Consider the following 57,671-nt stretch of genomic DNA (forward strand, 5'->3'; position numbering starts at 1 on the left):
AAGATGTGTCCAGACGGTAGACTGCTATCGGGGCTAGGGTATTTATCAATTAAAAATATAGACCGTAAGTTATTACAAAGTTTTTCAGAGTTGTTACAAATTAGCATTATTGCTCTTTGATATAGTTTTATTTTGTAATAAAATTGCACAGAATTTAAAGACAATAACTGGCTTAAATTAGAATTTTTTTGCTGTAAAATTTAGTTTGGGAATGAAATACAAAAATATATTATTAGTCAACGATATTAACGATGATGCAGAGACTTTTGTATTAGTCGTGAATGCAATTAATCATAAAATTAGGTCATCAGTAGAAGGTAGTGCACTTGAAGCTCTAAAAAAGCTTCAGAATTCAAAATTATCACCCGATATAATTTTCTTGGATTATAACATGCTAGATCTTGATGGAACTGGATTTCTTAAATTACTTAGAGATATTAAAGGTCTAAAAAGAATTCCAATTGTACTTTATTCTCGAAATTCAGGACATATGCTACAGGAAGCAGTGACTAAATTCAAGAGAGTGCAGTTTTTGAAGAAGCGTGCGAATTTTAGAAAGCTTTTTAATTCCCTGCAAAAGATAATTATATCTGAAAAGCCTGAAAAAAAAATATAACAACTTAAAACTATTTTTTGTAATTCCCCGCGGGCTCTGGCATTCTTATTTTCAAAATTCTGTGCCACGATTCTGCCACAAACTCCAGCATTGCTTTGGCAGCATTGGTGAACGAAAAACAATTTGCTGAAGCTGATATGTGCTCTATTGCCGCAGCAAAAAAGAAAATATCGTCGTCGTTGTCAATATGAAAAATTGTTGTATAACCCATTATAGCAAGTTAATAAGGTTCTGTCGCATTTGGGAATAACTTTATCTTTATAATTTCAAACTCATCAAAAAATGAATACTAATGGTCATTGTTATCCAAAATATATCATTCTTCAGGCAGTGTATTTTAAATTAAGATTTACACTTAGTTACCGTGATGTTGAGGAAATAATGAAAATTAGAGGAGTGCATGTGGATCATGCCACAATTCAGCGTTGGGTTTATAAGTTTACACCTTTGCTTGAGGCAGAGATGAAGAAAAGAAAAGGCAGAGTGGGAGCGAGCTGGAGATTGGATGAGACCTATATCAAAGTAAAAGGTATTTGGTGTTATTTATATCGAGCAGTAGATAAATTAGGAAATACGGTTGACTTTCTTTTGACCAGAAAAAGACGGAGAATGAGTGCTCAGTCATTTCTAATTAAAGCAATTAGTAATAACTGCCAGCCAAGAGTAATAAACATTGATAAAAGCGGTTATAATACTGCCGCTATCAAAGTTTATAATAAGCGTTCGTTCTCAAGGATTAAAATCCGGCAGTGTAAATATCTCAACAATATTGTAGAACAGGATCATCGTTTTATCAAGTGGCGCATACAAAACGGATTAGGTTTTAAAAGTTTTGAATCGGCCAGACGAACATTGAGTGGAATTGAAGTTGTGCATATGCTTCGGAAGAATCAGATGGTTAATCCCTGGAAAACTATGTTTAAATCCTTCTGTAAATTGGCGGGTTAACTTTTAAATTACTTAAATTCTTATATTTGATTCAGACAGATGTGACAGAACCTGCTTATTAAATATAAAATACGATTCATTTTACAGTACATCATTTATTTCAGATTCGTCCTCATAAAGATTGGTGGGTCTGTTTAGATCTTTTTCGTAAGTTTTTCTGTCTATTTTGTTTTGTCTGAAAATATAAATCATCATGATTAATACAACAGCATCAGTGAATGTTAATATAATCCAGGTTGATTCCATAGTGTTGTAAATTTTTAGATTATAAATATATGTTACTTAGGTTAAGTTAATCTTTGTCTTTTTTTACTCAGTTTATGAAATAAAATTTCTTTTTTGTGAGGGCTGTTTAGTTCCTGTAAAATAATGTAAACCGAAATACTAATTATAGAATTGCTTAAGTTGGCTAATTATATTTTTTCAATTTGAAAACCTAGCTTTCTAAAAGATTGTTGTTTTCTCTCTTCTATTGAATTTTTCTTTAGGAACATGAATTTGCCTTGCAGCACACAATTGACTCATTGTAAAAAAAAATATTTTCAGAAGGAACTACAGCTGAATGATGCTTTAAAACAGTTAAGGTAAATAAACAATCTTCAGGCATTCATGTTGGTAAACTTCTTTTCTTAAACCGCTGCTTGAAAAGCGATGATTGCGCTTGTTGAATATAAGCTGGATCTTCATTTTCTGGCAATATTCACGTCCTGTAAAATTTATGTTTTTATATTCATCGCCTAAAATTCTTATATCAATAGGTAAAGCCTGAAGTATATCTTCAAGGTCCTGCTCGGTAGCATACGGAATAATTTCATCGACAAATTTGCAGGCTTTAAGTTGAATGTATCTTTCTACAACAGATTGTGTAGGTTTATTTTTTTCAGGTCTGTCAATTGTGGGATCCGTTTGTAATCCCACGATTAAGTAGCTACAATATGATTTTGCTTCTTCGAGCATTCTTACATGTCCGGCATGAAGTAAATCAAAAGTACTAAATGTAATTCCGATTTTTGTTTTTATTATTTTCATATTAGTTTGGTATTACTATTTATTTAAATAAGTAGAGAAAGAAATTCACGATGTACTACGATTTCTAAAATGGTTTAATATTGTCTTATTAAGGAATTATATTCCCAAAAGCTTTTAAATCAGAACGGTATTTTTAAGTCGTTTAGATTTCTATAGTTGACAATAATAAATTTTATAGTACAAACATACGTTTACAAAATAGGGCGTTATAAGATATTTCGATGGATGGAAGTTTAGTATAGGTGAATGGGAGTTTTTTGTTGCTCTATTTTTTTATCTTAATAGTTAGACGTAGTAACAGATCTTTTTTTGTAAGTTAATTTTTGAATAATCATGTATATTATTAAGTAAAATTGGTTAGATTTATAAGTGAAATAAATAGAACTTCATTACATAGTTTTATTTTGTTTAAAAAAAAACAAATAAAATTTATTTATATGCATAAACCCGAAATTCCTGATAATGAAGATCTTCGTTTCGAATCCTTAGATGCTTATAAAATACTAGATACATTACCCGAAGAAGAGTATGATGCCTTGACCAAAATAGCGGCAGAAATTTGTGGTACTCCCATTGCATTGGTAACTTTAGTTGATCATAATCGACAATGGTTTAAATCGCATCATGGCTTAAATGCGACCGAAACTCCCAGGGATTTTGCTTTTTGTGCACATGCAATAAATACGCCTGATGAATTATTTATTATTCCAGATGCTACTAAAGACGTACGGTTTCATGATAATCCGTTAACGACTAAAGACCCGAACGTAATATTTTATGCAGGAGCTCCTTTAAATACTAAGGAGGGCTATTCTTTAGGTACGCTTTGTGTTATAGATACAAAACCAAGAGAAGGTCTTACAGAGAGCCAAAAAGAATCGTTAAAAGCATTGGCCAATCAAGTGATTTCGCAACTTGAACTTCGCAAAAAAAATAGAATTTTAGAGGATTTGAATGATGAAATTATGAAAAAAAATGTGCAGTTGAACCACTTTGCCCATCGTCTTACTCATGATTTAAAAGTCCCAATTCGAGGCATAAATTCGTTATTAGTTTTTATAAAAGAAGATCATGAAACAATTATCAAAAACACAGAATTAGAAGCTTGTATTGATTTGATTTATTCTCGCAATGAATACATGGATTTTTTAATTAATGGTATTTTAGAATATACAAAAGTTAGTAACGATCAAATTTGTTTTGAAGATTTTAATGTCAAAAGTACTATTCAATATATAGTTGACAATGGTGCTTTAAATATTGAGACGCATATCCATTACAGGAATTGTGATACCGTCATAAGGCATTCAAAAATCGGTTTTGTTCAAATCATTCAAAATCTTTTATCAAATACGGTAAAACATACCGACAGAGATGAATGTAATGTTTGGATATTAATAGCAGAAAACGAAACGAGTTATTCTTTTGTTTATGAAGATGATGGTCCAGGTATACCCGAAGACTATTGGGGAAAAGTATTTGAATTATTTGAAACGGTTAGTTCAAAATATGGTAAGAATGCTGGTATTGGTTTGTCAACAATAAAAGCCATATTAGATCGAGTAGGAGGTACTATCTATTTAAAGAATAGGGAAGACAATAAAAAAGGTGCTTGTTTTTGTTTTGTTTTACCAAAATTGCACAATTGCTAAATTTTTTATAGATGATAAAAAGATTATCAATGCATTTTTTTGCCGAAGATTTTATCCTAGCCACAAGAAGTACTTTCCTTTTACTTTAATTAAATTAGGATCAAAAGTTTGTTTGTGTATTAGAAAAATAGCACTTCACTAGAATTACATCGCCTTTTTGCTGATTTTTATTTGGATAAAAGCCCGGGTAAAAAATCAGGTCATGTTTTTGGTACTTAGCAAGTCTTTTTTGAAGATGTAGGCAATTTCAAAATTGATTTTTAAAATGGCAAAAGTCCAACAATAAATGGCAATGTAATTCTGGAAGTAACTGCAATAGTGGAACAATATTTAAGCAAAACAGGATAATTGTAGCGATAAAAATGAAACAAAAAATATTTTTAGCCTGTCATTTTTCAGATAACTCGCAAAAAATAGTTGCTTGATACTATAACTTGTGATAATTTATCGGTTTTGATATGTATGGAATAAAATTTTCTTTTTTATTTATTAATAATTTATAGTGCCATTCCCATCAATGAGATAGCTAAAAAACTCATCATCAAAGTGTTTGCTTCACTATGTGTTTTTGGTTCCTAGACCCTTTCAATAGAAATAATGATCATTGATAATACTAAATATTGCTTAGATTTGATTCCTATAGCAATTGTGTTTGCGAAACCAATGGCTATTTTCATTTTCCAGTGGTATTTGAATGAAACTTCATTTCTTGTTAATAATTTTTTTTAAGAACTTAATAAATCAGGAATGTCAGGTAATGAAATGATAATCACTGTTGAATTTGTTATTTTATTTTTGGTAATAATTATCTTTTTAGGTCTTAATTCTGTTACAAATCTAATACGATTGTAAGATTTGTTTTTTGTTTTTCGATGAATGGCAGTTTACTGTCGATGAAAAATCAATATTTACATTTGATCTGTAGTTGATTACGAAGTATGTATCGATAAATGGATATTAGCAAGGAAAGTGAAGTATTTTTTTGATTTTTTTATATTTAGTTGACGTAATATATTTATTAAGGATTTTACATCTATTAAGAAATCTCAAAAATAATATCCAATTGCTATCCAGTGCAAAAAAATATTGAAGTTTAAGATCTTTTTGAATTTCGTTTTTAGTTGTTTTAGTATACTTTTTATGGATGGGATAAATACCATTCATCGATACTTTTTTTCCAGTTGTCTATACTTTACTATGATTTGACGAAAAATAGCTCTTACTCCAAAGGGAATGAAATACATTTGAATTTGGATAAACATGCATCAAAATTTAAAAATTAGAAAATGGCAAAATCGTTAAATATATTATTGATAGAAGATGATGCAATTGAAGTAATGAAATTCAATAGAGTTTTAAAAAGTTTACAGCTCAACCATCGCATTATTGAAGCAAATAATGGAGAGGAAGCAGTTGATGTATTAAAAAGGAAAGAAACAATACCAGACATTATTATTTTAGACCTTAATATGCCTAAGTTAAACGGAATCGAATTTTTGACTATTTTAAAAACGGATGATGTCTTAAAATACATTCCAGCAATCATCTTAACCACTTCTAATAATCATAGAGATGTTATGGAGTCTTATAAAATAGGTATTGCGGGTTACATTTTAAAACCTTTGAAGTATGAGGATTATGTAGATAGAATAAAAAAAATACTCGATTACTGGAGCACTAATGAATTAATTTCGCAGTAATAAAAATGAATAATATTTTTTTTTCTGAATTTGTAGTTTAAGAAAAAATGTAGTAATTTACGTTACAATTCTAAAAAGTTGAATAGCTGGAATTTGAGTTCGGTTTAGTAGTGGTCTGAGCTACTTTTTGGTAACGAAAACATTCGAAATAGGAGAGTGTTATACTGATGCCTTATTCATGAAATTTTTAAAATTAAGGAGGTAACAGCATGGAAAAATCTCAATTTCATTTTGATAGTGAAACATTCAATAGGATTTTCCCTTTTAATGTTTTATTAGACCAGAACTTACTTATCAAAAACAAAGGTGAAAGTTTGGTAAAGGTGCTTCCTGAATTAAAAAACAATGACTATTTCTTGCATTCATTTACCATTACCAAACCATTTATTGAAGATCTAAATAGTGACAATTTTTATAAAGTCACAAATCAATTCGTTATAATCAAATCAAGTCAAGAGAAAATTTTCCTTCAGGGACAATTTCAAAACTATGCTGATGGCTATTTATTTTTAGGGAACCTCTGGCATAATTCTGTACATAATTTTGAAGAAAAAGAAATTTCTTTTTTTGATTTTATGCAATCCAATCCATCATTACTTTTACTTGATTTAATCAATAATCGCCAAGATGTCAGTCAGGAAATTCTTGATATTGCACTATTTGCTGCTCAAAATCCGGATCCATTAATTCGCATTGATTTTGCCGGGCATTTATTAAAAATGAATTCAGTAGCACAGGATTTAAGAAAACTTACATATAACGGAATTGAATATGAATTTGAGGCCTTTTTTAAATTCATCGTACATAAAATAGATAAAACAAAAGAAAGATGGATGTTTGAGGCAGAGAGCAATGGTAAGTGTTACTCCTTTGTTTGCAAAAGTTTGCAGGAGGAACGCTATGTTAATATCTATGGACGCGATATCACAGAACAAAAAAGAAATCAGGAAGAGTTAAATAAGTTGTCCTTGGTAGCAAAAACCAATAAAAACGGTATTGTATTTACGCATGCCGACGGAAAGATATTTTGGTGTAATGATGCTTATCTTAAATTGACAGGATATAAGTACGATGAAATTATTGGTAAAACACCTGTTGAAGTAGGTTCGGATCCTTTATCGAGTAAAGATGAAATACGCAGAATGATCAGTGCTTTTTACGAGGGAAATACTTTTGAAGTAGAAATTTTACATGCTAAAAAAAACGGTGGTACCTTTTGGTCTAAAACAGTGGGACAGCCCATTGTGGATTTCTCCCAAAAAGTTATTCAGTATTTTGCAATGATTGAAGATATTTCAGAAGACAAACAAAAAGAAGAACAGCTTTTGTTACTTTCTTCAATTGCAGATAAAAATATTAGCGCCGTGATTATTTGCGACAAAGAAGGTAAAATAGAGTGGGCTAATAGCAGTTTTACCAAAATGACCGGCTACTCCAATGAAGAGTTGATTGGTCACAGTCCTGGTCATTTATTGCAAGGCGAATCAACTGATAAAGAAACTATAGCTTATTTAAAGAATCAAATAAAACAAGGACTTCCTTTTAATTGCGAGGTCTTAAATTATACAAAATTTAAAGAAAAATACTGGGTTCGGATACAAGGGCAAGCATTGCATAACAAACAGGGAGAAGTTATTAAGTTTTTCGCTATTGAAGAAAACATTAGTCAGGAAAAAGAATTCAATCAACAGCTTAGAGATTCTGAAAATCGTTTGACTTCTTTAATAACCAATCTTCAGTCGGGTATTTTATTAGAAGATGAGAATAGAAAGGTGCTAATTGCAAATAAACAATTTTGTAATTTATTTGATTTTAAAGGAGAACCGGGGGAAATGAGAGGTCTTGACTTTAAAATGGCAACTGAAGAAAATAAATACTTTTTTAAAAGGCCAAATGAGTTTATTGAGAGAGTGGAAGAAATTTTAAGAAACAAAAAAAATGTTTTTTCTGAAGAGATTGAATTGGCTGATGGACGCGTGTACGAAAGGAGTTTTATTCCGATAGCCAAAGGCAACAAAAACGACGGCAATTTGTGGAGTTTTGAAGACATTACCATCAAAAAAAAGTACAAAGAAAGCCTGGAAGGAGAAAAAGAAAAATATAGAAATATTATTGCCAATATGAATATGGGCTTATTGGAAGTAGATAAGGATGATATCATACAATTGGCTAATCAGTCATTTTGTGATATGAGCGGTTTCTCTTTGATTGATTTGTTAGGCAACAAAGCATCTGAAATTTTGCTTCATCCTGAGGATAAAAAATTAGTTACTTTTAAAAATAAAGAGCGCGTTAAGGGTAAGTCGGATTCGTATGAAGTAACTTCTATTAATAAAAAAGGAGAAACAAGACACTGGCTAATTAGTGGTGCGCCCAATTATAATGTCAATGGTGAAGTAATTGGTTCAATAGGAATACATTTAGACATAACTCAACAAAAAAGTCTGGAATTGCAAAAAGAAGATTTGCTTAAAAAATTAGAAAAACAGAACGAACAGCTCAATGATTATGCTCAAATTGTATCACATGATTTAAAGTCACCTCTGCGAAGCATACATTCTTTAGTTACATGGATAAAAGAGGACAATCATAAAGAGTTTAATGCACAAACGGCACAATATCTTGATATGATAGAAGACAAAGTGGAGAAAATGGATCATTTGATTGAAGGAATTCTAACGTATTCTAAAGTAGATGATATTGAAATGATTACTGAAAATATCAATTTAAATCTTGAAATAAGCAAAATAATTGATATTATTCATATACCAAAGAACATTCAGGTTGTGGTAAAAAATGAATTGCCAACAATTAAGGCAGAACGATTTAGAATGCAACAGTTGTTTTTAAATATTATTAGCAACGCGGTAAATTATATTGATAAGCCTCTGGGAATTATTGAAATAAGTTGCGAAGAGGAAAAAAAGTATTATGTTTTTGCAGTTAAAGACAACGGACCTGGAATTGCTCCTGAGAATCAGGAAAAAATATTTGAAATGTTTCAATCTTTTAGTTCTAATAAAAGATCAACAGGTATTGGATTGTCTATTGTAAAAAAAATAGTCAAAAATTACAACGGAAAAATTTGGATAGAAAGTGAACTCACTAAAGGCACTACCTTTTTTATTAAACTGCCAAGATAGAAACTATGAAAATAATTCAAGCTTATAAAAAAAAGAATGAAAATTGGGAGTACCTGAAAAAAGAGGGTGAATTAAAAAATCCGCTGGTACTTGTTTTCGGAAACCGAATGCAATTGGAACGCCTGGAAGTCATTGAAGCGGTCAGAAAGGAGTTTCCTTATGAACATCTGGTATTTGGTTCTACAGCAGGCGAAATTATTGATGCAAATGTATTTGATGATTCTATCGTAGTTACTGCTATTGAATTTGAAAAAAGCAGCTTTGAAATTAGAACTGATAATATTTTTAATCATAAAAAAGATGCGAATGCTTTAGGAGAATCTCTTTACCAACAGATAACGAAAGAGAATTTAAAGCATTTATTTGTACTTTCAGAAGGAAGTTTCGTAAACGGAAGTTCACTTATTGAGGGCCTTGAAAATGGCATTCAAAATAAAGTCCCTATCTCGGGAGGTATGTGTGGTGATGATGCAAAATTTGAGAAAACATTAGCTTCTTATAAAGAAAATCCAAAAGAAGGAGAAGTCGTTTTAATTGGCTTTTATGGCGAAACTCTAGAAATCTCGTTTTCCAGTTTTGGTGGATGGAGCTCGTTTGGTCCGGAAAGAATTATTACACGATCAAAAGCCAATGTATTGTATGAAATCGATGGACAGCCTGCTTTGAATTTGTATAAAAAATATTTAGGAGACAAGGCTGATCAGTTACCTCAAGCTTCTTTGCTATATCCTTTAAATGTTACGCCCGAAGGTAAATCGAAAGCTGTTGTTCGTACTATTTTAAATATTAATAACGAGGATCAGTCGATGATTTTAGCCGGCGATGCACCCGAAAACGCCAAGGTACAACTCATGATGGCTTCTGTAGATGCTATTGCCGAGGGAGCATCGCAAGCGGCTACTTTAGCGATGAAAAATAGAAAAAATCAGCCACAACTTGCCTTATTGGTGAGTTGTGTAGGAAGAAAATTAGTTATGAATCAACGGGTTGAAGAGGAAATAGAGCACGTTCAGGAAATAATAGGAAATGAAGTAGCGATTACGGGCTTTTATTCTTATGGCGAAATGGCTCCGTTTAGTGATAATACCTTTTGTGAATTACATAACCAAACTATGACTTTAACCCTAATAAGCGAATAATGAATACGCTATTAAAAAGGCAAATTGCTAAATTTATAAACCCTGAGCATTTAAAAGATTTAAAACATTTTTTACAGGCAGTCAATGAATCTTATGATAATCACGAGGATCAGATGAGCATGTTGCAACGTGCGATGAAAATTAGTTCTGATGAACTTTTTGAAGCCAATAAAAAACTACGCGATGAAGCCAATAGTTTAAAAGAAATAAATTCAAATTTAACTGAGATTTTAAATTCTATGAATTTGGATGCTGAAAAATTGGGTAATGAAAAAGATTTTAATCAGTCTGATTTCTTAAAAAAGCAATCTATAGAAATTGTAACGATGAATAAGCAAAGAGAAGAATTGCTGAAAAGTTTAGAAAATCAAAATAGGGAACTTAACGAATATGCTCATGCAGTTTCTCATGATTTAAAAGCACCACTCAGAAATATAGATACTTTGATTAATTGGGTTCTTGAGGACAATAGAGACGTAATGGGTCAAAGTTGCTTAAGTTCGCTTAATCAGGTATTGTTGAATGTAGAAAAAATGGATTTGCTCATCAAAGGAATTTTAGATTATTCTACTGTAGACAAATTAGAATCTGAAGAAAGATTAATTGACTTTAATCAGGTGATTGATGAAATTAAGAGAGAGATTCATATTCCAAAAAACATTGAAATTTTGATAGTTAATGATTTACCAAAAATAAAAGGGAATACTTGGAGATTCAAGCAATTAATGCAAAATTTAATTGAAAATAGCATCCATTATAATGACAAGGCACATGGCAAAATTGAAATTGGTTATACAGAAAAAGAGCAGGATTTTGAATTTTATATTAAAGACAATGGCATTGGAATCGCTGAAAAATACCACGATAAAATTTTTAAAATATTCACAAAATTAGAAAGTAACAATCAAAATTCAGGAGTAGGACTTTCTATAGTTAACAAAATTATCGAGTATTATAAAGGCTCGATCTGGCTTGAAAGTGAAGAAAGCATTGGAACAACATTTTATTTTACCTTACCTAAAAACTATGGAACATCCTAATTTAGATTATATAGACCAACTCTGTGGAGATGATGATACATTTAAGCAAAAAATCATTAGTATTATTAAAAAAGAACTTCCACTTGAAGTAGCGGCATACCATAAAAGTATCGGAGATCGGGATTACAAACTAGCGGCAGACTGTGTTCATAAATTAAAACATAAAATATCTATTTTAAGTCTTGATAAAAGTTACGAGATTGCGCATAAATATGAATATCAATTATTAAATTTTACACCTGAGTCTGAAGACGAATTTGAAAGTATTTTACAATTGATGAAAGTTTTTGTAAACGGCATGTGAAAATGTTCTTTTTTCACGAATTGTATTGATGTCATTCCGGGAAATAAATCCAATATTCACGGATAAAAGTAGTTAATTCTGCTAATCTTTAAGAATAGTGTTTCAATTGCTTTTTGCTAAATAATCCATTACAGGAAATAAGCTTTGAAAAAGGGTTAGTTTTGTTTCTTTTGTATAAAAAATCTTCTGATCATATTTTGAAATATCAATTTGATTCTCTTGAATGACTTTCAGTAGCATGCTTAAGTTTTCAAACTTATTAAACGTGTTTGTAGTAATAAATCCGAGCTGTTTTAAATTGTATTCGTTGAACATAAATCTAGCTCCGGCTCTAATCGCTGATGTACTACTTTTGTATTTATTTATATTGACTACAGAGACATTTTTGCATGTTCCGCTTATATCTTTTAAGAGTTCGTAGGTATTGTCTTTACTGTTATTGTTAACTAAACAGAACTCAACATCCTGAACATCATTTATATATTTGATACAAAGATCCTTCTCAATGTCGTATTCATTGTTATAGCAAATGATGATGATTCCTGTTTTCATTTTTTTTAAATTTTGAGTTATTTTTTGTTGATGAATTAAAAATTCTAACTGGCTCTTTTAGCTCTTTCCCAATTAACAGATTGGTTATTTCTGATATAACGAACAAAACCTAAGATTACAGAAAGATTCATGATGAAGAAATAGTAAGGAACAAATAGCACTTTTATTCGCGTGGCCCTATTTTCTAAAAACCAGCCTAAAAGCGCTGCACAATAAAATAATAGCTGTAACCATAACAAAACGGAATAAAGTTGAAGCTCCAGAATGTCTGGTTTGTATGCCAGAAAAAAGGAAATCGGAATCAATAAAAACAAGCAAAGAGGTGCTAATGTCCAACGAAGTACCCGATGTGAAATGTATTGAAATGAAAGTGTACCATATTTAAATACATTCAATAAAGACCTTAATCGGACTACTGATTGAATACCTCCTGCTGAAATTCTTATTTTACGTTTTAACTCCTCTTTTACATTTGCAGAAGCTGTCTCTATGGCAAATGCTTCCGAGTCGTATTTTATGGTGTATCCTTGCTGGGCTATTCGCAGTGAAATAATAAAATCATCGAGTAAAGTATCTTTTTCAACATGACGGTATAATTTTGTTCTAATGGCAAACAATTCACCGGCTGCCCCAACAACCGAATATAATTCGGCATCCCATTTTTTCAAGGTTGATTCATATTTCCAGTAGAGTCCTTCTCCTGCAGCAGACGCAAAGTCACTATCGTGATTAAAAATTCTTTTTTCGCCAGACACACATCCTACTTTTTCATTTCCAAATAACCTAACAATACGTTTTATAGATTCTTTACCAAGCATCGTATTTGCATCGCTGAATACTACAATTGGCGTTTTTACAAATTCCATTCCTCTATTCATTGCTCCAATTTTTCCATTTCTGGCATCCAAATGATGTACTGTTGTATTGTGATAATTACAAAGCAGTTCTGGAGTACCATCGTCAGAACCATCGGTGACCCAGACAATATTTAATTTTTCTTTAGGATATTGCAGCTCTAAAGTGTTTTTCATTTTAGATGCTATATAATCTTTTTCGTTATACGCTGCAATAAACAAAGTCACTTCGGGCTCGTAGCTATCATCGATCTTTTGGATTGTACCAATTTTGAAAAACCTTCTTACTTTGATAATTGTAAAAAGCAAAATACCATAACCTATGTACGTGTAAAATACGATAAACAATAGCATCCAAAAAAGTAGTTTTAATAATTCCATGACTTTAGTTTTTAATTTTCTCCCAGTTAGAGGTTTCAAAGTTGTATTGTTTTATAATTCTGGCTGGATTTCCTACAGCAACCGAGTAGGGGGGAATATCTTTTGTAACGATACTTCCAGCTGCTATAATAGAATGTCTACCAATAGTGACGCCGGCTAAAACTACCACGTTAGCTCCAATCCAGGTATTGTCTTCAATACTAATTGGTGCGGTCGAAACACCTTGCTCATGAATAGGAATACTAATATCTTCATAGTTATGATTCAATCCTGACAACGTTATGTTTTGAGCTAAACGAATATCATTTCCAATAGTTACAGGACCTATAATGGTATTGCTTAAACCAATTTTTGTCTGATTCCCAATAATCACTGATCCAACACCATTGTTAATTGCTGAAAAATCTTCAATAGTTGAATTTATACCTAATTCAAATCTATTCCAGGGAACAACATCCATGCGTGTTCTTCTTCTTATAATAGCTCCTTTTCCTTTTTTATGATAAAACGGATTGATGAAGTACTTTATCCATAATCTTGGCCGGGTCTGATTAGGAATAAGAACAGACCAATGCACCAGGTTTTTTAGCTGATCATTCGATTTTATTTTTTCTTTTAGTCCCATTTTATTTTGTTTTTAGTAGCTTGTTTTATGGCATCATAAATAGCAGTAACATTGTTTGTCCATGTATGGTTTTGAGCAACTTTAATTCTTTTTTTTATGAGCTCATCAGAATTTTCTAGCAGTGCCTTTTCTATTAAATTAATGTAGCTTTCTTTGGTATCACCCAGATAAACACAATCTTCAAACATCAACATTGCTTTTGTTTTAGTTGCAACTACTGGTTTTCCCATCGCTAAATATTCATCTATTTTTCTGGGATAATTTCCTACGGTAAGGTTATTGGTTATTTGTGGATTCATAGTCACGTCAAAGCCCTTAACGTAATTTGGAAGCTGCGATGGATCTTTACTTCCCAGAAAATACACGTTTGGCAACTTGTGCAAATTAGATTTTTTAAAATCCTGATCTTCGGGGCCAACCAAAACAATGCTCGAGTTTTTTTTTTGAATCGCTATGTATTCCAGAAGCGCAATATCAAGTCTTAGTGTTGTTAGCGAACCCACATAACCAATTACTGGAGACGGGATAGTTGTAAATTCATCCGGCACTTTTATCATATTATCATAATCGCTAAAATGAGAGATATCACATCCTTGCCCTACCATATAGCTATTTGGATTATACTGTAAGCCAAAATCGGCAAAAAAATCTGAATTGGTTGTAAGCACATCTGCTTTTTTTACAACTTCTGGCTCGATTCGTTCTCCATGTTTTTGCCAGTAAGGTACTTTTACGAGATAATCCCGCATATAATATACATAAACCTGAGGACGAAGCATTTCTTTTAAATGAAGCCCAAGAAACATAGAACTGTCATTAAATAATATGAAATTTGAAAATCCTAATCTCGCAATGGCCGATTTAATATCATTTGAAAAAAATCTTGTATTGCGCTTATTTAGCATTTTGAATATAAAGTGAGAGCTCACCCAATTTATAGATTCAATAGTCGTTTTTGGATAAACATTCCAAAGATTAGGGGCTATTTTTTCAATATCTGCACTTTCTCGTTTTGCTATTCTTATGCGTTTTTGAATTCTTTCATTCCCTTTTTGTTTTATTTTGGTGATCCGGTCCATCGGAGGATTTATGTATAGAACGCGGTTGTCTTTTGCGAATTCGAGTGCAATATTTTTACAATTACTTCCTATCTGAATGTCCCATGGCTGAATACCAATAATGACAATGTCTTTTCCTTTTATCATAACCTTAGATTTTAATTTCGTTATACAATTGTTTGTACTGTTCTAAAACTTGAAACGCCATTCTGTTCCATGAAAATTTTTTACTTTGAAGCAGTCCTTTTTGAATCAGTTCATTTCTATATTTAACATCAGATGCGATTTTTATCATTCCATTACAAATCTCTTTTGTGTTATTTGGATCAATAATATGAGCCGCATCACCCGCAACTTCTGGCATAGAAGAGGTGTTAGATGTAATCACAGGCACCCCGCAAGCCATGGCTTCTATAATCGGAATACCAAATCCTTCTCTCAATGATGGAAATAAAAACAGTTTTGATAAATAGTAGATTGCCGGTAAATCTTCATCAGAAATATATTCAATCAAAATAATATGCTTGCGAAGATGTTGAGCATCAATATCGTTTAAAATTATTTTTAGGTCGGTTTCTTTATAACCTAGCAGGAGAAGTTGATAAGAAATAGTTGCTTTTTTTAAAAAATCATTAAATGCTATTAATACTCCTTTTGTATTTTTTCTGGGATCTTTATTCGCAATATGCAATATGTAATCTTCAGGAAGTTTATAATTAGTTTTTACTTTACTCAAATGATGAGTATCCATTTTTATTGTAAATTTTTGATTGACTCCGTTATGAATAGTCTTAATTTTTTTGTTTTTAAGTTTGAAAAAATGATTAATATTTTGTTTTTCGAAATTTGAAACAGTAATAATACAACTGCTATTCTTTACGACTTTTGCAACAATAATTCTTCGGTATAAATTACCAAATTTTTGGTATAGAGAAGCTTTATTGAGTAATAACTTTAATAGACTTTCTTCCATGTAGATAATATCATGAAGAGTTGTAATTAAAGGAGTTTTTCTGGAATAAGGGGCTGTATTACTGGTACAGTGTAGCAAGTCGCAATGATAGGCTTTGGCTGCCTTGGGCAATTTAAACTGTTCCCACCATGGATAAGAACCGCCAGGAATTTCAACAATTTTAAAATTTGCTGTAGGCTGAATTACTGACTTGTCCTGGTCTGGTTTTACGAAAATGAAATAGTCATTTTCTTTATCTATAACCTGAAGATTTAAAATTAATTCAAGTGCTACTCTGTCCATGCCATGTTTATGAGAACGAAACAATCTTTGGGCTTCTATACCTATTCTCATGATTCTTTAGTTTTGTACCGCTCCGTGGGCAGTGTGAATAAATTTATTGTTAGCACCTTTAAGCTTAAAGAGTAAGAGCGCCATTCTAAAAAAAGCAGAGGGTAATGAAAATAGTGCCTTACAAGTAGCTGTATTATAAAATGATTTTGGCAGTGCTAAAGAGAAAGCCAGAATTGTCATAATCAAGTTTAAAAACCACCCATAGACCCAAACATTTGAATAAAGATTAAAGCCAAAAGAGAGTAAACCATAAACGGCTGCGATTAAAAACGTAAGCCCCAAAAGCAGAATTCTTGGCGGAACAATCATCTGCAATACCTTATCGAAAAAGTTTAGGTTTCCTTTTACCAATAGTTCTTTACAGCCTGTTCCAAAATATTTTTTTAAATAAATAAATTGTGTAGACAACCATCTTCTTCTTTGATTGGAAAAATCAGTTGATTTTTGAATTTTTTCATCCAGTACAACGGCATTATTTAAATATTCTATTGTAGTTCTTTTTTTTGCAAACCTGAATTCTAATTCTTTATCAAAACCTCCAATGGCGTCTACGGTTTTCATCATTGATTTGAATAGTGTATACTCAAAGCCCATTGCGGAACCAATCAGTCCCGATGAAAAACCAAGCGCTCTGTGTCCTTTTCTAAAAATATGATTATTTATTTCTTCGCTGGCACCATCAAGTATGGCAAATGACGTATTTAGGTTTTTTGCTTTCCTGCGTCCCTGTACTACTTGATAGCCACTTCGAAAAGCATCATTCATTTTTAGCAAAAAATCACGTTCCATAATATTATCTGCATCCAGCACCACAGCAAAATCATAGTCTTCATTCAGCTCCAGCATGGCTTTGTTTAAGGCTTTTGCTTTTGTACTTTGCTCAAAAGAAACTTCAATTAGAGTTATAGGTAATGATTTCAAACTATGGATTGTAGCAGGTTTCAGGGAATCTGCTACAACGACTACATCAAAATTTTCGAATTCATAATTTTGTTTTAATGCAGACTTTGCTACTTCAACAATAACAAAATCTTCTTTATAAGAGGGTATAAATACCGCAATTTTGCTTTGTGCTTTAGCTGTAACACCTCTATATTTTTTATAGAAATGTCCAGCGATTGAAAACACCAAAACATATAAACACGACATTGTAAAGTACCAATAAACGCTGTACTCAATTCCTTTTAAAATAGTTTCTATAGCCTGCATAAACATTTGAATTATAAAGTTGAACATTGTGATTTTTAAGAAAAAAATGGTGTCAGCTTATAGCTGTAAAAGTTTTTGCAATTCTCCTTTTTCTAACAGTTTTTTACGTTTTCTAATTCCATCTCTTACTTTTAGGGCAAAACGGCGTAAAAAGGGAAGGTGTTTTCCGCTTTTAAGATTGTATACTACTGATTCAGAATTGTAGACCATCTCAAAATTTTGCGTACAAAAAACTGGTTTTTTGGTAATTCGGTTAATTTCTGCGGCTTGTTCCAGGTCACTTTCTACAAATAAATTGTAATTACTATACAGGTATTCCTTTGCTTTATGCCCTGCATGGTTATTTGCCTTTTGTCTTGCTTTCATATCTGGCAAATCAAGCATTACCAGTTTATTATAGGCAATTCCGTTTTTGTTTAACCAGGTTTCTGTTTCAACTCTATATTTTTCAAGCCTGGAGGTAACAATAGTTCCTATTTTACTTCCAGGAATGTAAAGTGGTGCCGCATTAAGCAAAAAAGATTGATATAGAACACCATCATCATTTTGTTCATCAGAAGGATCTAAACAAAGAACGCCGTCAATATCAAAACAGGCTTTTTCCAAAGTAGTGTGATTGAAGATGTTCCATTGAAAATATCTTGGTGTGGGTACAGCTTCTAAAGCATAATCAGCTAAATGTCCGTTTTCGGGCGTATAATAGATTACACAGTATTTGATATCGAATTTTGATTCTAAATGCGCTAAATCTCTTTTACTTTCTAGTAAGGCAGAACCAGAAGCGATACTATCGTCTACTATTAAAATTTTTTTATATTCGTTTTCACTAAAAAATTGTTTTCTTGCGCCAGATTTGTAACTATATCCCTTTATAAAAGAATGAATGTCGGTATAAGGTAAATTTAGGTATAATGCCAGTAGATTGGCCGGTAACATTCCGCTTCTTGGAATTCCTACTACAAGATCAATATCTCTGGGAATTAAGTAAAGCTTTTTAAGAATAGTTGTGTTTAAGTCGTTTAAATTTCTATAGTTCATAATAATAAATTTTATAATACAAACGTACGTTTACAAAACAGGGTGTTATAAGATATTTCGATGGATAGAAGGTTAGTGCAGTTGAATGGGAGTTTTTTGTTGTTCTATTTTCGGCGCGATGAACATAAAAACCATACTCACGTACATTAGCATACCAGTTGGCATTTGTCCGAAAACACCATTCCCATAAGAGGCCATCATAATTCCGGCCATTCCGCAAGTTAAGGCTGCAATTTGCGCTTTTAGCCAGTCATCCTTCAGTTTATACATGACATTATAGGCTCCGGTACCCAGAATAAAAAAAAGCATAATGAGATAGTAGGTAAGTCCAACGGCACCATTATCTGCCCATATCATTACATACCAGCTATCTGTAGCGGTATTGGCTAAAAATGTATTGGGAGTAAAACGCTGGCCCCAGTTACCTGTAGCTCCAACACCACCACCAAATGGGCGAGTACTTAAATATCCTTTTAATTTTCTTTGATTTTCTAATCGTACCTGAAGAGAAGCTTCGTTGGGATCAAATGCGGTTCTCATTCTTCGTATTTCAGCATTTCCCTGACCGATGGTTGTGTGGGCAAAAAACACATAGACTGCAATACCAAGAATGCCTCCAAGAATAAGCACTTTTGCATTTTTTTTAAGAATCAAAAACATAATTCCGCCAATCGCAGGAACAGCTATGGCACCGCGGGTTCCAGATATTAGCATTCCGAAAAAACCTGCTAATGAAACAAATATGAAAAAAGATTTGAGCTTAAAATTTCCTTTTTTGAGTAAGGCCAAGATACCAAATACAACTCCTGCATGTCCTTGTGAAGCCCCAAATTGCCCTGCATCTGAATAAAAAGAGAAGACCCTTAATTTACCAAAAAGAATATGTGTCTCTGCACCACCCTGATCCAGCCATCTTTGTTCGAATGGATCTACTCCAAAATGAAATTGCTGAAAACCTTTAAGCGTTCCAAGAAGAGAAAGTATTCCCCATACAATAAAAAAGGTATTTAAGTCCTTTTGCTTATTAAATAATACAAATAATAATGGTATACAAAGCCACTGATACAAAGCTACGCCTCGCATGGCATAAAACCAGGCTTCCCTGCTTTGAGCCTCCGGATTTCCAATTTGCAGCACTATATATCCCATCCAGATGGATATTACAAGAGTTAGAGGAGATTTTGCCTGATGCCAGGGTATTTTGGTAGCGAAACCTTTAAAGAATAAAGCTAAATAAATTAGAATAATTACCCCATCAACAGACAATCCCCAGGCTAACGGGACATATCTGGCGAGTCCTGTAACAAAAAAGCCTAGGAAGAGGAGTAGAATGATACCTAATTTAGGGGTAGTAAAAATGGTATAAATCAATACAATTGCAAAAATTAATCCTATGACACCTAGCAAGCCAATAATTCCAGTTTTACTAACTAGCAGAGTAATTAGAATTGTACTTATAAAAATTGTAGCAAATATATTGAGATTGGCGAGACGATTAGATCCGGAATTTGCCTCAAAAGGATCAGTATGATTATTAAATGAGTTCATAACTAATTTTTTAGAAATTTAAATTCATTTATTAACTTGGTAAATTGATTCCATATAGCTAAGTAAAATCGATTCCCACTTTTAAAAATTTCAATGGTCGAAAAATCAAACTCTTTATTGATACAATAGGCTCCGAAAACGATACCGGCCGTTGTAAACAAAAGAGTAGCTATTGCAACTGCTTCGAGAGATTTAAAAATGAAAACAGCAACAAGATCTCCTATAACATTAATACCTAACATGATGATTACTTTTAAGGCATTAATATGTGGCTTATTCATGCTATCCAAACCAATTCCGGTCATTCGGTCTATAGGTAATAATAATCCATAGATGGAAAATATTCTAACCAGTGTTACGATATCAAATGCATTAGAGCTGGAGTTTAAGTATTGGGATCCGGAAACAAGGAGTACAAATTCTCTAGCAAATGCAAATGTGATAATAGACATGAATACAAATAAGTAAGTTAGTGCGCCGCAGTAGCTGTAAAACAGATTTTTAACTTCGCTGATATTTCCTTTTAAGCTGGCTTTTGACATTTTTGGAAAAGCTGTAGCAGCAAAACTTCTTAAAGGAATTTGCTGCAATTCGGTTAATTTTAAGGGAATACTGAATAAAGCTACTGCCATAACTCCTAACGGACTTATACTGATAATTAGAAGATCAGCATTTCTTAATAAATTGGTTCCTATTAAGGTAAAAGTGCTATATTTTCCAAAGTTCAGTAAAGTTGCATTTGTTGACTTATTCGCTTTTCTAATATGTAGTAATCCATCCCAACCCTTGCTAATACAAATGAGAGTAGTAAGCAAGTTTATTAGTAACAATACCCATATCAGGTGTACAATAGAAAAATTAAGTACTATTTTGTTTATCACCAGGAACAAAAAAAATAATCCACTATTTAAAGTTTTAATCCAGAGTATTTTTCCATATTCCATTTTGGCTTGTAAAACAATCATGGCATTATTCCAAGGAAGATTTATGAAAGCCAATAACGGATACCAGGTAAAAAACAATAGATATAGAGAGCTGGATATTATCTCTTTAAAAAAAATATTGGCAGCAACCATAACCATCGCAATGCTCACTGTGCTGACCAGACTGATAAGGACATTAGATCCTATTAATTGCTCGCTTTTGTCTTTTGATGCTCCGGATAAAAATCGAACTAAAGCATTATTAGTAATTCCAAATCTTAACATTTCTACCAGAGATCCTCCGGAAATAAATATTACCCATTGAGCAAAGTGTTCAGGATCCAGACTTCTTGCTAATAAAGCAAAGCCTCCAAGTCCTAAAACTGCTATCACGAGGTTTCCGGACAATGATAAGAAGTTATCTTCTTTACATATTTTTGTAAGTACTTGAAACATGATTAGATATGATTTTTTAGATGAAACTGAAAGCGTAGGATATTTTTTATTTTGCTTCGTGTTTTAGATCGTTTTTTTGGTAATTCTCCTAAAAGTGATTCTACTTCATCTATTTCTACACCATTAATGATAAACTGAAGTTTTGATGGAGTAAGCTCCTTTATGTTGTTCAATAGATTTTCGTCAGCCTTAGACCATAATCTGTTAGATCTACAAACTAATACTACCAAATCAGAGGCAACTATTAAATCGGCTGGATAGTTCGTATCCAGAACATTAGGTAATTCTATAATCACATAATCAAGCGGTTTTTCAGGTATACCTGTTCCTTTAATAGTTAATTCATTATAGCTGTCTGAATCATAAAACTCTCTATCAACTTCATATTTTAGATATTCAGCGGCATCAAGGTAATCAGAAGGATTTACTAAAAAAGGATGATCGTAATCTATTCTAGGATCTTGATAACCTAAAAGCAGACTCAATAAAGGAAATTGTTGTGAACTGGTTCTTGGTTTTGATATATCAGAATGGTTAAGGACTACCAATGATTTACCTGCATACTTTAGTTTCTTCGCAATATTAGTTGCTATTACGGTCTTTCCTTCATTTTTCTGAGTACTTAATATTGTTATAATCTTTGTTCCATTAGACGTCTGTTGTGTTTTAAGTGCGTGATTCAGATTTTGAATAACGAGTTCCATAAGCCTGTCCTGAATGCTAATCAGATCTAGTTTACCATTTGTTTTAAATACTTTAGAGAGCATACCCAGGGCAGGAATCTTAAGTTTATCTTCTGCAAGAGTTACATTTTTTAAGGTATTGTCGAAAAATTCCATAACCAATAAACTCCCTAACAATAGAATAAAACTTAATACAATGGTAGCAATAATGACTATTTTTCGTTTTGAAGGTGTTGGTTTTAATGGAAAATAAGGAGGATCGACAGCTTTAAGATTACTAGATAATTGCGTATCCTGAAATTTTAATTTTGCTAAATTTAGACCGTGCAGAATTTCTAAATATTCCTGTTCGGCCACATTAATTTGTCGTTCAATTTTTTTTAGATTAGCACCAGCAGGGGCGTATTTAGCATATTCTTGTCCAAATTCTCTATTACGCTTATTCATAACCTGCAGTTTGGCTTTAAGGTCTTCTGTTTCAACTACTTTATCAACCCATTCTGGTAATATTTTTGATGTTGGCACGCCTTCTGCTGAATTTTGAAAAGTATATAATTTTGCTACACTCGATTTAATTTCGGTCTGAAGTTGTGAAGCTTGTTTTTGTAGTGCTTCAACATTGGGAGATTTTTCAGAATTGCTGGATTTTGCTTCACCCATTACAATTTCATAATTCAGTTCGCCTAAACGTTTCTTGCCTTCAAGAATCTGATTGCTTTTTTCCTGTACCAGTTCCTGCACTTCTAATTTTTGCTCTAATTTTTTTGCAGAGGCCTCAGAACCGGCTAATTCTGCTTTTTTATTACTGTATTCCACATCCATATCTTCCTTTACATTTGCAACGGCCTTACTTTGCTCATAATAATTAATAATGCCATTGTCCTGATTAAATTTTAATAGAAGATCTTCTATATTTTTTAATTTATTTTCAGAATGATTGAGTTGCGTTTCAAAATATTTTATTACAGCATCAGAACCGGTTTCTTTAAGATTTTTGTATTTTCTTATACAAACCTCATTAAAGATTGCCAATGTTTGCTGACAAATACCAGGATCTTCGGTCTCATAGCTTAACTCTATTAAATCGCTGGTAGAGATACGTACCGCTTTTATTTTTGAAATAGCTTCCAGCGAATAATAGGGATGATCGAAGTTTAATAAAGAATACACGAAATTTGTGTTATTACTCTTCATCAAATTCATTAAATTGGTTACTGTTTGCTCATAATCAGCTCTGCTAACGTTTGCAGGTATTGTATTGATGGCCTCTTCATCTTCAGAATTGGGTTGAATGATGTTAGAGTTACGATGTGATTTTGAAACATAGCGATAGATTTCCTTTGGCATATCTGCTTTTAATTCCTCAAAAGTTTTGTCAGAGATAAATTTGCTATTGGGCTTGCTTAGAAGTAGATGCTGGCTTAATAAGCGTATCGCAACTTCTTCCTGAGTGTCTCTGGAGTTAATAATGTTAATTAAGTTATCGAATGCAATATTAGTAGCAAAGTAATTAAATGATTTATCCATTTCTACAGATGAACCCGAAGCCAACCCTGTATAAAGTTTTGTTTGAGAACAATAACTGTGCTTAGGGTTATTGGTAAACAAAATGGCTAGTATTCCAACAAATGAGGGAATCACAATAAAAGCTACCTTATGTTTTAAAATTAATTTTATAAATTCTATTAGTTTCATATTAGTGTTATTAGTGTTTTTACTTATTAATTTACACCCATTTTTATTACGTCATTTTAGTGATGCATCTGTTATTATGATTCAAAATTACCAACTATTAAAAGCGAAGTAGCCTATATTTCGCTGGGTTGAAGCTATCTGTCGTTGAATGGATATTTAATATTGATTAATCGCTAAATATTTGAGATAAAATATCTTGGGAGTGTGTTTGTTGGGATGCTTAATGGATAATTTATTCCTTGAAAATAAAAATTTATGCAAAAAAAGTCTAATCGCCAGAAGTAAGGGGAGGAGCTTATTAAAAATAAAAAAGGCTTATTCATCGATAGAATAAACCTTTCTTTATGAAGAATAAATAGATAATTTAAAAAAAAACATAACGCATGAATAAATATTATTTTAAGGCTGTAATTTTAATTAATTTCAAGACCGGTTAAATTCTCCAATAATTTCTTTGAAACCAGAAATTCGGATTTTGCCTGTTCAAATTCGGCAGCTATTCTGGAGGTCATATCTGAAATTCTTACGTATTCAGAAATCGGGATTATACTATTTCTAAACTCTTTTTCCACCATTTCCATATTTACTCTTGCGTTTCCTAGGTTTGAAGCTCGTAATTCGAGTAAATTTTCCTTAAGAACTAATTCTTCATAATTGCGAATAACAGCTTGTTTTAGTTCGTCTTCTTGAGATTTTGCTAAACTTTTAGCTTGTTCAAGTTCTGATTTAGCTTGCTTAATTTGGGATTTACGATTGATCACATCAAAAACAGGCATTTTTAAATAGAGACCAACATTGTAATTCAATTGTTTTGTATTGCTTGCTAAATTTACGGTCGAATTATCTCCGCTAATGGAAGATAAATTATTGAAGGTTCCATATCCACTGTTTACTTGTACTCCAAAATTTCTAGTCCAGTATTGTTGCTTACCTTTTAAATTACAATCCTTAGCATCAATCTCCAATTTTCGATAATTTACCATACCATTATTAACAAGCGCAGAATCAATTAGCACACTAAGGCTGGGAATTATTAATTTTGTATTTGAAGATCCAGATTCATTTACGGAACTGTTTTGAGCTTTTATCTCAGAAATTTGAAAGATTAATAAATATAGGGTAATCATTATTTTAAAAATAGTTTTCATTGTTATTGGTTTTTGAATTAAACAGTACTTTTTTGAATTAAGCCAGGAAAGGTTCTTAAAATTAATTTGATGTCGTACCAAAAAGAATAGTTGTTACCGGTAAAATGATCTGCATATTCATTGTCAAGACGCATTCGTTCCTCTTCAGACATTTCGCCTCCTCTTCCTCTTAATTCGACCTGCCATAAACCAGTAATACCAGCGGGAGCTAAGAATCTTTTTGACATAGTATCTTTTGTTAATAATTCGGCTTCATATACTGGAAGAGGCCGATTTCCTACGATAGACATGTCACCTTTAATTACATTAATTAACTGAGGTAGTTCATCAATACTTGTATTTCTAATTAATTTTCCAATTTTGGTAATTCTAGGATCGTTTGCTATTTTTATAAAAGTTGAATTCGTTTTTTCAATTTCATTTTTTTGGGTGTTATACCAATAATCACATATTTCTTTAGCATCAATATGTAGTAGTGGTGAACACAATTTTCCTTTTAACAATTTACTGCATTTTGGACAGGGGGCTTCGAAATCAATGGTTGTAAGCGTTTTTGCTTTTTTATACTGATTATTTTCTTGTGCTAGTTTTTTTATTAAATCTTCAGAACCGGAATGCATTGATCTTAGTTTGTAAAAATCGAATGTTTTTTTGCCCACTCGTTTAGAAATGTAATAGACTTTTCCTTTAGACTCAAGTCTTATTGCCAGCATAATTAATAAAATTAAAGGAGCAATAGAAATCAACACTGAAAAAGCAAAAAAAACATCAAAAATTCTTTTTGATAGTGGTAATTTGTAAGTTTCGTGAGGAATTAAATTATCGATAACCGCTTTATTTAAGTCTTTTAATTTGTATAATGATTGTGCTCTCTCTATTATTTGGTTAACCGCTGTACTAGAAGAAACAAAGTAATCGTTTATACCTTTTGCAAAAGTTTCTGCCAAAAGCGAACTATTGTGTTCATCAGAAACTAATATAAAAGGTCTGTTTTTTAAAATAGATTCGTTTTTAAGGACATCAAATAAATACAATCCTGTGTTCCCGGTTAAGTTATAAGAACATATAATTACATCAATATTATTTTTGTTTTTGAGTAGTTGTAAACACTCAATACTGGTTTGTACAGCAATTAGAGTACTATTTTTATCTTTAGCACATTGCTTATAAGTTTCAGTCGATTTTCCTATATAAAGTATGGTCATGGCAATAAATATGAGTTTTAAAATCAAGGACTTTTAAGTGCTTACCAGTTACTGGCGTAGTGAATTGGAAACAAATTTTTTCGGGTAATTTCCTTTAGTTCTTCGGGGTTAAAAGGTTTTGTCAGGTAATCCTGAGCTCCTAATTGATAACCTTTAATGCGTTCTTTACTTTCTTTGTTTCCTGAAAGTAATATTACCGGCGTATGTTTGGTAAACCCCATTAATCTAACTTCTTTCAAGAATTCAAACCCATTCATTTTAGACATTTGAATATCGCTGATTATTAAGTCGGGCAAATTATTTTCAAGCCAGACCAGCGCTTCAATTCCTGAGTTTTTAGTAACAACCTGGTAGTCTGGAGACAAAAAATTTTCCAATAACACACAAGTAGTGTGTTCGTCATCGACTACTAAAATTTTTTTCTTCATGATTTTGTTTTATAAGATTGGATTTTTTTGATTAAAGAACAGATTTAAAAAAAGCTATAGTTTTTTCTAAACCTTCATCAAGACATACTGATGGAGACCAGTTAAGTTCTTTTTTTGCAATAGAAATTTCTGGTTTTCTCATCATCGGGTCATCTGATGGCAATGGTTCATAAACAATTTTTGACTTTGATTGGGTAAGTTGTATAACTTTTTTAGCAAGCTCCAGAATCGTAAATTCATTTGGATTTCCAATATTTACAGGTCCTGTAATGCTATCAGGGGAAGCCATCATTTTAATCAGGCCAACTACCAGGTCATCAATATATTGAAAGCTTCTGGTTTGTTGTCCTTCACCATATACCGTTATATCTTGATTTTTTAATGCTTGTACTATAAAATTGGAAACCACTCTGCCATCATTCGGATGCATTCTTGGGCCATAGGTATTAAAAATTCTAACAATTTTAATCTTCACATTATTTTGTTTATGATAATCACTAAACAAGGTTTCAGCAGCACGTTTACCTTCATCGTAGCAGGAACGTTCTCCAATGGGATTTACATTTCCCCAGTATTTTTCCGGTTGAGGGTGTATTAGTGGATTACCATACACTTCACTAGTAGAAGCTTGCAAAATTTTGGCGTTTACTCTCTTAGCAAGTCCTAACATATTAATAGCTCCCATAACAGATGTTTTCATGGTTTTAATGGGATTGTATTGATAATGAATTGGAGAAGCAGGACAAGCTAAATTGTATATTTCATCAACTTCAATAAGATAGGGTGCAATCACATCATGTCGAATCAACTCAAAATAAGACTTATCAAGTAAATGAATAATATTTTGTTTTTGGCCAGTAAAGAAATTATCCAAACAATACACCTCATGGTCTTCGTTTAATAATCTTTCACATAAATGCGATCCAACGAATCCGGCGCCGCCAGTTACAAGAATTTTTTTTCGTGTCATATTCTTTACTATTAAATTTTAGAAAGCCGTCTTTAGTTCTAATTTTAAAACTGGATTTGTCGTATTAACACCTATGCAGAAATAATCGAAACCGTTTCTTTTCATTTCTGCGGCATCATAAATATTTCTACCGTCAAAAATTGCAGTTGTGTTTAGTAATTTATTTATGATCTTGAAGTTTGGTATTTTAAATTCCGGCCATTCTGTTAATACCGCTAAACAATCGGCATCAATTAAAGCTTCATATTGGTCTGTATAGTAGGATACTGAGCTACCGAAATAATGCTTCGCTTCTTGGATTGCAACAGGATCATATGCCTTTACATTTGCACCAGCTTTAAGAAGTTTATTAACTATTTCTAGGGATGGTGCTTCTCGCATATCATCTGTTTGTGGTTTAAAGGATAACCCCCAAATCGCTACAGTTTTTGCTTTTAAATCTCCTTTATAATAATTCAGAATTTTAGTAAATAATACCGATTTTTGATTCTGATTTACAGCCTCGACAGCTTTTAAAACTTGCAAATCATAATTGTTTTCTTTTGCAGTTTTTATTAATGCTTGCACATCTTTGGGAAAGCATGATCCACCATAACCAATACCAGGATAGATGAATTTATTCCCAATTCTTGCATCTGAGCCTATTCCTTTTCTAACATTATTGATGTCCGCTCCAACAATTTCACAAAGGTTGGCAATGTCGTTGATGAAGCTGATTTTAGTGGCAAGCATTGCGTTTGCCGCATATTTAGTCATTTCTGCAGACACTATATCCATAAAGATTATTGGATGACCGTTAAGGGTAAAAGGTTTGTACAAATTATTGAGTAATTCTTCTGCTCTTGGACTTTCTGTTCCTACCACAATTCTGTCGGGCTTTAAAAAATCATCAATTGCGGCCCCTTCTTTTAGAAATTCAGGATTTGAGGCTACATCAAATAAAATGTTTACCTGTCTTTTAGCCAACTCCTGCTCAATAGCTTCTTTAACTTTTCTTGAAGTTCCAACAGGAACGGTACTTTTAGTTACTACCAGCATATAATCATTCATGTGTTTGCCACAGTCCCGGGCCACTTGTAGTACATACTTTAGATCTGCACTTCCATCTTCATCAGACGGGGTTCCTACAGAGATAAAAACAATATCAGAATCTTGGATTGCATCTGATAGGTTTGTTGTAAAGTGCAATCTTCCTTTTTCCATGTTTCCGGTAATCATTTTTTCTAAACCAGGTTCATAGATCGGAACAATTCCTTTTTTTAAGTTGTCAATCTTAACTGGATCAACATCAACACATTGAACATCGATGCCTACCTCTGAGAAGCAGGCCCCAGTTACAAGTCCAACGTATCCGCTTCCTACAATTGTTATTTTCATAATATATAATTTTTATGAAGCAAACTTACATGTATGTGAATCCTGAATTCATTAAATTTCGATGGATGGAAGTTTACTATAGTTAAATGAAATCTTAGTATTGATTAAGTGTATTTTTCTAAAATAAACTTCAATAATAGAGACGAAAAGCCATAGTGGCTGCTGTAACTGTTTTATTTGTAGAAGATTGTGTTATTTTAAAAAAAAAAAATGTAGTTTTTTTGTGATTCAAGAGAATGTAATTAATGAGAAGCCATTATAGGTGGAATAGGAGTAAACAGTACGATTTTTAGATCATATTGCGAAGTTTGCAAGTATAATCTAATCTCGTTTTTATTTTTAAGGAATTTTAGTATTTTAAATAGTTTGATCTCAAATTGAGCTATTTGTTTTTGTAGTAGCCTATAAAATCATTAGGAAGATTCAAAAAAATAATTTTGGTTTAATCATTTTTTTCTCAAAATCATTTGAATAAAATAGTAAACAACTGATGATAAGTATCAGAAGAATACAATTCTATTTTTGATTAAAAATCTACAATAAATTCAAGCGTTTCATTAAATCTGGCCGATTGGCACGACTTACAGGAATGACATCTTTACCAATTAAGACACTATTGTCTTCAATGTCAATAATTTTTTTGGTATTGATGATAAAGGAGCGATGTACTTTCAAAAACAAATCTTTAGGTAATTTGTCTTCAATTTTTTTAAGAGTGGAGTGAACTACATAGTTTTTGTTTTCCGTCTTGATATGAATATAATCTCCTTTGGCTTCTACAATATTAACCAAAGCAAATTCAATTTTGATTAAACGGCGATCAATATTAATGTAAAATTCATTTGCATTATCTTCTTTTACCTCTTTATTTACAATTAATTTCGTAGATAATGGCATTGCATTGGCTTTTTGTATTGCTTTTTGAAAACGATCTTCTGTAATAGGTTTTACTAAATAATCAACAATACAGTCGTATTCAAAAGCTTCGATAGCAAAATTCTTATCAGAAGTGATCAGTATAATTCTGGGAGGACTTTTAATTGTTTGAATAAAATCGAAACCTGTAAAATCAGGCATGTGGATATCCAGAAAAATTAAATCGACCTCATTCTGATTCAAGTATTTTATGGCATGCATAGCATTTGAAAACTCTTGTAACAAGTTTAATTGAGGGGTGTTCTCAATCATTTTTTCTATGATGGCTCTTGCCATTTCTTCATCGTCAACAATAATGCAATTCATAGTCAAACCGATATTTTAATGCCAGAACAAGCTACTACTGGCTCTTGAAAATAAACTCAAAGTCAGATTGTAAAGCTATACTGCTGTTTTTGTAATTCTCTTCTTATTCTTTAGCAAGATAATAACTTTTTTTAAGACCAGGGATGGTATTTTTTTATTTTAATTGCTTAAATTTTAGAACGATACAGGATTTTTTTCTTTTTAAATTTTAAACTCATCGACAAATGAATATAAAATTTTACGCTATTTACTTCTGAATTCCATTGAAACTTCAGAAAGTTTCTTCAAATGCAACTTATAAATTTTATGGCGATACTATAAATGATGATGAGGAAAAGCGAGAAGATTATCATCATATTGCCAAATATCCGGTGTATAATTTCAGGGAATATCTAAAGGCTTTGGGTATTAACACAAATTCTAATCCAGTTGGCACTATTGATCTTGCTTTAAGTAAAGAAGAAATCGACCAAGGTAGAAAAATTCTTAATGGAAAATTTGGAAACCAAAAGCAGACAATTGCCATATTTACTTATGCAACAAGTGATAAATGTTATTCGGAGTTATGGTGGAGTGATTTTTATGAACTGTTAAAAAGAAAATATGAGCGGGATTATAATATTATTGAAATCCTGCCTTTGGAAAATGCTTCTCAAATTCGATTTAAGGCTACCAGTTTTTATAGTAAAGACATTCGTGAGATAGGTTCGGTAATAGCTAATACGGCAATTTTTATTGGTGCCGATAGCGGTATTATGCATTTAGCAAAATCGGTTCATGTACCGGTAGTTGTGCTTTTTTCAGTTTCCAATTGTAAAAAATATGAACCTTACGGTGACGGCAGTATCGGAATTGATACTAAGATCAAGGTCAATAAAAATTTATACATACTAGAAATGGACCGTATTTTACTGGGATGATTCAAAAAAATCTCTGAATAAATTCTGATTCAGGATTTATTCAGAGATAAATTAAACCAGTACCTTCAAAGCTTTGGGCAAGATGCGTACATTTATGATATTAGTTTTTATATGGTACTGTTCACCATCGATCTGTGCGTCTATATAGATCTTTTGGGGCATTTTGATGTGCACTTCATTTACTAAATAATGTTTTGCTTTTTTAAATTTTTCAATTGTATTTCTAAGCACATTAAATCCCAATAAGAGTTTTTGGATAAAAGATAATTCCGGGATAATTACCATATCTAATAGTCCATCACTAAGGCTTGCTTTTGGCGTTAAGCTCATATTATATCCCATTTCGTTTGAATTGGAGATAAAAAGCATAAACGGATTAACTTCTATCTTCTGATCCTCAAATGATATAATTGCCTGTTTGGCTTCGTACTGAAAACTTGACGAAAGTGCCGCTTTTACATAAGAAGATAATGTTCTGTTACCGGAACGTTCGTATTTTTTAATAATTAAAGCATCAATACCAATTCCCATATTGCTAAAAAAGTAAAAATCATTTATTTTTCCAACATCCATAAAAGTTGTTTCCCCTTTTTTGATAATGTCAATAGCTTTTTTAAAATCTCTTGGGATATTTAAGTTTGATGCAAGACCATTTCCAGATCCTACCGGAATAATTCCCAAAACAATTGTGGTGTTTACTAAACAAGAGGCAACTTCGTTAATCGTACCATCTCCGCCACAAGCTACAATATAATCAGGATTCTGTTTTACTGCTGCTTTTGTTAATTCAACAGCATGTGTTTTGTGATTGGTATAATCCACTGCAATTTGATATTCTGAGGCTGGAAAATGCTGAAGAATATAAGAGGCGGCAAGATTATGTTTGCCGCTTCCTGAAATCGGATTAATAATAAAATGAATATGAGTCATTATTTATTTTAAAAGTTTATTTGTAAAAAGGTAATCTGCAGTTTGATACCACGAAATGGTTTCATCCAAAAAGGACTGATTCATTGGTATTGCTTTTAAGCTGTTATCGCTTTTGTTCCAACTGTAAAAAGCTTGTTTTTTCTGATCGGAAAGAATCATTACTTTTTCTTTTTTCATCAAAACAAGTTTACGATACGTTCCCATAAGGGCTCGCTGTTCAAATTTTGAATCAAGCACGTTTTTTCCAAAAAAATCAGATTCATAATTCCAGTGAAAAATTGAAAACAAAGTGGGCCAAAGATCAATTTGGGAACATTGTTTCATTATTTTCTGGTTGTATTGCTCTGGTAAGTTGACAATAAAGGCCGGAATATGATAATTGGCAACATCAATCTCGTCTTTTCCTGCACTGCTCGCGCAATGGTCTGCAATGATCACAAATACAGTATTTTTAAACCAGGGTTTCGTACTTGCTTTTTTGAATAATTGCCTTAAAGCAAAATCAGTATATTTTACAGCACCTTCACGGCTTGTTCCTGACGGAATATCAATTTTTCCTTCAGGATAAGTAAAAGGCCTGTGATTAGAGGTTGTCATTACAAAATTAAAGAAAGGCTTTTTGTCTTTGTATTGGGCATCGGCAACTTTAAGCATTTTATTAAAAATATCTTCATCACAAATTCCCCATGCATTTTCAAAAGTTACTTCTTTATCATTGATATTATTTCGTGTTGTTTTTATCTTATCGCTCAAAACACTTCCACGTCCGCGATCATAAATTGTAAAACCATTTCCTCCAAAATAAGCATTCATATTATCAAAATAACCATCGCCGCCGTAAAAGAAATTACAATCATAAGCTCTTGATTTAAAAACACTGCAAACGGTATAAAGATTCTGGTTTTCAGGTCGTTTTACGATAGATTGTCCGGGAGTCGGAGGTATGCAAAGCGTAACGGCTTCCATGCCCCGAACTGTTCTGGTACCGGTTGCATAAAGATCATTAAAGAATATACTTTTCTGGGCCAGACTATCCATGAAAGGCGTAATGTTTTCCTTATTTCCAAATTCTTTCAGGAAGCTTCCGCTAAGACTTTCTACAAGCACAAATACAACATTTTTGTTTTCTAATGATGGGGTACTGTCGGTAATAGTTCTGTGGATCGAATATCCCATAGAATTATAACGTGCATTTGGATCTTTAAGTTTCTCTTTTATAATTCCAAAGGCTTTATCATTATCTATCGAAGTATAGAAATCAACATACTTCATCTGGTTGTTTCTAAAGGCAGCAAAAAATGAATAAATTCCTGATTTAGAAATTTCAGAGTTATAACGGTTTGATGACCATTCTGCCTGATAATTATGAATGAAAGAACCAAAAAATAAAGCAATAGCCAAAGCACAGCCCAATACAACAAGTCTTGTTTTTAAACCAGCTTTAGAACTAAAAGTATCAGTAAAAGCTTTTCTTTTGTGAAAAATGAAAAGAAAAACAGCTGTTAATACTAATACACCTCCAATTAATAACGGCAAAGGATATGATTGCTCAATATTGGCCACAACCTCATGTGTATAAATTAAGTAATCTACAGCAATAAAATTGAACCTAGTTTTAAATTCATCCCAGAATGTTAATTCAGCAAAAAAGGTAAACACAAGTATAAATGTGGTTAATGCCGTAAAAAAGCAGACCAATATTTTATCTAATAAGGTTCCTATAAATCTGTTAGGCATTATAGTATAATAAACAATTCCTGCCAGTGATATAAAAGTAATTGTACCAATATCAAAAAATAAACCTGTAAAAAGAGTTCTGATTACATCAATTATATTCCAGGAAACCTCGTCATATTGCCATATAAAGAAAGTAAATCGTAAGATTTGTGACACGATTAAAAACCAGATCATAAAATGGAACAGCAGTGAATATCTGCCAAATTTTGGTAAATGTTTCTTCATATTTTCTTAATATTGTGGCGCTAAGTTTACAACTCAATTCTGAATTAAAACTGAATTTTTCGTCTTATTAAGAAAATTAAAACTTATAACTATAGCCAAATCGGACTACTTGTGTTTCGTAATAATCTTTACTTATATAGCTAAAACCTTGTCCTTTTATGTTTTTTTTGTAGGACTAATGTATTAAAAATATCGGTAGCATTTAGAAAAACCTCCCCTTTTCCTTTTTGAACCGTCTTTTTTAATCCTAAATCAACAGAAAATCTTGAACCAACTTTTCCTTGCGGAATAATATCCGGAGCGAGATAAATAATGGAAACCTGACCTTTTAGTGTTTTATCAAATTGTAAAGTACTGTTCCATTTTGCACTTCCGGAAACCATTTCCTGACTTTTGCCATAATAGGTGCTTGGTACAGGATATAAATTGGTAACAGTAAAAGCATCTATGGTGTTTTTATACAGATTTCCGTTGATATTGAAAGAATACCACGAAGTAATTTCTTTAGCTTGTCATCTTAAATATGCATAAACTCAGTTTATCAACAGATATTACCGCTAAGGCAGTAATATTTATTGATTGATGTATTAACCTTGGATTAATTTAAATATTTCCAACTATTTACTGTTAAAGCGGTAAAAAATATCAAAAATTATAGTTTTTAAATTTTGTAAGATGAAATATTACTATATTTACTGCTTAGACAGTAATTATGGTTAATTTTGATTTAGGACAATTTATTAACGAACATCGTAAAGCTGCAGGACTAACGCAGATTCAATTAGCAGATTTAGCAGGTATCGGCAAAACAACTGTGTTTGATATTGAAAAGAATAAAAAATCCGTAAGATGGGACAGTTTGATGGCAGTCTTGGATGTTTTGAATATTGATGTTCAATTTATAAGCCCATTAAAAAAATAAGAGATGAGAAAAGCAGTAGTTTATGTTCACGGTACCAGGGCAGGTGAGCTTATGGAAGAAAAAAGCGGAAGATATTTATTTATCTATGATGATGATTATTCTTCAGAGCCCGTGTCATTAACTATGCCATCTTCCCACAAAAAATATTCATTTCTGGATTTCCCGCCGTTTTTTGAAGGGCTGTTACCAGAGGGTATAATGCTTGAAGGTCTTTTAAAAATAAATAAAATAGATAAGAAAGATTATTTTTCACAGCTTATGGCTGTAGGAAATGATCTGGTGGGGGCAGTAACAGTTAAAGCTGAAAGCGATGAATAGATGTCCAATTACTTATAAACCTTGCGGAGGAGATCTTTATAGCATAGAAGGCTTGAAATTATTATCTTCTAAATTGCTCTCATTAGAAACGCTTCCTTTTTCTGCATCAGAACTACGTCAGGAAGCAGCAAATAGAGCAACTAAGTTATCAATTCAGGGCGTTCAGCCTAAATTAAGCGCCGTATTATCGGTTAAAAACCAGCAATTTGAAATTGTAGATCAGTACGGTAATTTTATTATCAAACCGCAGAGCGATATATTTCCGGAATTACCCGAAAATGAAGATCTTACTATGCGAATGGCTAAGGTTTATGGAATTGAAGTACCACTTCACGGACTGATATATTCTAAAGATAATTCGAAATCTTATTTCATAAAAAGGTTTGACCGGTATGGTAAAGGCAGGAAATATGCCACTGAAGATTTTGCACAGCTGACAGGGAGTTCCAGGGATACTAAATATAATTTTACGATGGAGAAAATTGTAAAAGTGATAGAGGACTTTTGTACATTTCCTTCAATTGAAAAAGCAGAGTTTTTTAAGAGAATTCTATTCTGTTTTATCACTGGTAATGAAGACATGCATCTCAAAAACTTTTCCTTGATAACAAAATCAGGAAAAACAACTCTAACGCCTGCTTATGATTTCCTGAATTCGTCTATTGCTATAAAAAATCCGCAGGAAGAAATGGCTCTTAAATTAAAAGGAAAAAAAAATAATTTTAAAGCTGGTGATTTTATTGATTACTTTGGAAAAGAAAGATTAGGGTTAAATGACAAAATTATCGATAGCGCTTTAAAATCAATGTTTGAGAAGACAATGAAATGGAATGAATTAATTGAGATTTCTTTTTTGTCTGAAGCAATGAAAGAAAAGTATTTTAAACTGATGAAAGAACGATTGGCGAGATTTTAATTATTGATATTTTTGAATTTTGTATTTTTTTTATTGATTCAATTTTTAGTCCAATTTTTCATATCAGCTTAGTCGTTGGTTTGCAAAAAAAAGTAAAATCAAACGTGCTTTAATTAGTATATTTGGTTGTGTTAAAATTAGTAAACAGTAAGGCAACTTATTCAATTGTTCATTTTGTAACTCTTTTTATTTCGAGTTGTACACTAAGTATTTGTTGGATATTGTCTTTTAATTTTTCCATAATAAACTAATAAAATTAATAGTAAACCATATAAGTTTATTGTGCAAGTATAGGTTTATTATATTGAAAATTAATTTATTAATGAATAAATAAAGTATAGTGATTATTCTATAAAAGAAATCAGTTTATATTGAAATAATAGCTTTATCATTAAATCCTGTATTTTCATTGTACTTAATATAGCCTAATTGATTGGTTATTCGTTTTGTATTTCCAATCTCAAAATCAGTAACGTTGACGTGATGGTGCTGAATATGGAAAACAAATTGTCCCGACAGTGTCGGCAAAATTAGAAACTAAATATGGCAGAAGTTTTACTGAAAAAAAATTAAGACGAATGCTTCGTTTTGCAGAACAATTTTAAGATAAGACAATGGTAATAGTATTCTCTCAAAAATTAAGCTGGTCACATTTTATTGAATTATTACCCATAAAAAATCATCATGCCATGATCTTTTATGCAAATCAGGTTAACAGTTAATTAATGAGTGTAAGGGAGCTGTGAAAACAGATAGAAAAGAAAACTTTTGTACGTACAGAAATAGCAAACTTACAAATACCTGTTTCTGATAAGAATTTACAATATATTTACTGGATTTTTTAAATCTAGCGAATGGCTATTTAGAAAAGGACTTAGAACAGGCAGCATTGTATGAGTTAGAAAAATTCATTCGTTATTAACTGAGGCAAAAGAAAAAATAGAAAGAAAATACCTTTCTGAATAAATTTCAAATCCAATTATGTCTACACTGTAGGCACAATTGAAATTAAAGAATAGTTAATTGAGAGATAAAGCAATTTTCATGCTTCGAACGGTGTAATGCAGTTTCTAATCTACACTTCCTATAGCCTTATTTTTCTAGATTTGTATTATTCAAGACACACATGAGCCACAAGTCTGTTACAAAACCGTTTAAGGCTAAATGTCTGCCGAATTCGCCTTAGCTTTTTGTGGCAGAAATAGTATCTAAGTCTATCCCGCAAATAAGCCGTGTGTGATGTATTATCTTATCTTATCTTATCTTATCTTATCTTTCTACCTAAATATACTATAGACGTTTTTTTATAAATAGTAACTAGAAACTTTTTTTACTGTTTTTTCTGGAGGTTTATGTTTGAAAACTGAAATGTATACAATTATGAAATGAAGTTGGTTTTTTGCATTTTTGTAATTATATAGATGTATTAGTTCATATATAGAAAGCTATATAGATATATAGGGTTAAATATAGAAATCAGTAGATTTTTTTTGTTATTTATTGACTTTTAATAGTTTTGCTGCTTGTTTCATTCAACTGGTTATATTGTGTCCGCACTGCGGACACAATTGGAAATGTTGTGTGAAATTTTCAATATCAATTTAATTGGCGTTCTGAAAATCCAGTTTCGTACTGAAGGAACTATTCTTCTGGAAGCTATTAAATCAAGTATTTCCCGTTATCTGCCCTTTCTTTTCTCTGTAGTTCAATTAGTAAATATAAACGTGCTTAAATTAGTATATTCACTTGTGTTAAAATTAGTAAACAAGGCCAATTAAAAATGAATATGCTTTTGCGCCCATGTCAATTGCGTCCGCAGTGCGGGCGCAATTAAAAATGTTTAGAAAGAATAGATTTATTCAATTTGTAAATTGCTGTTGAACAATTCATGGATTTTTTGCTGGAGTATATTTTTATCTGGTAGGTGAGTTTTATATTCGGCTACCATAGTAGAAGAAAGACTTCGACTCAAGGCATATTCTACAACTTCACTATCCTTATCTTTACAAAGTAAAATTCCGATACTTGAATTTTCGTTTTCTTTTTTTACATCTCTGTCAAGGGCTTCTAGATAAAAATTTATCTGACCTAAATGTTCTGGCTTAAACTTATCTGCTTTCAATTCAAAAGCCACAAGGCACTGCAGCACTCTGTGGTAAAATAATAAATCAATATAGAAGTCACTGTTTCCGACCTGAACTTTATATTCTTCGCCTACATATAGAAAGTCTCTGCCCAGCTCAAGAATAAAATCTTTCATCTGTTTGATCAGTCCTTTCTTGAGATCTTTTTCATTGTGAGGCTCAGAGAGATTTAAAAAATCAAAAATGTAGCTGTCTTTGAGTGAATTGATTATTTTAGGGTGTATTTCTCTCAACGCTGTTGAGAGTTTTGCATTTCCCAGCATGGTACGTTCAAAAAGGCTGGAGGAAATTTGCCTCTCAAGTTCTCTAAAGCTGTAGTTTTCCTCTTTAGTGATTTTAAGGTAGAACTCCTTTTCTTCTATACTTTTACATCTGGAAAAAATAGCAAGATTGTGTGACCAGTTAATTTCTCTCAACAGTGTTGAGAGATTTGGATAATCTTTATATTGCTGATAGAATTGTTTCATCCTCCAAATATTTTTATTTGAAAATCCTTTTAACGTCGGTTCATTTATAAGTAGATAATTTGATAATTCATCAACAACAGAAAGACCCCACTCTTCAGATTCTAATCTTTGACTGATGTATTCCCCAACGTTCCAATAAAGGTCTATTAATTCTGTATTGACTGCTTTTAAAGCTTTGAATCTTGATTGTTTAATAAGATTTAAGATATCTATAAATTGATTTTGAAGCATAGTCTGAAATTTAAAGTTACTAGTTAAACTTGGATTTCAGTTTCGCCATGTCTTCCATTATGTTCACATCCAAAACCTTTGCATAGTGCTGGGTTTGTTTAGTGTTGGTATGCCCCATCATAGCAGATACGTTCTCAAGTCTTACTCCATTTCCTAAAGTGACAGTTGTGGCAAAAGTATGTCTTGCAACATACCATGTAAGATGTTTGTTTATGCCGCAGACATCCGCGATTTCTTTAAGATAAGCATTCATTTTCTGATTGGAAATTTTCGGGATAAGACCTTTCTGCTCGTTTTTGTATTTCGAAATAATCTTCTCAATAGTCGGTAAAACTGGGACATTGGCTCTAATGGCAGTTTTTGCTCTACTTGTCATAATCCATAAATTTCCATTCGAATCTTCGGATAAGTTTCTTTCGGTAAGTTCCAAGGCATCGACAGGTGCGTATCCTGTGTAGCAGCTGAAAAGAAATATATCCTTAACCTTTTCCAGACGAGGCGTTGGAAATATTTTATTCTCAATTGTATTCAATTCCTGCTGGGTTAGGAAAACAGCATCTTTTACGCTGAGCCTGCCGTCATAAATATTGAATGGGTTTTTTATGATCAAATCCATCTTAATGGCATAATTGCATGCAGTTTTATACATTTTCATATATTTTACCACCGAATTGTTTTTAATACCTGTCTGCTCTTTAAAACTGCTCTCATATTTAAGGAACTGTTCCAGTTTAAAGACAAAAGAGCTGGATAGTTCAGATGCTGGCATATCCTCACTCTTGTAAGTGCTGCTGATGAAATTTAAAAGCAGCTCTTTTGCTCTTTTGTATTTCTGCAGTGAGGCTGGTGCACGTTCTCCCGAGCTCACTCTTTTGGTGAAATATATATTGTATGTTTCCAAAATTTCAATTATGCTAGGCCCTTGTGGCTGTTCTATTTGGGCTTTGCCTGTAATTTCAGCTTTTAATAATTGAAGGTTAACCTCAGGATCAATTCTGAATAGTTCAGTGAATTTTTTGGCTGCATTAAGCTGGAAAAGATCTAGTAAATTTTTGATTACTATTTCCTTTTCAATTTTAAGCTGGTTTCTAAGGTTATTAGTGCTGGCCCATCTTTCTTTTGAAATGGCTTGTCCGGTTGACATTGAAATTTGTTTGTCATTGTAGCTCAAACGTGCATAGATTGGAGATTCGCCGTTCTTGTTTACTCTGTCGGATTTCTGGTAAAAAATTACTTTTAACATGTTATCTAGTTTTAAAATTAATAATCAAATTGAATTAAAAATTTTAAGAGAGCCCATTGATAGCAGGGGATTCCCGGGGAATTCTTTCTTTTTAGTTACCCATTTTTGAGAAAAAAGATCCTAAAAAATAGTGGGTAACTAATAGGGTAACCGTTCTTTGATAAAACATGTGCTTTTTGAAAAGTGTGTAAAAACGAAAAAGCCTTTAAACACTAGTGTTTAAAGGCTTTTGACTTTTAAAGTTTCTTTTGAAACTTCTACTGGCGGAGAAAGAGGGATTCGAACCCCCGGACCTGTTACAGTCAACAGTTTTCAAGACTGCCGCATTCGACCGCTCTGCCATTTCTCCAGTATGTCGCAATCGTTTTGTGATTGCGAGTGCAAATATAGTGCGCTTTTCCGATTATAAAAACTTTTTCGGTGATTTTTTTAAGTTAATTTTCAAGTGTCTAATTATCAGTATTTCCGAAAAAGAGATTTTGGAAAAATTATTCCAAATCGTCTAAAATTGGTGTTGGTTTTTTGTTTTCATCCACCGCAACAAACGAAAAAGTTCCTGAAACAACCGTTTCGCGAAGTTCTGAATACATTTGTTCCATAAAAATATCAACGTGAATTTTACAGCTGGTTCTTCCAACGCTATCCACTTTTGCTACTAATTCAATTAAAGTTCCTGCCGGAATCGCTTTTTTAAAGTCAATTTGACCTGTAGATATCGTGACTACTTTTTTGCGGCTAAAACGCGTGGCACAAATAAAAGCCACTTCATCCATAAGATGAAGCGCAGTTCCGCCAAATAAGGTGTCATAATGGTTCGTAGTGCTCGGAAAAACTGCTTTAAAGATATGCGTCTCAGATTTTTTAATTCTTTCTTCTAATGTTCCCATATATTAGTAGCTTACGTATTCTGTAATCTCAAGTCCGTATCCAATCATTCCAACACGTTTTGTTTGTTCTGTGTTTGAAACTAACCTGATTTTAGAAATATCAATGTCATGCAGGATTTGAGCTCCAATTCCGTAATCTTTGCTGTCAATGATCACTTTTGGTGCTTTCATTATTCCTTCTGCCTGAAGTGTTTTAAGCTCTGCAATTCTGTTCAGTAAATTTACGGCAGTCATATCCTGATTAATGAATAATACGGCGCCTTTACCATCTTCATTAATAACCTTAAACATATCGTCTAATTGCTGCTCGGCATTATTCGTCAAAGTTCCTAATAAATCATTATTTACCTGCGACGAATTGATTCTGGTTAAGATTGGATCGCCAAGATTCCATGTTCCTTTTGTTAAGGCAATGTGAATCTGTTTGTTTGTTGTTTGTTCGTAAGCTCTTAATCTGAAAGTTCCAAAACGAGTCTCAATATCAAAATCTTCTTTTTTAACAATCAGACTGTCATGCTGCATTCTATATGCTACTAAGTCTTCGATAGAAACTAATTTTAAATTAAATTTCTGAGCCACTTTTACCAATTCAGGCAAACGCGACATAGTTCCGTCTTCATTTAAAATTTCGCAAATTACACCGGCTGATTTAAAACCTGCTAATCTCGCAAAATCAATAGCAGCTTCTGTGTGCCCGGTTCTTCTTAATACACCGCCTTGTTTAGCAACTAATGGAAAAATATGTCCTGGGCGTGCTAGTTCGTGAGGTTTTACATTGGCATCAGTCAATGCTAAGACAGTTTTTGACCTGTCAGCTGCAGAAATTCCGGTTGTTACTCCATGACCTTTTAGATCTACTGAAACTGTAAAGGCAGTTTCCATGTGATCAGTATTATTGGTGACCATTGGTCTCAAATCTAATTCTTTGCAACGGCTTTCTGTTAATGGAGCGCAAATCAATCCACGTCCGTGAGTAGCCATAAAATTGATCATTTCAGGTGTTACTTTTTCGGCTGCAGCCAAAAAATCACCTTCATTTTCGCGATCTTCATCATCGACTACAATGATTACTTTACCCTGACGAATATCTTCTATAGCTTCTTCAATGGTATTCAGTTGTATTTTTGTTGTTGACATAATTATTTTTGATTTTGAGCAGGAAAAAACCGCTCGGAAATTTTTTGAAATAGTTGAGAAATCGGAGTTGTAATAGCGTCAAAGTTGATCAGTCCGTTATCGTTTGTCGCACGATACGTTAATAATACAGCCAATGGCAGTAATACAAATGAGGACATCCATGAACCCATAAACGGAGACATTGCTGCTTCCTGCGAAAGCCTTTTTCCAAAAGTATTGATAAAGTGGAACGTAATAAAGATCAATACCGCAAAGACAATAGGTAAACCAAGTCCGCCTTTTCTAATAATAGCACCTAAGGGAGCTCCAATAAAAAACATTAAAAAACAGGCAAAAGCAATTACGAACTTTTCGTATAAAGCAGTTAGGTGTTTATTGATTTCCCGTTGTTTGTCTTTTAAATCTTTTTGAGTTGATTCGATCGAATAAATATTGCTGGTAACATTGCTGCCGGCCATTTTTAGAATATCTGATTTCTGTTTATTCGTATATAGTGATAAAACATTGGCAGGCAATGGTTTTTTCTTTTTGTCTATTTTTATCGGAACTGGAGATTTCCTAATTCCAACGCGCTGATTGATATTCTCTGAAAAAGAGATAATCTCATTATCGAGATTTTTGTTTAAAGAATCTAAAGTGTAGCGCAATTCATTAACATTCAGCATTGCATTAGTGCTTCCTACATTTTCTTTGTCTTCATCGACTTTGTTCAATTCAGACAAGTCAATGTTGATGATTTGCTTTTTGAAGGAACTTTTTATAAAAGGCAGTTTTGCACGGTCTTCGTATTTTTTTGGTGTAACATCCTGATAGTAGTAGCCATCATTCAAAACCAGTTTTAAAATACTTGACTTTTCATTGCTCATTAGTTTACCGTCTTTTGCTTTAATAACGGTTTTGTTTTCACCAACGTTATTTGGTTTTTCATGAATAGTAACGCCGGTCAGAATATTTCCGTTCTCACCTGATTTTTTGTTTACCTTAATATTATAAAAGCCAACATCGTTAAACTGGCCTTCGGCAATAGCCATTGCAGGTTTCGCCTGGGCTATGTTTTTTCTGAAATTTATAAATTTATATTCAGCGTAGGGAATTACGTTGTTGGCGAACCAAAAGGCAACAATACTTAAGACAAAAATAAAAACAATCAAAACCCGCATAGCTCTCTGAAGCGATATACCGGAAGATTTCATGGCTGCGAATTCATAATTCTCAGCTAAATTTCCAAAAGTCATAATAGAAGCCAATAAAACCGATAAAGGTAAAACCAATGGAATTATTCGGGGCATTGAGAAAAGAAGGAATTTTACAATCAAAATCAAGTCCAGATCTTTACCTGCAAGTTCAGAAATAAAGAGCCAGACGGTTTGAAGTATGAATATAAAAAAAAGGATTACAAATACTGTAGTAAATGTAATCAGAAATGTTTTTAGTAAATATTTGTCTAAAATTTTCAACCTTGTAATTAGTCTAATTTATTGATGTAGTATTTTGGATATTTGCTCGCTACAAATGTAAATTGATTTTTTGATAAAGGCTGATTGGTTTTAAAAGAATTAACGGTTAAAGTAGTTTTTGTTCCGTTTTTACCAGTTTCAATTAAGTTGTAGATGTGTTTTGTCTGAACATCAATACCTAAAAGAATTTCTTTTCTTTGATCTTTTGCGCTTGTAGGGGCTAATTTTATGTATTGAATTTTTCTTCCTTTTACGTTTTGTACAATATCCATGTTGTATTTGTATCCGGAATTAAAAAAAGTAAGCATTTTTGATGGTGTAATAGCTGCGTCGTCTTTTTCGTTTACTTTAGAAACAGTAACTTCTTCGTCTTCGGGAACTATAGTGTATGTTTTTTGACCATCGAATATTTTGGTAACCCCCATGAAATTTAAAACATATTGATTGCCCTTCATCGTTACGTTTCCTTTGCTGTCCTGATTGATGTTTTCTTTGGCATTGTTCAAAGAATACTTAAAATCAATAACAATATTGTCGTAGCTCTTTATTTTGGCAGTCACTTCGTTCAATAAATCTTTGGCTTTTTTATCCTGAGCCTGAATAGAAGTGAAGCTCAATAGCAATATAACTGCCATTTGAAAGCACTTTTTAGTCAACTTAGTAATAGAATTGTTTTGGATTTCCTGAATTTTTGTTTTCATGATGGGATTAATTTTGTTCATTATTAAAAAATTGATCAAGAGCACTTAAGTCAGATATGTTTACACTTCTTGCTTTACTGCCTTCAAACGGACCAACAATTCCAGCTGCTTCCAGCTGATCGATCAAACGACCGGCTCTGTTGTATCCTAATTTTAATTTTCTTTGCAATAATGAAGCGGAACCTTGTTGTGCGTTGACAATAATCTCGGCAGCTTCTCTAAATAAGGTATCTCTTTCGGAAATATCCATATCAAGATTAATGCCACTTTCTTCCCCAACAAACTCCGGAAGCAAATAAGCTGTAGCGTATGCTTTTTGCGAACCAATAAAATCCGTAATTTTTTCAACCTCAGGAGTGTCAATGAACGCACATTGTACACGAACCACATCATTTCCGTTGGTGTATAATAAATCTCCACGACCAATTAGCTGATCCGCTCCTTGTGTGTCAAGAATCGTTCTCGAGTCAATTTTAGAAGTTACCCTGAAAGCAATTCTGGCAGGGAAATTCGCTTTGATCAAACCTGTAATAACGTTTACAGAAGGTCTTTGTGTTGCAATAATCAGGTGAATACCAATGGCACGGGCCAACTGAGCCAGACGCGCAATCGGAATTTCGACTTCTTTACCTGCTGTCATAATCAAATCGGCGAACTCATCGACAACCAATATGATATACGGTAAAAAGCGGTGTCCTGCCTCCGGATTTAATTTTCTGGCTTTAAATTTATCGTTGTATTCCTTGATATTGCGAACCATCGCATCTTTTAATAGTGAATAACGATTATCCATTTCAACGCAAAGTGAATTCAAAGTGTTGACTACTTTTGCATTGTCTGTAATAATTGCGTCATCCGTATCGGGAAGTTTGGCTAAATAATGTCTTTCAATTTTATTGAATAATGTTAACTCCACTTTTTTAGGATCGACCAAAACGAACTTTACTTCGGCCGGGTGTTTCTTGTATAAAAGGGACGTTAAAACGGCATTCAGTCCAACAGATTTTCCTTGACCTGTAGCTCCCGCCATCAATAAGTGAGGCATTTTGGCTAAATCGACAACAAAAGTTTCGTTCGAAATTGTTTTTCCTAAAGCAATTGGAAGTTCCATTTCAGCTTCCTGAAATTTCGCTGATCCAATAACGCTTTTCATAGAAACCATAGTTGGATTCTTGTTCGGAACCTCGATACCAATCGTTCCTTTTCCTGGAATTGGCGCAATAATACGAATTCCTAATGCAGATAGTGAGAGCGCAATATCATCTTCTAAACTCTTAATTTTAGAGATTCTGATTCCGGCTTCCGGCACAATTTCGTATAAAGTTACCGATGGACCAACGGTGGCTTTGATTTGTGCAATTTCGATTTTGTAGTTACGAAGTGTGTCTACAATTTTGTTTTTATTTTCTTCTAATTCTTCCTGATTAATTGTGATTCCTCCTGTCGAATATTCTTTTAATAAATCGATAGTCGGAAATTTATAGTTTGATAAATCCAAAGTCGGGTCAAATAACCCAAAATCAGCCACCAGACGCGAAGCCAGGTTTTCTTCGATAATATCTTCTTCTTCGGCTTTTTCGATAACAAATTCTTCTGTGTGAACCACTGGTGGAGTTGTTGCCGGTTTTATTTCCATTTGAACTGGTTTTACAACCGGATTCAGATCTATTTCTGATGAATGCGAAATTGTAGGTTTTAAGGCTTCTTTGTTGATTTCGAATTGGGTAACATCAGATTTTAAGTGTATGTTATCTAATTCAGGATCCTCTTCAATCGCAAATTCTTCCAGATTATAAGCGCTTTCTGCTTGTTGTGGTTTTAGAGTACCTAGCTCTGATTTTAATTCTTTTTTGGTAGAATCAAAATAGGATTGGATTTTCTCCGGAGATAATTTAATTTTAAAGATCAAATAGATGATTAAACCGAAAAGCAAGGCCAATAAAGTTCCTGTTTTTCCGATATAATCCTGCAGGAATAAATTCAGTTCAAACCCAATTGTTCCGCCTAATTCAGGTGCTGAAGTGGCGAAAAATCCAAATAAAACGGAGATGATAATAATGGCAAATAAATCCCAGAACCAGATTCCTTTTAGTTTTTTTAGAGACAGTTCTAAAGCTAAGAACATTCCGGTAAGAAAAAATAGTCGTACGAGTACAAAAGAAGCGATTCCAAAGCCTCTGTATACAAGCAGATCAGCTAGAAAAGCCCCGAATTTTCCGAGCCAGTTTTGCACTACTTCAGAGCGATCACCAATTTGAGTTACCGCGCTTTGGTCATCCTGCCATTGTCCGTTGACATAAAAAGAAATAAATGCGACTAATAATGAGATAGAAAACAGTACCAGAAGACAACCCAAAACAAAACGCTGTTGTTTGTTGGGCCTCCAAGATTTTAGTGTCTCAGTTTTTGGTTCGTTTTTTTTGTCTACTGTTTCTTTTTTTGTTGTTTTTGCCATTCTTGCGTTTCCTGTTGCCTATATGAATTTTGGGATGTAAATGATCAAGCCTATTGCTATTGCTGTCATTGCGGCAAAAAATACCGCTCCTGCAGCAATATCTTTAATAAAACCGATTCTTTCATGATAATTAGGATGAATGAAATCGGCAATTTTTTCTACTGCGGTATTCAGTCCTTCAACACTTAAAACTAAACCGATGGCCAATGTTTGACATAGCCATTCGGTTTGTGAAATATGAAAATAGAACCCGGCAATGGTCATTAAAATTCCCAATGAGAATTGAACCATGATGCTGTGTTCTGTTCGAATAAGTTTTACAGCTCCGTTAAAAGCATACGTCATGCTTTTTAATCGGCCTGTAACAAAAGTATTATCTTTTTGAAATTCCATTTATAGGTATTATAGTGCTGCTAAAGCTGCTTCGTAATTTGGTTCGTTAGCAATTTCAGCAACTTGTTCCGTATGAGTGATTTTTCCGTTTTCATCAACAACAATAATAGCTCTTGAGTGTAAACCTGCTAAAGGTCCGTCAACGATTTCTAAACCATTAGCTTTACCAAAAGTTCCAGCCTGAAAATCAGATAAGTTTACTACATTTTCTAATCCTTCAGCTCCACAAAAACGTTTTTGAGCAAATGGTAAATCTCTTGAGATACATAAAACAGTTGTGTTCTCTAAATTGCTGGCACTTTCGTTGAATTTTCTAACAGAAGTTGCACAAGTTCCCGTGTCAACACTTGGAAAAATGTTTAAAACTAATTTTTTTCCTGCGAAGTTACTTAATGAAGCAACTGATAAATCGTTTTGTACTAATTTGAAATCAGCTAGTTGTGATCCAACTGTTGGTAATTCGCCTGAAGTATGAATAGGATTTCCTCCCAATGTTATTGAAGCCATGATTTTTAATTTTTTATGAGGTTCAAAAGTAAGGATTAATATTTGAATCTAAAAGTATTTGTTGTGGTTGTGAACAGAATTAGGCGAGTTTTAAGATTAGCGTAAATTCGGGTTGATACACACAGATTTTACAGGTTTAAACGGGTTTGTTTGATTTAAATTGTGAAAGGTTTGGTTCTTATTTTTGTCTGTCTAAGCGTAGTCAAAGACCTTTTCTGCTTTGAAGTCTTCGACTACGCTCAAGGTGGTAAACGTTAAGAATACATGTGTAAGGATGACAAAGTTGAGGCAAACTGAAAATTATAAAACAAAAAAAACGCTCTCTTGGAATGAAAGCGTTTTTTTAAGTCATGTTTTTTTGTTTTTTCTTTGAAAAAGAGGTCGATTTATTTATCGATAGAGCCTAATACACGTTTCATAAACGCATTTAAAGCTTCTTTTTTATCGGTGCCCTGAACGACCATTTTGTGTACTTCAAGTGCACCGTACATATTGGATATTAATTCGCCAATTACATCTAATTCTTCGTCTTTTAGAGACGGAATTTCAGTCATCGCTTCCAGAACTTCAATCGTTTCAATGATATAATCCTGATCGTTTTCTTCGATAAATTGGGTCAATTGCTTTATTACGGGTAATTTCATGTTTAGATTTCTTAGATTTTTAGACATTCTTAGACTCCTTAGACTTTTTTAAAATTTAAGACCACATCTAAGAAGTCTAAAAATCTAAGCCAGTCTAACTAATCTAAATTTAAGCAATTGCGTTTACCAGGTCGATTAAAACTTCTTGTTTGTTGGTTTGAGTTTCACCAACTAATTTTCCGTTTACGAAAGTTGCAAATGTTGGCAAGTTGCTTACATTGGCTAATTTTCTAGATTCCGGAGCATTTTCAGCATCAACCAAAACAAAAGTGATAGCTTCATTTTCTGTGGCTAATTTTTTGAATTTTGGTTTCATAATACGGCAATTTCCACACCATGAAGCTGAATATTGTACTACTACTTTTTCGTTTTTAGCAACTAAATCTGCTAACGTATCTTCGTTTAAGTCGATTAACATGTTTTTGTTTTTTTAGGTTCAAAGTGGCAAAGGTTCAAAGGGACAAAGTTGTTCAACTTTGTAAATCGTAGCAAAAAAACTTTGCTACTTTGTGCCTTTGAACCTTTGTACCTTTATTTTAATTAGTTTGCGCTTAAGTACTCAGCAGTACTGATTCTGTCAGCACTCATTGCTTCTTTACCAGCTTCCCAGTTTGCAGGACAAACTTCTCCTTTTTCCTGAATGTGAGTATAAGCATCAACCATACGTAAGTATTCGTTTACGTTACGGCCTAATGGCATATCGTTTACACTTTCGTGGAAGATTTTTCCAGTTTCGTCAATAAGGTAAGTAGCTCTGTAAGTTACATTTGAACCTTCGATGATTACTGAATCAGTTTCTTCGCTGTACTCTGTAGAATCAATATCTAAAATTCCTAAAATGTTAGATAAGTTACGGTTTGTGTCTGCTAAGATTGGGTATGTTACACCTTCGATTCCACCGTTGTTTTTTGGAGTGTTCAACCAGGCAAAGTGTACTTCGTTTGTATCGCATGAAGCTCCGATAACGATTGTATTTCTTTTTTCAAATTCTGGTAATGCAGCTTGAAAGGCGTGTAATTCAGTTGGGCATACAAAAGTAAAATCTTTTGGGTACCAGAACAATAATACTTTTTTGTTGTTGTTTACTGCTTCTTCAAAGATGTTGATTTTTAAATTATCACCCATTTCTGAGATAGCATCTACTGCAATACTTGGGAATTTTTTTCCTACTAAAGACATATTTTTCGTTTTACGTTAAAAATTTATTTCTGGTGCAAAAGTAGGGCATAAGTAAGTGTAGTTGCAATAAGAAGTGATTATTAATATTTATAGATTGATAGTATTTGACTATTACGATTGTTTTCGTTTTTATAACTTATTGTAAGTCAATATTTACAGGCAGCTTTCCGTTGCAGGCTGAGTTTTCAAGAAATTGAATTCCGGCATTTTTTTGAAACTCATTAAAGTCCTGATACACCTGAATTAATCCGGAAGCCTTTTTGATATTAGGAATAATAGGCAATGCATACGGATTTCCGAAAACGTAAAGGATACATTTTTTTGTTTGAAATAAGCCTGAAAGAAATTCTAAAACGGCATCATCGATTTCGAAATTATTCATAGGTTTTGCCTTTGGAACAAATAATGAAATGATAATAGTTTCAAATTTTTCTAATGCTGTCGCAATAGATTTGATATCAGAAGTTTCTAAACTATCAAATGCAAATTCAGGAGATTCTAATTTTGAATTCAACGTTTGAAAGAAAGTATTCCCGATATTCTTATACAAGCTCAGTTTGGCTAATTGGTTGTTTTTTTGTGCTTCAAAAGCTAATTTAGTATTTGAGTTGTCGGTAATTTTGGTAATTGAATTTTGTGCAATTTCAAAATTTAATGCTGAAGCTTTTTCGAAGTCTAATTCTCCTGAAGTAAAAGTATTACCGGAAAGAATCCCTACTTTTTCTTTGGCATTTATGATTCTGTTGAAGCTTTCTTCGATACGTTCCTGCGAAGCATTCTTCAGGATAGCCTGAATTCCTTCCGGAACATTTTCGGCAAAACATAAAATATCATTTCCCGCGTTGAATGCTTCCCATTCGAGTTCTCCTTTGGTTTCATACAGTTTAGAAACGCTGTGCATATTCAGGGCATCAGAAATTACCAAACCATCGTAACCTAGCTGCTCGCGTAAAAGCGTTTCGATAATAGGTTTTGATAAAGTTGCCGATGTATTTTTTCCGTCGTTTAAACTCGGAACGGCTAAATGTCCTATCATGATCGAATCGACATTATTTTCGATTCCTTTAATAAAAGGATATAATTCGTTTTCCAGTAATTCTTCCAGAGTTTCATTTAAAACAGGTAATCCCAAATGCGAATCGACATTGGTGTTTCCGTGGCCGGGAAAGTGTTTCAGACAGCCTAAAACGCCAACTTCTGACATTCCTTTAAGATATTCTACAGAAAAATCAGCCACTTTTTGTTTGTCTTCGCCAAAAGAACGATAGCCAATAACCGGATTATTCGGATTATTATTGATGTCTGCAAGCGGTGATAAATTATAATGAATTCCGGCTGCTTTTAGGTCTAAACCAATTTGTTTGCCCACTTCATAAACCAGGTTTGATTTACTTTCAGGCAAAGCGCCAAGCGTAATCGCATAAGGATATTGTGGTGTTTTTTCGATACGCATTGCCAAACCCCATTCAGCATCAATACTGATTAAAAGTGGGGTAGCAGCGGCTTTCTGATAACGGACAATCAGGTCTTTGATTTTTTGATAACTGTCGTCGTTAAAAACAATTTTCTTTTTGCTTTCGAAATTGGTTGCTGCACTGGCACGACTATGAAAAAAAGTCAGTCCGCCAATGTTGTGTTCTTTTATTAAACGTTCTGTTTCCTGAATGTTTTCTTCGGTATCGTTTATGAATACTGCGGGAAAAAAGAATTGTCCCACTTTTTGTATTAAGGTTTGATTTTTCATTTTTATAATATTATAAAGCTTTTTTCATGCAGACACTATTATCCATATTTTCATAAGGCGGATAATTGGGTATTACAGAATAGCCTTGTTTTTGGTATAAGTTAATGGCTTCAGGTTGTTTTTTTCCTGTTTCCAGAATGGTGTAATTGTAGTTTTCTTCGGCAGCCCAGATTTCTAGTGCTGAGAGCAAAGCTGATGCAATTCCTTTTTTGCGGTAATCAGGATGTACAAACATGCGTTTGATTTCGACGGTATCATTTTCTTTTTCCCTAAAAGCGCCACAACCTACGGCGCTATTATTTTCGTAGAAAACGATAACGTGTTTTATTGCATCGGTTTTATTAAATTGATTGTAAAAGGTATGATCTTCTCCGTCTCTGATTTTTAAATCCCGGTCTAATAAAACGACCAAATTTTTAAAATCAATATCGTCAGAGTTGGTTCTCTTTAAACTGGTCATGATAAATATTGTAAAAGTGGTTCTTTATTTCAGTTTGCTTTTCTTTTGTTTGGCAAGCTGGGTTTTGGTGTGTAAGGCTTTTTCTAATCGGTTTTTGAAACGGAAAAGTTTTGGTAAGCCTTCCAGACGGTCTTCCATTGTGATTTCTTCGTAAACGATAATGGCTTTTTCTAAAACCCTAATCTCATTTTCGAGATCGATTTGGTTTTTGTAGATTGTTGCCAGCCGGTCATAAGGATGATTTCCTTTAAAACCTTCAGTAATATTTTCTTCGTATAACGCAATTGCTTTTTCAATTTCTCCTGCTTTCTCCAATTCAATTGCTTTCAGGTTTCGTTCAGTCTGGATGTTTTCATTGATTTCCATAGGCGTTATAGGTTTAGCGGTTTATGCTGTTTTTTTACCGAAATCTTTAGGGAAAGTTATAAAACGCGATAAAATAATTCCGGGAATTGTAGCGAGAAATACCCAAATAAAGAAATTTCCGTAGCCTAAATATTCCTGAATATAACCGCTTAACATTCCGGGTAACATCATTCCAAGTGCCATAAAACCTGTGGCAAGAGCATAATGTGCCGTTTTTGATTCTCCTTCGGCCACATGAATTAAATACATCATGAATGCGGCAAAACCAAAACCGTAGCCAAATTGTTCTATAATGACTACTGCGTAGATATAATAAACAGAAGCTGGATGAAAATGGGCTAATAAGATGAAACCAATAATAGGTAAATGCATCGTTAAAATCATCGGTAACATCCATTTGGTCAATCCTTGTTTCGAAATTGCAATTCCTCCTAAGATTCCCCCAATGGTTAAAGCGGCAACTCCAAATGTTCCGTAGATGATTCCGACATCCTGAGTGTCTAATCCCATTCCGCCAACATTCACCGGATCAATTAAAAATGGACTTAACATTTTTATTAATTGGGATTCTCCTAATCGAAACAACAAAATAAACGATAGTATTAAACCAATTTGCTTTTTCCTGAAAAAACTAATAAAGATGGTGATGAAACTTTTTTCATTGACATCTTTTGGTTTTTCGCCTGCATTTATTTCTGTTCTTGGAGTCGAAAAATAATTATAAACGGTTATAAAAGCCATTAACAAACCAACAAAAACCATAGTATACGACCAGGCTTTTGTATTGTCACCATATTTATGTTCCAGATATCCTGCCAAAAGCACGATTAATCCGTTTCCGGCCAACATCGAAAGTCTGTAAAAGGTACTTCTGATTCCTATAAAAAAAGATTGTTTGTCTTCCGGCAATACTAACAAATAGAATCCATCGCTGGCAATATCATTGGAGGCGGATGCAAAAGCAGCGACCCAAAATATAGCTAAAGTCATGTAGAAAAAGCCATTCATTGGAATTGTAAATCCGACAACTAAAAACGCGATTGAAATAATAAGCTGCATGGTCAGGAACCATTTTCTTTTAGTTCCTATAATTTCGATAAGCGGACTCCAAAGTGGTTTTATAACCCAGGGTAAATATAATAAACTGGTGTAGACGCCAATATCTTCATTTGAAATTCCCAAATTTTTGTACATAATCACCGAAACGGAGATAATTACAGCATACGGCAAGCCAGATGCAAAATTGAGAAGCGGAATCCAGAACCAGGGTTTATTATCTGTTTTCATTAGGTTGTGAAGGAGTATAAAGTTTAAATGTCTTTTTTAGATCAATGTTTGTTGGAGTGCTTTCGTTTGCATAATAATCAATAAACGTAACAGCACAAGCTTTGTATTGATTCATTTTTTCGGCAGGAATAGAAAACTGAATAGTGCCGTTGGTTTCGCAAACGGTAATTTTATCAATTATTTTTGACGGATCATTTATGTCAATTTTCGATGTGCTTTCTCCTCCGTAAAGTACCATGTAACGCACTTTTGTATTCAATGGCGCTTTGATATTGAAAGCATAATGTACACTGTCTTTTTGATACTCATTGACTACCGGAATATCAATAACAATGTGTTTTAGATTGGGAACTGCAGCAGGAAGCGCAGGATATTTGTATTGGTTTTCTTCTAAAAGACGTACAAGATCAAAGTTTTTGTTCATGAACCATTTTGAGCTGAAATAAGCGCTTCCGCTTACTTTTTTGAAAGTTCTTGCAAAATCAATTTGGGTTGGAATTTCGTTTATAAAATTCCAGCTTTTATCACTGTCGCCTCTGATTTTGTAAGAAGCATGACCAATATAAAGCGCGGTATTATTCGAATTTTCAGACCACCATTTTACCAATTTAGAATAAGAAGCCCTTGGGTTGTTCATACTCCAGTACAATTGAGGTAAGATGTAATCAATCCATTTTTGATCCATCCATAAAACCGGATCAGCGTATAGATCATCGTAATTAGAGGTCGATTGTGTTTCAGAACCTTTAGGGTCTGCTGATTTATTACGCCAGACTCCAAACGGACTAATTCCGAATTGAACCCATGGTTTACTTGCTTTAATTGTTGTCGAAATGGTGTGCACAAAATTGCTCACATTGGCACGACGCCAGTCCGAAAGGCTTAAGCCTGCGCCATATTTTCTAAATGAAGCCGTATCGTTAAAAGATTTTCCGGGAACAGTATACGGATAAAAATAGTCATCAAAATGAATTGCGTCAATATCGTATTTATCAACCACTTCTTTCACCACTTTAGTTAAATGTTCCTGAACTTCAGGCAATGCAGGATCGTAATATAGCTTTCCGGCATATTCTATCATCCATTCCGGATGTTTGAAAACGTCGTGATTAGGGCTTAAAAGATTTTTGTTTAAATCGAAAGTAGCACGGTACGGATTCAGCCAGGCATGAAACTCAAAACCTCGCTTGTGTGCTTCTTCAATCATCCAGGCCAATGCATCGTAATACGGATTTGGTGCCTGACCTTCTTTGCCGGTCAAAAAACGCGACCAGGGTGCGAATTCCGATGGATAAAAAGCGTCACCAACGCTTCTGATCTGAACGATTACAGCATTATAATTTAGCTTTTTGTAGGCATCTAAAATTTCCAGATAATCTGCTTTTTCTTTTTCTACGCCATCTATAGCCGTTTTTGGCCAGTCGATGTTGACCACAGTTGCAATCCATACCCCTCTGAATTCGTTTTTAGGGTATAGTATTTTTTCTTGTGAATTGGCGCTCCAATTAAAGAACAATAAAAATAGAATAGGAAATATTAAGTGCTGATTTTTATGCATTTTAATCTTTTTTAACAGAAACCAAAAATAGTTTTTTTAGCGGACTATTTGAAATTATAATTTTGATCTGATATTTTTAATAGTTTACACCTTAAAAACCATGCCTTTTTTATAAAAATACCATAAGTCTAAACTCCAAATTAGAATAAAAAGTATAGAGTAGGGTAACGATGCCGGTATTTGATTCTCGAAAACAGAACTAATTCAAAAGAAGAAGCCCGGTCCTAAATGCACAATGATTTCTTTGAAAACAGCTCATGAAATGATACGCTTTTTATTTTTTTAAATTTAAACTGAGTTTAATCAGGAAACGAAATTTTTCCCATCGTAACAGACGGAATTCCTTTTTGTGTGCCAAAATTAAAGCCGTCTCCGGCAATCGTTTCATTGGCTAAAATGGCAAATAAAACCGCTTCTTTAGCATCTCCGGAAATGCCGAGATCATCACTTTTGCGAAATTGACAAGGCAATAACTCTTTCAGCCATTTTACAAGTAATGGGTTATGTGTGCCTCCGCCGGACATATAGATTTTGAAATCTTCGAGTTGGCAGGAAGAACTTTTCACAGCATATTGAATAGCTTCTGCAATTGTTTCAGCACTAAAACGCGTTAAAGTCGCTAATAAATCAGGAGCAGTAATATTGTTGATATTGCTTTTTGAAAGTGCCGCTTTTACATAATCAGCGCCAAAGAGTTCCGGTCCTATAGTTTTTGGGAACTTTTGAGAGAAAAAAGCATTGTCTTTCAAATTGTTCAGCAACACTTGATTCACTATTCCTTGTTGTGCTATTTCAGCGTCTTTGTCGTAGCTTTTTTCAGGATAATATTGTTTTACAAAAAGATCGATTAATGTATTTCCGGTTCCTGTATCTGTTACAAAAGTTTCTTCAGGATGTAAGGAAGCAGGTAAAAAGGTAAAATTGGCAATACCTCCCATGTTGAGCATAATACGGTTTTCTCCTTTTTTTCCGAATAAAAAATAATCGCCATAAACGGCTAACGGAGCACCTTCGCCACCAGCGGCAATGTGTTTTTGTCTGAAATCTGACAAGGTGATGATTCCGGTTTTTACGGCAATATGATCTCCGTCTCCGATTTGTAAAGTGGCGTTTGGAAATTTTTCCTGTTGGTGTAAGAACTTAGGAGCATGCAAAACAGTTTGTCCGTGCGAAGCAATCAAATCAACTTCCTGCGACGGAATATTCCATTTTTGAAGACAATTACTGATCATATCAGCGTGCAAAATACCAATCCATTCGTTGAGCACGACCAAATGCTGAAAATCGATATTTTTCTTAGCGAAAACTTTACGGATTTCGTTTTTGATATCTTCAGAATAATCAACCGTTTCAAATTGACTCAGTCTGACGCTGGTGTTTTCGCCGGAACCAGAAATTTCGCATAAAGCAATGTCGAGACCGTCAAGAGAAGTTCCTGACATTAACCCAATGATTTTTCGGGTTTCTTTTTGTGCAATTTTATAAAGTGCATTAATATTTTTATTCATGAAAATTAAAATTTTATGAAAACAGTTTCAATTGAAAGGCTAAAATCAGACAATTTTAAATACAAATTGACTTAAAAAGATATTTTTTCTTCAGAAGTGCTGCTGGTAAAATAAAGTCCGATATAAGTAAATAGTCCGTTTAGTATTATAAGTTCATTGTCAAATGTATATCCGAAAAGTGAGGCTGAATGTTCGCTGATAAAATACGTCAAAACAGGAGCAATGATACACAGTACCGGAACTAATCTGTCGTTGACGCGTCTTGATTTTTGCAATAATCCAAAAGCATATAAACCCAATAAAGGACCGTAAGTATAGGATGCAGCTTTGAAAATCAGGGCCACAACAGAACTGTCGTTAAAAGAGTTTAAAACAATAATAACAAGGAACAGTAATATAGAAAACCCGAAATGTACTAAGTGTCTTCTTTTTACATTATTTGTATTAGAGGCATTTTCCGTTTTGTCCATTCCCATAAAATCGACACAAAAAGAAGTGGTTAGCGCTGTCAAAGCGGAATCTGTTGTGGCAAAAGTGGCTGCTATAATTCCTAACAGGAAAATAAAAGCGGGAACAATAGACAAGTGATTCAGCGCGATTTCAGGAAAAAGTAAATCAGTTCTTGGTTTGTTTGTCACTAAGTCAAGCGGTACCGAAATGCCGTTTTTGTTTGCATAGATGTATAATAATGCACCTAAACTTAGAAAAATAATATTGATCAAAACAAAAACTCCCGTAAAGGTAAACATGTTTTTTTGTGCTTCTCCGATGTTTTTACAGCTTAGGTTTTTTTGCATTAAATCCTGATCAAGGCCCACCATTGCAATAGTAACAAAAATTCCCCCCAGAATTTGTTTTACAAAATGGTATTTACTGGTCATGAAATCATCAAAGAAAAATACCTGCGAATAATTACTTTTTCTAATGGTCGAAATAGATTCTATGACACTCAAATTTAAGCTGTCGCAGACAAAATAAATCGTGATAAAAACAGAAGTGACTAAGAAAAATGTTTGTAATGTATCTGTAATAATAATCGTTTTTAAACCGCTTTTATAAGTATATA

At 33.1% G+C, this 57,671-nt stretch carries 53 protein-coding genes, 1 tRNA gene and 1 pseudogene (1 of these 55 running past the window's edge); 13 read left to right on the plus strand and 42 right to left on the minus strand.

Translation table 11 applies throughout. The features are described from left to right. Positions 1–211 precede the first annotated feature (211 nt). Positions 212–616, plus strand: coding sequence for a response regulator (locus B0A67_RS09120; RefSeq protein WP_072964579.1), 405 nt, complete (start codon positions 212–214; stop codon positions 614–616). Between the two features lie 10 nt (positions 617–626). On the opposite strand, the gene B0A67_RS09125 is transcribed toward B0A67_RS09120, so the two are convergent. Continuing rightward, positions 627–827, minus strand: a complete 201-nt coding sequence (locus B0A67_RS09125; protein WP_072964578.1) for a hypothetical protein — start codon at positions 825–827, stop codon at positions 627–629. Between the two features lie 71 nt (positions 828–898). Here B0A67_RS09125 and B0A67_RS09130 point away from each other — a divergent pair, with 71 nt between their 5' ends. After that, positions 899–1,564 (plus strand): IS6 family transposase, encoded by a 666-nt coding sequence (locus tag B0A67_RS09130; protein WP_072964577.1) that lies wholly within the window; start codon positions 899–901, stop codon positions 1,562–1,564. Between the two features lie 81 nt (positions 1,565–1,645). Here B0A67_RS09130 and B0A67_RS24960 read toward each other — a convergent pair whose 3' ends face one another. Continuing rightward, positions 1,646–1,810: a hypothetical protein gene (locus B0A67_RS24960; RefSeq protein WP_207557322.1), complete on the minus strand. Its 165-nt coding sequence runs from the start codon at positions 1,808–1,810 to the stop codon at positions 1,646–1,648. A gap of 333 nt (positions 1,811–2,143) precedes the next feature. Continuing rightward, the gene (locus B0A67_RS09135; protein WP_072964576.1) at positions 2,144–2,593 is read right to left on the minus strand and encodes an adenylyltransferase/cytidyltransferase family protein; all 450 of its coding nucleotides are present in this window, start codon (positions 2,591–2,593) and stop codon (positions 2,144–2,146) included. Between the two features lie 437 nt (positions 2,594–3,030). Here B0A67_RS09135 and B0A67_RS09140 point away from each other — a divergent pair, with 437 nt between their 5' ends. The 6 genes from B0A67_RS09140 (at position 3,031) to B0A67_RS09165 (ending at position 11,571) form a co-directional block, all read left to right on the plus strand. Beyond that, the gene (locus B0A67_RS09140) at positions 3,031–4,245 is read left to right on the plus strand and encodes a sensor histidine kinase (RefSeq protein WP_072964575.1); all 1,215 of its coding nucleotides are present in this window, start codon (positions 3,031–3,033) and stop codon (positions 4,243–4,245) included. A 1,286-nt stretch (positions 4,246–5,531) separates the two neighbouring features. Beyond that, positions 5,532–5,945, plus strand: coding sequence for a response regulator (locus tag B0A67_RS09145; RefSeq protein ID WP_072964574.1), 414 nt, complete (start codon positions 5,532–5,534; stop codon positions 5,943–5,945). 209 nt (positions 5,946–6,154) lie between these two features. Then, positions 6,155–9,088: a PAS domain S-box protein gene (locus B0A67_RS09150; protein WP_072964573.1), complete on the plus strand. Its 2,934-nt coding sequence runs from the start codon at positions 6,155–6,157 to the stop codon at positions 9,086–9,088. A 5-nt stretch (positions 9,089–9,093) separates the two neighbouring features. Further along, a complete protein-coding gene (locus B0A67_RS09155; protein WP_072964572.1) occupies positions 9,094–10,227 on the plus strand; it encodes an FIST signal transduction protein in 1,134 nt (377 codons plus the stop codon). After that, on the plus strand, positions 10,227–11,267 hold the full coding sequence (locus tag B0A67_RS09160) for a sensor histidine kinase (protein ID WP_072964571.1): 1,041 nt from the start codon (positions 10,227–10,229) through the stop codon (positions 11,265–11,267). Before B0A67_RS09155 ends, B0A67_RS09160 begins: the two co-directional genes overlap by 1 nt. Beyond that, positions 11,254–11,571: a hypothetical protein gene (locus tag B0A67_RS09165; RefSeq protein WP_072964570.1), complete on the plus strand. Its 318-nt coding sequence runs from the start codon at positions 11,254–11,256 to the stop codon at positions 11,569–11,571. The genes B0A67_RS09160 and B0A67_RS09165 overlap by 14 nt, the downstream gene beginning before the upstream one ends. A gap of 102 nt (positions 11,572–11,673) precedes the next feature. Here B0A67_RS09165 and B0A67_RS09170 read toward each other — a convergent pair whose 3' ends face one another. From B0A67_RS09170 to B0A67_RS09245, 16 genes are all read right to left on the minus strand, one after another. Continuing rightward, complete coding sequence (locus tag B0A67_RS09170) at positions 11,674–12,123, minus strand: glycosyltransferase (protein WP_072964569.1); 450 nt, start codon at positions 12,121–12,123, stop codon at positions 11,674–11,676. Between the two features lie 44 nt (positions 12,124–12,167). Continuing rightward, entirely contained in the window at positions 12,168–13,358 is a 1,191-nt protein-coding gene (locus tag B0A67_RS09175) for a glycosyltransferase family 2 protein (RefSeq protein WP_072964568.1), read from the minus strand. A gap of 4 nt (positions 13,359–13,362) precedes the next feature. Next, positions 13,363–13,983 (minus strand): acyltransferase, encoded by a 621-nt coding sequence (locus B0A67_RS09180; protein WP_072964567.1) that lies wholly within the window; start codon positions 13,981–13,983, stop codon positions 13,363–13,365. Next, positions 13,974–15,188, minus strand: a complete 1,215-nt coding sequence (locus tag B0A67_RS09185; RefSeq protein ID WP_072964566.1) for a glycosyltransferase — start codon at positions 15,186–15,188, stop codon at positions 13,974–13,976. The genes B0A67_RS09180 and B0A67_RS09185 overlap by 10 nt, the downstream gene beginning before the upstream one ends. A gap of 4 nt (positions 15,189–15,192) precedes the next feature. Next, complete coding sequence (locus B0A67_RS09190) at positions 15,193–16,347, minus strand: glycosyltransferase family 4 protein (RefSeq protein ID WP_072964565.1); 1,155 nt, start codon at positions 16,345–16,347, stop codon at positions 15,193–15,195. 6 nt (positions 16,348–16,353) lie between these two features. Then, entirely contained in the window at positions 16,354–17,583 is a 1,230-nt protein-coding gene (locus B0A67_RS09195; protein ID WP_207557323.1) for a glycosyltransferase, read from the minus strand. Between the two features lie 30 nt (positions 17,584–17,613). After that, complete coding sequence (locus B0A67_RS09200) at positions 17,614–18,594, minus strand: phosphoribosyltransferase family protein (protein ID WP_072964564.1); 981 nt, start codon at positions 18,592–18,594, stop codon at positions 17,614–17,616. A 72-nt stretch (positions 18,595–18,666) separates the two neighbouring features. Continuing rightward, on the minus strand, positions 18,667–20,142 hold the full coding sequence (locus B0A67_RS09205) for an O-antigen ligase family protein (protein WP_072964563.1): 1,476 nt from the start codon (positions 20,140–20,142) through the stop codon (positions 18,667–18,669). A 2-nt stretch (positions 20,143–20,144) separates the two neighbouring features. Further along, positions 20,145–21,521: a lipopolysaccharide biosynthesis protein gene (locus B0A67_RS09210; protein ID WP_072964562.1), complete on the minus strand. Its 1,377-nt coding sequence runs from the start codon at positions 21,519–21,521 to the stop codon at positions 20,145–20,147. A gap of 2 nt (positions 21,522–21,523) precedes the next feature. Next, the gene (locus tag B0A67_RS09215) at positions 21,524–23,899 is read right to left on the minus strand and encodes a GumC family protein (RefSeq protein WP_072964561.1); all 2,376 of its coding nucleotides are present in this window, start codon (positions 23,897–23,899) and stop codon (positions 21,524–21,526) included. A 413-nt stretch (positions 23,900–24,312) separates the two neighbouring features. Further along, positions 24,313–25,047 (minus strand): TolC family protein, encoded by a 735-nt coding sequence (locus B0A67_RS09220; RefSeq protein WP_072964560.1) that lies wholly within the window; start codon positions 25,045–25,047, stop codon positions 24,313–24,315. Between the two features lie 17 nt (positions 25,048–25,064). After that, positions 25,065–26,279 carry a sugar transferase gene (locus B0A67_RS09225; protein ID WP_123887373.1) on the minus strand — a complete coding sequence of 405 codons (1,215 nt, stop codon included), beginning with the start codon at positions 26,277–26,279 and terminating at the stop codon, positions 25,065–25,067. A 14-nt stretch (positions 26,280–26,293) separates the two neighbouring features. After that, the gene (locus B0A67_RS09230; RefSeq protein WP_072964558.1) at positions 26,294–26,680 is read right to left on the minus strand and encodes a response regulator; all 387 of its coding nucleotides are present in this window, start codon (positions 26,678–26,680) and stop codon (positions 26,294–26,296) included. Between the two features lie 31 nt (positions 26,681–26,711). Further along, positions 26,712–27,650 carry a UDP-glucuronic acid decarboxylase family protein gene (locus B0A67_RS09235; RefSeq protein WP_072964557.1) on the minus strand — a complete coding sequence of 313 codons (939 nt, stop codon included), beginning with the start codon at positions 27,648–27,650 and terminating at the stop codon, positions 26,712–26,714. Between the two features lie 18 nt (positions 27,651–27,668). Next, on the minus strand, positions 27,669–29,027 hold the full coding sequence (locus tag B0A67_RS09240; protein WP_072964556.1) for a UDP-glucose dehydrogenase family protein: 1,359 nt from the start codon (positions 29,025–29,027) through the stop codon (positions 27,669–27,671). 534 nt (positions 29,028–29,561) lie between these two features. Beyond that, positions 29,562–30,269 (minus strand): LytR/AlgR family response regulator transcription factor, encoded by a 708-nt coding sequence (locus tag B0A67_RS09245; protein ID WP_072964555.1) that lies wholly within the window; start codon positions 30,267–30,269, stop codon positions 29,562–29,564. A 263-nt stretch (positions 30,270–30,532) separates the two neighbouring features. Between B0A67_RS09245 and B0A67_RS09250 the strand changes: the two genes are divergently transcribed. After that, a complete protein-coding gene (locus B0A67_RS09250) occupies positions 30,533–31,189 on the plus strand; it encodes a glycosyltransferase family 9 protein (RefSeq protein ID WP_072964554.1) in 657 nt (218 codons plus the stop codon). Positions 31,190–31,240: 51 nt separating this feature from the next. Here the strand turns inward: B0A67_RS09250 and B0A67_RS09255 are convergent, their stop codons facing one another. The 3 genes from B0A67_RS09255 to B0A67_RS09265 form a co-directional block, all read right to left on the minus strand. Beyond that, positions 31,241–32,119 carry a diacylglycerol/lipid kinase family protein gene (locus B0A67_RS09255; protein ID WP_072964553.1) on the minus strand — a complete coding sequence of 293 codons (879 nt, stop codon included), beginning with the start codon at positions 32,117–32,119 and terminating at the stop codon, positions 31,241–31,243. A gap of 3 nt (positions 32,120–32,122) precedes the next feature. Then, positions 32,123–34,081: an LTA synthase family protein gene (locus B0A67_RS09260; protein WP_072964552.1), complete on the minus strand. Its 1,959-nt coding sequence runs from the start codon at positions 34,079–34,081 to the stop codon at positions 32,123–32,125. Between the two features lie 140 nt (positions 34,082–34,221). Then, on the minus strand, positions 34,222–34,581 hold the full coding sequence (locus tag B0A67_RS09265) for an outer membrane beta-barrel protein (protein WP_317044081.1): 360 nt from the start codon (positions 34,579–34,581) through the stop codon (positions 34,222–34,224). A gap of 212 nt (positions 34,582–34,793) precedes the next feature. On the opposite strand from B0A67_RS09265, the gene B0A67_RS09270 reads away from it, so the two are divergent. The 4 genes and pseudogenes from B0A67_RS09270 to B0A67_RS25405 all read left to right on the plus strand — a co-directional run. Beyond that, positions 34,794–35,003: a helix-turn-helix domain-containing protein gene (locus B0A67_RS09270; protein WP_072964550.1), complete on the plus strand. Its 210-nt coding sequence runs from the start codon at positions 34,794–34,796 to the stop codon at positions 35,001–35,003. Positions 35,004–35,006: 3 nt separating this feature from the next. Beyond that, the gene (locus B0A67_RS09275) at positions 35,007–35,321 is read left to right on the plus strand and encodes a HipA N-terminal domain-containing protein (RefSeq protein ID WP_072964549.1); all 315 of its coding nucleotides are present in this window, start codon (positions 35,007–35,009) and stop codon (positions 35,319–35,321) included. Beyond that, positions 35,314–36,237 (plus strand): HipA domain-containing protein, encoded by a 924-nt coding sequence (locus B0A67_RS09280; protein ID WP_072964548.1) that lies wholly within the window; start codon positions 35,314–35,316, stop codon positions 36,235–36,237. The genes B0A67_RS09275 and B0A67_RS09280 overlap by 8 nt, the downstream gene beginning before the upstream one ends. A 497-nt stretch (positions 36,238–36,734) precedes the next feature. After that, a pseudogene (locus tag B0A67_RS25405) lies at positions 36,735–36,842 on the plus strand (PDDEXK nuclease domain-containing protein); the annotation flags it as partial. A gap of 1,250 nt (positions 36,843–38,092) precedes the next feature. Here the strand turns inward: B0A67_RS25405 and B0A67_RS09290 are convergent. The 20 genes from B0A67_RS09290 to B0A67_RS09385 form a co-directional block, all read right to left on the minus strand. After that, positions 38,093–39,079, minus strand: a complete 987-nt coding sequence (locus B0A67_RS09290; RefSeq protein ID WP_072964545.1) for a PDDEXK nuclease domain-containing protein — start codon at positions 39,077–39,079, stop codon at positions 38,093–38,095. Between the two features lie 19 nt (positions 39,080–39,098). Continuing rightward, positions 39,099–40,322, minus strand: coding sequence for a site-specific integrase (locus B0A67_RS09295; protein WP_072964544.1), 1,224 nt, complete (start codon positions 40,320–40,322; stop codon positions 39,099–39,101). Positions 40,323–40,583: 261 nt separating this feature from the next. After that, positions 40,584–40,671: transfer RNA gene (locus B0A67_RS09300), tRNA-Ser, on the minus strand. 139 nt (positions 40,672–40,810) lie between these two features. After that, positions 40,811–41,209 carry an acyl-CoA thioesterase gene (locus B0A67_RS09305; protein WP_072964543.1) on the minus strand — a complete coding sequence of 133 codons (399 nt, stop codon included), beginning with the start codon at positions 41,207–41,209 and terminating at the stop codon, positions 40,811–40,813. A 3-nt stretch (positions 41,210–41,212) separates the two neighbouring features. Further along, on the minus strand, positions 41,213–42,346 hold the full coding sequence (gene ribB / locus B0A67_RS09310) for a 3,4-dihydroxy-2-butanone-4-phosphate synthase (RefSeq protein ID WP_072964542.1): 1,134 nt from the start codon (positions 42,344–42,346) through the stop codon (positions 41,213–41,215). A gap of 2 nt (positions 42,347–42,348) precedes the next feature. After that, a complete protein-coding gene (locus tag B0A67_RS09315; RefSeq protein ID WP_072964541.1) occupies positions 42,349–43,803 on the minus strand; it encodes an LptF/LptG family permease in 1,455 nt (484 codons plus the stop codon). 8 nt (positions 43,804–43,811) lie between these two features. Next, positions 43,812–44,504: a LolA family protein gene (locus B0A67_RS09320; RefSeq protein WP_072964581.1), complete on the minus strand. Its 693-nt coding sequence runs from the start codon at positions 44,502–44,504 to the stop codon at positions 43,812–43,814. A gap of 7 nt (positions 44,505–44,511) precedes the next feature. Further along, on the minus strand, positions 44,512–46,959 hold the full coding sequence (locus B0A67_RS09325) for a DNA translocase FtsK (RefSeq protein ID WP_072964540.1): 2,448 nt from the start codon (positions 46,957–46,959) through the stop codon (positions 44,512–44,514). Between the two features lie 18 nt (positions 46,960–46,977). Then, positions 46,978–47,352 (minus strand): diacylglycerol kinase, encoded by a 375-nt coding sequence (locus B0A67_RS09330; protein WP_072964539.1) that lies wholly within the window; start codon positions 47,350–47,352, stop codon positions 46,978–46,980. 9 nt (positions 47,353–47,361) lie between these two features. Then, entirely contained in the window at positions 47,362–47,859 is a 498-nt protein-coding gene (gene tpx, locus B0A67_RS09335) for a thiol peroxidase (protein ID WP_072964538.1), read from the minus strand. Positions 47,860–48,245: 386 nt separating this feature from the next. Then, the gene (locus B0A67_RS09340; protein WP_017495510.1) at positions 48,246–48,503 is read right to left on the minus strand and encodes a DUF6952 family protein; all 258 of its coding nucleotides are present in this window, start codon (positions 48,501–48,503) and stop codon (positions 48,246–48,248) included. 109 nt (positions 48,504–48,612) lie between these two features. Next, positions 48,613–48,921 (minus strand): thioredoxin family protein, encoded by a 309-nt coding sequence (locus B0A67_RS09345; protein ID WP_072964537.1) that lies wholly within the window; start codon positions 48,919–48,921, stop codon positions 48,613–48,615. 122 nt (positions 48,922–49,043) lie between these two features. Then, a complete protein-coding gene (locus tag B0A67_RS09350; RefSeq protein ID WP_065450690.1) occupies positions 49,044–49,682 on the minus strand; it encodes a peroxiredoxin in 639 nt (212 codons plus the stop codon). A 136-nt stretch (positions 49,683–49,818) separates the two neighbouring features. Next, positions 49,819–51,426, minus strand: coding sequence for a glycoside hydrolase family 3 protein (locus tag B0A67_RS09355; protein ID WP_393047667.1), 1,608 nt, complete (start codon positions 51,424–51,426; stop codon positions 49,819–49,821). A 10-nt stretch (positions 51,427–51,436) separates the two neighbouring features. Next, positions 51,437–51,886 carry a GNAT family N-acetyltransferase gene (locus B0A67_RS09360; RefSeq protein ID WP_072964535.1) on the minus strand — a complete coding sequence of 150 codons (450 nt, stop codon included), beginning with the start codon at positions 51,884–51,886 and terminating at the stop codon, positions 51,437–51,439. A gap of 24 nt (positions 51,887–51,910) precedes the next feature. Then, positions 51,911–52,252 (minus strand): hypothetical protein, encoded by a 342-nt coding sequence (locus B0A67_RS09365; RefSeq protein ID WP_072964534.1) that lies wholly within the window; start codon positions 52,250–52,252, stop codon positions 51,911–51,913. 21 nt (positions 52,253–52,273) lie between these two features. Then, complete coding sequence (locus B0A67_RS09370) at positions 52,274–53,539, minus strand: MFS transporter (RefSeq protein WP_072964533.1); 1,266 nt, start codon at positions 53,537–53,539, stop codon at positions 52,274–52,276. Further along, positions 53,526–55,097, minus strand: coding sequence for a glycoside hydrolase family 10 protein (locus tag B0A67_RS09375; protein ID WP_072964532.1), 1,572 nt, complete (start codon positions 55,095–55,097; stop codon positions 53,526–53,528). Before B0A67_RS09375 ends, B0A67_RS09370 begins: the two co-directional genes overlap by 14 nt. 299 nt (positions 55,098–55,396) lie before the next feature. Further along, positions 55,397–56,605 carry an anhydro-N-acetylmuramic acid kinase gene (locus B0A67_RS09380; protein ID WP_072964531.1) on the minus strand — a complete coding sequence of 403 codons (1,209 nt, stop codon included), beginning with the start codon at positions 56,603–56,605 and terminating at the stop codon, positions 55,397–55,399. A gap of 71 nt (positions 56,606–56,676) precedes the next feature. After that, a protein-coding gene (locus B0A67_RS09385) for a sodium:solute symporter (protein ID WP_072964530.1) crosses the window boundary here: on the minus strand, positions 56,677–57,671 show its 3' portion. The gene runs 511 nt beyond the window's last position; 995 of the gene's 1,506 nt are visible here — the last part of the coding sequence; the start codon falls outside the window, past its right edge; it ends in the stop codon at positions 56,677–56,679.

It is taken from the genome of Flavobacterium aquidurense (genome assembly GCF_002217195.1).
Classification (GTDB): domain Bacteria; phylum Bacteroidota; class Bacteroidia; order Flavobacteriales; family Flavobacteriaceae; genus Flavobacterium; species Flavobacterium frigidimaris.

Bases quoted from the DNA above. Each gene is read 5' to 3' on its own strand.
- B0A67_RS09120 (WP_072964579.1), top strand. From the start codon at position 212: ATGAAATACAAAAATATATTATTAGTCAACGATATTAACGATGATGCA.
- B0A67_RS09125 (WP_072964578.1), bottom strand. From the start codon at position 827: ATGGGTTATACAACAATTTTTCATATTGACAACGACGACGATATTTTC.
- B0A67_RS09130 (WP_072964577.1), top strand. From the start codon at position 899: ATGAATACTAATGGTCATTGTTATCCAAAATATATCATTCTTCAGGCA.
- B0A67_RS24960 (WP_207557322.1), bottom strand. From the start codon at position 1,810: ATGGAATCAACCTGGATTATATTAACATTCACTGATGCTGTTGTATTA.
- B0A67_RS09135 (WP_072964576.1), bottom strand. From the start codon at position 2,593: ATGAAAATAATAAAAACAAAAATCGGAATTACATTTAGTACTTTTGAT.
- B0A67_RS09140 (WP_072964575.1), top strand. From the start codon at position 3,031: ATGCATAAACCCGAAATTCCTGATAATGAAGATCTTCGTTTCGAATCC.
- B0A67_RS09145 (WP_072964574.1), top strand. From the start codon at position 5,532: ATGGCAAAATCGTTAAATATATTATTGATAGAAGATGATGCAATTGAA.
- B0A67_RS09150 (WP_072964573.1), top strand. From the start codon at position 6,155: ATGGAAAAATCTCAATTTCATTTTGATAGTGAAACATTCAATAGGATT.
- B0A67_RS09155 (WP_072964572.1), top strand. From the start codon at position 9,094: ATGAAAATAATTCAAGCTTATAAAAAAAAGAATGAAAATTGGGAGTAC.
- B0A67_RS09160 (WP_072964571.1), top strand. From the start codon at position 10,227: ATGAATACGCTATTAAAAAGGCAAATTGCTAAATTTATAAACCCTGAG.
- B0A67_RS09165 (WP_072964570.1), top strand. From the start codon at position 11,254: ATGGAACATCCTAATTTAGATTATATAGACCAACTCTGTGGAGATGAT.
- B0A67_RS09170 (WP_072964569.1), bottom strand. From the start codon at position 12,123: ATGAAAACAGGAATCATCATCATTTGCTATAACAATGAATACGACATT.
- B0A67_RS09175 (WP_072964568.1), bottom strand. From the start codon at position 13,358: ATGGAATTATTAAAACTACTTTTTTGGATGCTATTGTTTATCGTATTT.
- B0A67_RS09180 (WP_072964567.1), bottom strand. From the start codon at position 13,983: ATGGGACTAAAAGAAAAAATAAAATCGAATGATCAGCTAAAAAACCTG.
- B0A67_RS09185 (WP_072964566.1), bottom strand. From the start codon at position 15,188: ATGATAAAAGGAAAAGACATTGTCATTATTGGTATTCAGCCATGGGAC.
- B0A67_RS09190 (WP_072964565.1), bottom strand. From the start codon at position 16,347: ATGAGAATAGGTATAGAAGCCCAAAGATTGTTTCGTTCTCATAAACAT.
- B0A67_RS09195 (WP_207557323.1), bottom strand. From the start codon at position 17,583: ATGTTCAACTTTATAATTCAAATGTTTATGCAGGCTATAGAAACTATT.
- B0A67_RS09200 (WP_072964564.1), bottom strand. From the start codon at position 18,594: ATGAACTATAGAAATTTAAACGACTTAAACACAACTATTCTTAAAAAG.
- B0A67_RS09205 (WP_072964563.1), bottom strand. From the start codon at position 20,142: ATGAACTCATTTAATAATCATACTGATCCTTTTGAGGCAAATTCCGGA.
- B0A67_RS09210 (WP_072964562.1), bottom strand. From the start codon at position 21,521: ATGTTTCAAGTACTTACAAAAATATGTAAAGAAGATAACTTCTTATCA.
- B0A67_RS09215 (WP_072964561.1), bottom strand. From the start codon at position 23,899: ATGAAACTAATAGAATTTATAAAATTAATTTTAAAACATAAGGTAGCT.
- B0A67_RS09220 (WP_072964560.1), bottom strand. From the start codon at position 25,047: ATGAAAACTATTTTTAAAATAATGATTACCCTATATTTATTAATCTTT.
- B0A67_RS09230 (WP_072964558.1), bottom strand. From the start codon at position 26,680: ATGAAGAAAAAAATTTTAGTAGTCGATGACGAACACACTACTTGTGTG.
- B0A67_RS09235 (WP_072964557.1), bottom strand. From the start codon at position 27,650: ATGACACGAAAAAAAATTCTTGTAACTGGCGGCGCCGGATTCGTTGGA.
- B0A67_RS09240 (WP_072964556.1), bottom strand. From the start codon at position 29,027: ATGAAAATAACAATTGTAGGAAGCGGATACGTTGGACTTGTAACTGGG.
- B0A67_RS09245 (WP_072964555.1), bottom strand. From the start codon at position 30,269: ATGAATTGCATTATTGTTGACGATGAAGAAATGGCAAGAGCCATCATA.
- B0A67_RS09255 (WP_072964553.1), bottom strand. From the start codon at position 32,119: ATGACTCATATTCATTTTATTATTAATCCGATTTCAGGAAGCGGCAAA.
- B0A67_RS09260 (WP_072964552.1), bottom strand. From the start codon at position 34,081: ATGAAGAAACATTTACCAAAATTTGGCAGATATTCACTGCTGTTCCAT.
- B0A67_RS09270 (WP_072964550.1), top strand. From the start codon at position 34,794: ATGGTTAATTTTGATTTAGGACAATTTATTAACGAACATCGTAAAGCT.
- B0A67_RS09275 (WP_072964549.1), top strand. From the start codon at position 35,007: ATGAGAAAAGCAGTAGTTTATGTTCACGGTACCAGGGCAGGTGAGCTT.
- B0A67_RS09280 (WP_072964548.1), top strand. From the start codon at position 35,314: ATGAATAGATGTCCAATTACTTATAAACCTTGCGGAGGAGATCTTTAT.
- B0A67_RS09290 (WP_072964545.1), bottom strand. From the start codon at position 39,079: ATGCTTCAAAATCAATTTATAGATATCTTAAATCTTATTAAACAATCA.
- B0A67_RS09295 (WP_072964544.1), bottom strand. From the start codon at position 40,322: ATGTTAAAAGTAATTTTTTACCAGAAATCCGACAGAGTAAACAAGAAC.
- B0A67_RS09305 (WP_072964543.1), bottom strand. From the start codon at position 41,209: ATGGGAACATTAGAAGAAAGAATTAAAAAATCTGAGACGCATATCTTT.
- ribB (WP_072964542.1), bottom strand. From the start codon at position 42,346: ATGTCAACAACAAAAATACAACTGAATACCATTGAAGAAGCTATAGAA.
- B0A67_RS09320 (WP_072964581.1), bottom strand. From the start codon at position 44,504: ATGAAAACAAAAATTCAGGAAATCCAAAACAATTCTATTACTAAGTTG.
- B0A67_RS09325 (WP_072964540.1), bottom strand. From the start codon at position 46,959: ATGGCAAAAACAACAAAAAAAGAAACAGTAGACAAAAAAAACGAACCA.
- B0A67_RS09330 (WP_072964539.1), bottom strand. From the start codon at position 47,352: ATGGAATTTCAAAAAGATAATACTTTTGTTACAGGCCGATTAAAAAGC.
- tpx (WP_072964538.1), bottom strand. From the start codon at position 47,859: ATGGCTTCAATAACATTGGGAGGAAATCCTATTCATACTTCAGGCGAA.
- B0A67_RS09340 (WP_017495510.1), bottom strand. From the start codon at position 48,503: ATGAAATTACCCGTAATAAAGCAATTGACCCAATTTATCGAAGAAAAC.
- B0A67_RS09345 (WP_072964537.1), bottom strand. From the start codon at position 48,921: ATGTTAATCGACTTAAACGAAGATACGTTAGCAGATTTAGTTGCTAAA.
- B0A67_RS09350 (WP_065450690.1), bottom strand. From the start codon at position 49,682: ATGTCTTTAGTAGGAAAAAAATTCCCAAGTATTGCAGTAGATGCTATC.
- B0A67_RS09355 (WP_393047667.1), bottom strand. From the start codon at position 51,426: ATGAAAAATCAAACCTTAATACAAAAAGTGGGACAATTCTTTTTTCCC.
- B0A67_RS09360 (WP_072964535.1), bottom strand. From the start codon at position 51,886: ATGACCAGTTTAAAGAGAACCAACTCTGACGATATTGATTTTAAAAAT.
- B0A67_RS09365 (WP_072964534.1), bottom strand. From the start codon at position 52,252: ATGGAAATCAATGAAAACATCCAGACTGAACGAAACCTGAAAGCAATT.
- B0A67_RS09370 (WP_072964533.1), bottom strand. From the start codon at position 53,539: ATGAAAACAGATAATAAACCCTGGTTCTGGATTCCGCTTCTCAATTTT.
- B0A67_RS09375 (WP_072964532.1), bottom strand. From the start codon at position 55,097: ATGCATAAAAATCAGCACTTAATATTTCCTATTCTATTTTTATTGTTC.
- B0A67_RS09380 (WP_072964531.1), bottom strand. From the start codon at position 56,605: ATGAATAAAAATATTAATGCACTTTATAAAATTGCACAAAAAGAAACC.